The sequence below is a fragment of the Pseudoalteromonas rubra genome (assembly GCF_004212645.1).
Taxonomy (GTDB): Bacteria; Pseudomonadota; Gammaproteobacteria; order Enterobacterales; family Alteromonadaceae; genus Pseudoalteromonas; species Pseudoalteromonas rubra_G.
Window position 1 is genome coordinate 1 of sequence record NZ_PPUZ01000005.1, and the last position, 57,671, is coordinate 57,671.

General features: G+C 49.5%; 46 protein-coding genes, 1 tRNA gene and 1 pseudogene (1 of these 48 running past the window's edge). 30 read left to right on the forward strand and 18 right to left on the reverse strand.

The window, feature by feature from the left end:
- Positions 1 to 54 precede the first annotated feature (54 nt).
- Positions 55 to 930: a LysR family transcriptional regulator gene (locus C3B51_RS02270; RefSeq protein WP_130244032.1), complete on the reverse strand. Its 876-nt coding sequence runs from the start codon at positions 928 to 930 to the stop codon at positions 55 to 57.
- 152 nt (positions 931 to 1,082) lie between these two features.
- On the opposite strand from C3B51_RS02270, the gene C3B51_RS02275 reads away from it, so the two are divergent.
- From C3B51_RS02275 to C3B51_RS02285, 3 genes are all read left to right on the forward strand, one after another.
- The gene (locus C3B51_RS02275; protein ID WP_130244033.1) at positions 1,083 to 2,237 is read left to right on the forward strand and encodes an iron-containing alcohol dehydrogenase; all 1,155 of its coding nucleotides are present in this window, start codon (positions 1,083 to 1,085) and stop codon (positions 2,235 to 2,237) included.
- Between the two features lie 114 nt (positions 2,238 to 2,351).
- Positions 2,352 to 2,996: a cytochrome b/b6 domain-containing protein gene (locus C3B51_RS02280; RefSeq protein ID WP_130244034.1), complete on the forward strand. Its 645-nt coding sequence runs from the start codon at positions 2,352 to 2,354 to the stop codon at positions 2,994 to 2,996.
- 135 nt (positions 2,997 to 3,131) lie between these two features.
- A complete protein-coding gene (locus tag C3B51_RS02285) occupies positions 3,132 to 3,824 on the forward strand; it encodes a DUF3581 family protein (RefSeq protein WP_125716691.1) in 693 nt (230 codons plus the stop codon).
- A gap of 59 nt (positions 3,825 to 3,883) precedes the next feature.
- Here the strand turns inward: C3B51_RS02285 and C3B51_RS02290 are convergent, their stop codons facing one another.
- Positions 3,884 to 5,062, reverse strand: coding sequence for a DcaP family trimeric outer membrane transporter (locus C3B51_RS02290; protein WP_125716690.1), 1,179 nt, complete (start codon positions 5,060 to 5,062; stop codon positions 3,884 to 3,886).
- A gap of 311 nt (positions 5,063 to 5,373) precedes the next feature.
- Here C3B51_RS02290 and acs point away from each other — a divergent pair, with 311 nt between their 5' ends.
- Positions 5,374 to 7,311: an acetate--CoA ligase gene (acs, locus tag C3B51_RS02295; RefSeq protein WP_130244035.1), complete on the forward strand. Its 1,938-nt coding sequence runs from the start codon at positions 5,374 to 5,376 to the stop codon at positions 7,309 to 7,311.
- An 86-nt stretch (positions 7,312 to 7,397) separates the two neighbouring features.
- Positions 7,398 to 8,051: a LuxR C-terminal-related transcriptional regulator gene (locus tag C3B51_RS02300; protein ID WP_125716688.1), complete on the forward strand. Its 654-nt coding sequence runs from the start codon at positions 7,398 to 7,400 to the stop codon at positions 8,049 to 8,051.
- Between the two features lie 57 nt (positions 8,052 to 8,108).
- On the opposite strand, the gene purU is transcribed toward C3B51_RS02300, so the two are convergent.
- Positions 8,109 to 8,939 (reverse strand): formyltetrahydrofolate deformylase, encoded by an 831-nt coding sequence (gene purU / locus C3B51_RS02305; RefSeq protein ID WP_125716687.1) that lies wholly within the window; start codon positions 8,937 to 8,939, stop codon positions 8,109 to 8,111.
- 276 nt (positions 8,940 to 9,215) lie between these two features.
- Here purU and C3B51_RS02310 point away from each other — a divergent pair, with 276 nt between their 5' ends.
- From C3B51_RS02310 to C3B51_RS02325, 4 genes are all read left to right on the forward strand, one after another.
- Positions 9,216 to 12,782 (forward strand): amino acid adenylation domain-containing protein, encoded by a 3,567-nt coding sequence (locus tag C3B51_RS02310; protein ID WP_130244036.1) that lies wholly within the window; start codon positions 9,216 to 9,218, stop codon positions 12,780 to 12,782.
- Between the two features lie 65 nt (positions 12,783 to 12,847).
- Positions 12,848 to 13,339, forward strand: a complete 492-nt coding sequence (locus tag C3B51_RS02315; protein ID WP_240701835.1) for a DUF1579 domain-containing protein — start codon at positions 12,848 to 12,850, stop codon at positions 13,337 to 13,339.
- Between the two features lie 170 nt (positions 13,340 to 13,509).
- The gene (locus C3B51_RS02320) at positions 13,510 to 15,663 is read left to right on the forward strand and encodes a M3 family metallopeptidase (protein ID WP_130244037.1); all 2,154 of its coding nucleotides are present in this window, start codon (positions 13,510 to 13,512) and stop codon (positions 15,661 to 15,663) included.
- A gap of 120 nt (positions 15,664 to 15,783) precedes the next feature.
- On the forward strand, positions 15,784 to 16,458 hold the full coding sequence (locus C3B51_RS02325) for a DUF1826 domain-containing protein (protein WP_130244038.1): 675 nt from the start codon (positions 15,784 to 15,786) through the stop codon (positions 16,456 to 16,458).
- Between the two features lie 173 nt (positions 16,459 to 16,631).
- On the opposite strand, the gene C3B51_RS02330 is transcribed toward C3B51_RS02325, so the two are convergent.
- The 4 genes from C3B51_RS02330 to C3B51_RS02345 all read right to left on the reverse strand — a co-directional run bounded on the left by C3B51_RS02330 (position 16,632) and on the right by C3B51_RS02345 (position 19,776).
- Positions 16,632 to 17,021, reverse strand: a complete 390-nt coding sequence (locus tag C3B51_RS02330) for a MerC domain-containing protein (protein ID WP_130244039.1) — start codon at positions 17,019 to 17,021, stop codon at positions 16,632 to 16,634.
- A gap of 112 nt (positions 17,022 to 17,133) precedes the next feature.
- Entirely contained in the window at positions 17,134 to 17,505 is a 372-nt protein-coding gene (locus tag C3B51_RS02335; RefSeq protein WP_130244040.1) for a hypothetical protein, read from the reverse strand.
- 47 nt (positions 17,506 to 17,552) lie between these two features.
- On the reverse strand, positions 17,553 to 18,149 hold the full coding sequence (locus tag C3B51_RS02340) for a hypothetical protein (protein WP_130244041.1): 597 nt from the start codon (positions 18,147 to 18,149) through the stop codon (positions 17,553 to 17,555).
- A gap of 127 nt (positions 18,150 to 18,276) precedes the next feature.
- On the reverse strand, positions 18,277 to 19,776 hold the full coding sequence (locus C3B51_RS02345) for a calcium-binding protein (RefSeq protein ID WP_130244042.1): 1,500 nt from the start codon (positions 19,774 to 19,776) through the stop codon (positions 18,277 to 18,279).
- Between the two features lie 211 nt (positions 19,777 to 19,987).
- Here C3B51_RS02345 and C3B51_RS02350 point away from each other — a divergent pair, with 211 nt between their 5' ends.
- From C3B51_RS02350 to C3B51_RS02365, 4 genes are all read left to right on the forward strand, one after another.
- Complete coding sequence (locus tag C3B51_RS02350; RefSeq protein WP_240701836.1) at positions 19,988 to 21,262, forward strand: FG-GAP repeat protein; 1,275 nt, start codon at positions 19,988 to 19,990, stop codon at positions 21,260 to 21,262.
- Positions 21,263 to 21,514: 252 nt separating this feature from the next.
- On the forward strand, positions 21,515 to 22,402 hold the full coding sequence (locus C3B51_RS02355; protein ID WP_130244044.1) for a sce7726 family protein: 888 nt from the start codon (positions 21,515 to 21,517) through the stop codon (positions 22,400 to 22,402).
- Positions 22,360 to 23,271, forward strand: a complete 912-nt coding sequence (locus tag C3B51_RS02360; RefSeq protein ID WP_130244045.1) for a sce7725 family protein — start codon at positions 22,360 to 22,362, stop codon at positions 23,269 to 23,271. The genes C3B51_RS02355 and C3B51_RS02360 overlap by 43 nt, the downstream gene beginning before the upstream one ends.
- Complete coding sequence (locus C3B51_RS02365) at positions 23,272 to 24,345, forward strand: RES family NAD+ phosphorylase (protein WP_130244046.1); 1,074 nt, start codon at positions 23,272 to 23,274, stop codon at positions 24,343 to 24,345.
- Positions 24,346 to 24,708: 363 nt separating this feature from the next.
- Here the strand turns inward: C3B51_RS02365 and C3B51_RS24130 are convergent.
- Positions 24,709 to 24,816 (reverse strand): annotated as a pseudogene (locus tag C3B51_RS24130) (hypothetical protein); the annotation flags it as partial.
- A 109-nt stretch (positions 24,817 to 24,925) separates the two neighbouring features.
- Between C3B51_RS24130 and C3B51_RS02375 the strand changes: the two are divergent.
- From C3B51_RS02375 to C3B51_RS02395, 5 genes are all read left to right on the forward strand, one after another.
- Positions 24,926 to 25,276, forward strand: a complete 351-nt coding sequence (locus C3B51_RS02375) for a hypothetical protein (RefSeq protein WP_130244047.1) — start codon at positions 24,926 to 24,928, stop codon at positions 25,274 to 25,276.
- A 69-nt stretch (positions 25,277 to 25,345) separates the two neighbouring features.
- Positions 25,346 to 25,954: a hypothetical protein gene (locus C3B51_RS02380; protein WP_130244048.1), complete on the forward strand. Its 609-nt coding sequence runs from the start codon at positions 25,346 to 25,348 to the stop codon at positions 25,952 to 25,954.
- On the forward strand, positions 25,954 to 27,069 hold the full coding sequence (locus tag C3B51_RS02385; RefSeq protein ID WP_130244049.1) for an efflux RND transporter periplasmic adaptor subunit: 1,116 nt from the start codon (positions 25,954 to 25,956) through the stop codon (positions 27,067 to 27,069). Before C3B51_RS02380 ends, C3B51_RS02385 begins: the two co-directional genes overlap by 1 nt.
- A gap of 8 nt (positions 27,070 to 27,077) precedes the next feature.
- Positions 27,078 to 30,185: an efflux RND transporter permease subunit gene (locus tag C3B51_RS02390; protein WP_130244050.1), complete on the forward strand. Its 3,108-nt coding sequence runs from the start codon at positions 27,078 to 27,080 to the stop codon at positions 30,183 to 30,185.
- Positions 30,186 to 30,255: 70 nt separating this feature from the next.
- Entirely contained in the window at positions 30,256 to 30,630 is a 375-nt protein-coding gene (locus tag C3B51_RS02395; RefSeq protein WP_130244051.1) for a hypothetical protein, read from the forward strand.
- A 107-nt stretch (positions 30,631 to 30,737) separates the two neighbouring features.
- On the opposite strand, the gene gorA is transcribed toward C3B51_RS02395, so the two are convergent.
- Positions 30,738 to 32,096: a glutathione-disulfide reductase gene (gene gorA / locus C3B51_RS02400; protein ID WP_130244052.1), complete on the reverse strand. Its 1,359-nt coding sequence runs from the start codon at positions 32,094 to 32,096 to the stop codon at positions 30,738 to 30,740.
- A 253-nt stretch (positions 32,097 to 32,349) separates the two neighbouring features.
- Here gorA and prlC point away from each other — a divergent pair, with 253 nt between their 5' ends.
- The 6 genes from prlC (at position 32,350) to C3B51_RS02430 (ending at position 41,387) form a co-directional block, all read left to right on the forward strand.
- Positions 32,350 to 34,395, forward strand: coding sequence for an oligopeptidase A (gene prlC, locus C3B51_RS02405; RefSeq protein ID WP_125716676.1), 2,046 nt, complete (start codon positions 32,350 to 32,352; stop codon positions 34,393 to 34,395).
- A 158-nt stretch (positions 34,396 to 34,553) separates the two neighbouring features.
- The gene (locus tag C3B51_RS02410) at positions 34,554 to 35,693 is read left to right on the forward strand and encodes a response regulator transcription factor (protein ID WP_130244053.1); all 1,140 of its coding nucleotides are present in this window, start codon (positions 34,554 to 34,556) and stop codon (positions 35,691 to 35,693) included.
- Positions 35,694 to 35,779: 86 nt separating this feature from the next.
- Positions 35,780 to 36,535, forward strand: a complete 756-nt coding sequence (locus C3B51_RS02415) for a class I SAM-dependent methyltransferase (protein ID WP_125716674.1) — start codon at positions 35,780 to 35,782, stop codon at positions 36,533 to 36,535.
- A 144-nt stretch (positions 36,536 to 36,679) separates the two neighbouring features.
- Positions 36,680 to 38,605: a methyl-accepting chemotaxis protein gene (locus C3B51_RS02420; protein ID WP_130244124.1), complete on the forward strand. Its 1,926-nt coding sequence runs from the start codon at positions 36,680 to 36,682 to the stop codon at positions 38,603 to 38,605.
- A gap of 132 nt (positions 38,606 to 38,737) precedes the next feature.
- On the forward strand, positions 38,738 to 39,736 hold the full coding sequence (locus tag C3B51_RS02425) for a DUF4350 domain-containing protein (protein WP_130244054.1): 999 nt from the start codon (positions 38,738 to 38,740) through the stop codon (positions 39,734 to 39,736).
- A gap of 88 nt (positions 39,737 to 39,824) precedes the next feature.
- On the forward strand, positions 39,825 to 41,387 hold the full coding sequence (locus C3B51_RS02430) for a bifunctional GNAT family N-acetyltransferase/carbon-nitrogen hydrolase family protein (protein ID WP_125716672.1): 1,563 nt from the start codon (positions 39,825 to 39,827) through the stop codon (positions 41,385 to 41,387).
- Positions 41,388 to 41,430: 43 nt separating this feature from the next.
- Here the strand turns inward: C3B51_RS02430 and C3B51_RS02435 are convergent, their stop codons facing one another.
- The gene (locus C3B51_RS02435; protein WP_130244055.1) at positions 41,431 to 41,856 is read right to left on the reverse strand and encodes a hypothetical protein; all 426 of its coding nucleotides are present in this window, start codon (positions 41,854 to 41,856) and stop codon (positions 41,431 to 41,433) included.
- An 11-nt stretch (positions 41,857 to 41,867) separates the two neighbouring features.
- The gene (locus C3B51_RS02440) at positions 41,868 to 43,676 is read right to left on the reverse strand and encodes a S8 family peptidase (protein ID WP_130244056.1); all 1,809 of its coding nucleotides are present in this window, start codon (positions 43,674 to 43,676) and stop codon (positions 41,868 to 41,870) included.
- A 360-nt stretch (positions 43,677 to 44,036) separates the two neighbouring features.
- Here C3B51_RS02440 and C3B51_RS02445 point away from each other — a divergent pair, with 360 nt between their 5' ends.
- Positions 44,037 to 45,269: a serine hydrolase domain-containing protein gene (locus C3B51_RS02445; protein ID WP_130244057.1), complete on the forward strand. Its 1,233-nt coding sequence runs from the start codon at positions 44,037 to 44,039 to the stop codon at positions 45,267 to 45,269.
- A gap of 78 nt (positions 45,270 to 45,347) precedes the next feature.
- Here C3B51_RS02445 and C3B51_RS02450 read toward each other — a convergent pair whose 3' ends face one another.
- The 3 genes from C3B51_RS02450 to pepA form a co-directional block, all read right to left on the reverse strand.
- On the reverse strand, positions 45,348 to 48,194 hold the full coding sequence (locus C3B51_RS02450) for a valine--tRNA ligase (RefSeq protein ID WP_130244058.1): 2,847 nt from the start codon (positions 48,192 to 48,194) through the stop codon (positions 45,348 to 45,350).
- Between the two features lie 23 nt (positions 48,195 to 48,217).
- Positions 48,218 to 48,664, reverse strand: a complete 447-nt coding sequence (locus tag C3B51_RS02455; RefSeq protein ID WP_046004999.1) for a DNA polymerase III subunit chi — start codon at positions 48,662 to 48,664, stop codon at positions 48,218 to 48,220.
- A gap of 147 nt (positions 48,665 to 48,811) precedes the next feature.
- Positions 48,812 to 50,323 (reverse strand): leucyl aminopeptidase, encoded by a 1,512-nt coding sequence (gene pepA, locus C3B51_RS02460; protein WP_130244059.1) that lies wholly within the window; start codon positions 50,321 to 50,323, stop codon positions 48,812 to 48,814.
- 231 nt (positions 50,324 to 50,554) lie between these two features.
- Here pepA and lptF point away from each other — a divergent pair, with 231 nt between their 5' ends.
- Positions 50,555 to 51,667, forward strand: a complete 1,113-nt coding sequence (lptF, locus tag C3B51_RS02465) for an LPS export ABC transporter permease LptF (protein ID WP_125716666.1) — start codon at positions 50,555 to 50,557, stop codon at positions 51,665 to 51,667.
- Positions 51,664 to 52,734 carry an LPS export ABC transporter permease LptG gene (lptG, locus tag C3B51_RS02470; protein ID WP_130244060.1) on the forward strand — a complete coding sequence of 357 codons (1,071 nt, stop codon included), beginning with the start codon at positions 51,664 to 51,666 and terminating at the stop codon, positions 52,732 to 52,734. Before lptF ends, lptG begins: the two co-directional genes overlap by 4 nt.
- Positions 52,735 to 52,803: 69 nt before the next feature.
- Here the strand turns inward: lptG and C3B51_RS02475 are convergent, their stop codons facing one another.
- On the reverse strand, positions 52,804 to 53,301 hold the full coding sequence (locus C3B51_RS02475; RefSeq protein ID WP_125716664.1) for an RDD family protein: 498 nt from the start codon (positions 53,299 to 53,301) through the stop codon (positions 52,804 to 52,806).
- A 250-nt stretch (positions 53,302 to 53,551) separates the two neighbouring features.
- Here C3B51_RS02475 and C3B51_RS02480 point away from each other — a divergent pair.
- The 3 genes from C3B51_RS02480 to C3B51_RS02490 all read left to right on the forward strand — a co-directional run bounded on the left by C3B51_RS02480 (position 53,552) and on the right by C3B51_RS02490 (position 55,695).
- Positions 53,552 to 53,636: transfer RNA gene (locus C3B51_RS02480), tRNA-Leu, on the forward strand.
- A gap of 1,113 nt (positions 53,637 to 54,749) precedes the next feature.
- Entirely contained in the window at positions 54,750 to 55,067 is a 318-nt protein-coding gene (locus C3B51_RS02485; protein ID WP_240657353.1) for a catalase, read from the forward strand.
- A 238-nt stretch (positions 55,068 to 55,305) separates the two neighbouring features.
- A complete protein-coding gene (locus C3B51_RS02490; RefSeq protein WP_240657351.1) occupies positions 55,306 to 55,695 on the forward strand; it encodes a DUF6746 family protein in 390 nt (129 codons plus the stop codon).
- Positions 55,696 to 55,863: 168 nt separating this feature from the next.
- On the opposite strand, the gene C3B51_RS02495 is transcribed toward C3B51_RS02490, so the two are convergent.
- The 3 genes from C3B51_RS02495 to C3B51_RS02505 all read right to left on the reverse strand — a co-directional run.
- Positions 55,864 to 56,067, reverse strand: a complete 204-nt coding sequence (locus C3B51_RS02495) for a hypothetical protein (RefSeq protein ID WP_130244061.1) — start codon at positions 56,065 to 56,067, stop codon at positions 55,864 to 55,866.
- 207 nt (positions 56,068 to 56,274) lie between these two features.
- Entirely contained in the window at positions 56,275 to 56,487 is a 213-nt protein-coding gene (gene cspE, locus C3B51_RS02500) for a transcription antiterminator/RNA stability regulator CspE (RefSeq protein ID WP_046003072.1), read from the reverse strand.
- A gap of 263 nt (positions 56,488 to 56,750) precedes the next feature.
- Positions 56,751 to 57,671: the 3' portion of a uracil-xanthine permease family protein gene (locus C3B51_RS02505; RefSeq protein ID WP_130244062.1), read on the reverse strand. Its footprint extends 315 nt past the window's final position; 921 of the gene's 1,236 nt are visible here — the last part of the coding sequence; the start codon falls outside the window, past its right edge — the gene reads right to left on this strand; the stop codon is at positions 56,751 to 56,753.

Sequence of the window (57,671 nt, forward strand, 5' to 3'; positions counted from 1 at the left end):
CCGTCAAATTGAACAGGTATTGAGTGAAATTGGTATTCTTCAGTCAATCGCTCGCTAGTCGGTCGACGTATTAAAGCGATCTAATAGAAAATCAATGAGTAAGCGCACACGGTACGGCATCAGATCTTTACGCGGGTAAACCAGCCAGGAGGCATTATCTGTGACCTGGAACTCGTCCAGCAAAGTGATCAGCGCGCCCGAAGCAAGATGCGGTTCAACAATATCACGCGCCAGGTGTGAAATGCCAAGACCTTGCAGACAGGCCTGTAACAGCGCGTGCGGGTGATTGGTCCGCCAGTTCCCGCTGACTTTAACTTCCTCAATGTTGTCGTCGATGGTAAAGCGCCAGCGGTTATTGGCAGCCAGCAGGCAGTTGTGCTGACTCAGCTCGTGAGGGTGTGTGGGCACCGGGTGGTGATTAAGGTAATCTGGACTGGCAACCAAAGTCATGGGTCTGGGGGTTAGTTTTCTTGCTATCAGGCTGGAGTCGCGCATGCGACCAAAGCGAATGGCCAGGTCAAAGCCGTCCTCAACCAAATCGACATTACGGTTATTAAAATCAATCTCTACGGTGACTTCAGGGTATTGAAGGCAAAACTCTGCTATCACCGGGGCGACGCTGTTGGCTACAAAATCCCCGGCACCGGTAATACGTATGTGCCCTTTGGGGATCTGCTGGCCACCGAGCAGCTGATCGTTGGCCTCGCTAAGCTCCTGCTGGATCAGCTTGAGCTTAGCGGCATAGTGCTTGCCCGCATCAGTGAGATTAATACTGCGTGTCGTGCGTTGCAGTAATAGGGTGCCCAGTCGCTGCTCCAGCTGCTGGATCTGACGACTGACATGAGAGGTTGATACATCCAGCGCCAGCGCGGCTTTGCTGAAGCTGCCATGTTCTACAACGGCGAGAAAGATATCCAGACCCTGCCACATTTTTATCTCTCCAGTGCAAGTAATGGCAATATAATATTTGCATTGTTGCTGTATGGCAAAATTAATTTGCCAGCCAACTAATGATCCTCACTCGCAGGCAGGCTAGACTGAACGTCGTTTTATATCGAGTCACAAATTAACAGGAACAGAGCATGTTGAATTTCAGTTTTCACAATCCAACGCAGATCCTATTCGGAGAAGGTCAGATAGGGGCAATGTCCGACAGTATTCCTGCGGATGCCAAAGTGTTAGTCATTTATGGCGGCGGCAGTATTAAAAGTAACGGGATTTACCAGCAGGTGAGCGAGGCGCTGGCCAACCACAACTGGGGCGAGTTCAGTGGCATTGAGCCAAATCCCAGCTATCAGACCTGCATGCAGGCGGTGGAGCTGATCCGTGCACAGGGCTATACCTACTTACTGGCTGTGGGTGGCGGCTCGGTCATTGATGGCAGTAAGTTTATCGCGGCGGCAGCTGAGTTTGACGGTGAGCCGTGGGATATTCTTGCCAAAGGCGCTGAAATCAAGTCTGCACTGGACTTGGGTGTTGTATTAACCCTGCCTGCAACTGGCTCGGAGTCGAACAGCTTTAGTGTGGTCTCGAACAAAGAAACCAATGACAAACTGCCATTTGCGTCGCCTAAGGTGCAGCCTAAGTTTGCGGTCTTAGATCCTCAGGTCATGGCCTCACTGCCTGAGCGCCAGCTTATCAATGGCGTGGTTGACCCGTTTGTCCATGTTATGGAGCAATACCTGACTTACCCCATTGATGCAAAAGTACAAGACCGTTTTGCCGAAGGCCTGTTGCTGACCTTGATGGAAGAAGGGCCTAAGTTGTTCTCTGAGCAAGTGGATTATAAAGTCCGTGCCAATGTAATGTGGTCAGCAACTATGGCACTTAATGGCCTGATCGGCTCTGGCGTGCCGCAGGACTGGGGGACGCACATGATTGGCCATGAACTGACTGCGGTTTACGGCTTAGATCACGCGCAGACGCTGGCGGTTGTGTTACCCCGTATGATGCACGAGCAGCGTGATGCTAAGCGTGGCAAACTGCTGCAATACGCCGAGCGTGTTATGGGACTGGATATCAGCGATGAAGAGCAGGCCATTGATCTGGCCATTGAGAAGACCGAAGCCTTCTTCCAGTCTCTGGGTATGAAAACCCGCCTAAGTGACTATGGTGTAGGCGCAGATGCAGTCGATAAAATCGTGGCACAGCTTGAACGTCACGGTATGACTGCACTGGGTGAACATCAGCAGGTTGACCTGGCGAAATCACGCGCTATTTTGGCGGCGTGTTTGTAAGACTAATCTCACTGTTTGGGGCGGTGAGCGCAAATCATCGCCCTGTCTTCACGTATTTCACCCGCCTGTGATACCCTGCGCTGGTCTAAAGCAAAATCACTCGGGGTAAATAGTATGGCAACAAAAGTTTGGGACGGATTCATACGGGGCTTTCACTGGCTACTGGTTATCGGTATCGCGGTGTTGTACTTCAGTGGCGAAGAAGGCTGGCTGGAAGTGCACTTTGTAACTGGCTATCTGTTACTGGCGCTGATGGCGACGCGTCTTATCTGGGGCATCATCGGCAGTCAGACGGCAAAGCTCAATAGCTTATTCCACTCACCCAAAGCGATTCTCGCTTCATTCAAATCGACCGCAACCTATGTGGGTCATAACCCGGCAGGCAGCCTGATGGTGCTGGCTTTCTTTGTGCTGATCAGTGTGCAACTTGTCTCCGGTTTATTTACCACCGACGATATCTTGGTTGAAGGGCCGCTGGTGGCGCATGTGCCTTACAGCTGGGCCGAGCTTGCGGGTGATATACACCATACCAATATTGATATTCTGCTGATTGCGATTGCTGTGCATATTAGTGCCATTGTCATTTATCGTCTGAGAGGCAAAAACCTGGTTAAACCATTGCTTACGGGCAACACGGCAGAGCCTGTATCATCTGCGCCTACTATGCGTAGCGGGCTGATCGCCTATGGTATTTTTGTTGTGCTCAGCGCAATACTCCTGTTGACGTGGGGCTATGAGCCGCTAATGGCTTTGTTTTAATTCTGTTAAGTTGCTGCAATTGCTAAACTTTTAACAGGTTAACACGTCATTTTAAGGAAACTTAAACAGATATGACCTCTGTTGGTCATAATTCTGCTAACATAGCGCGATTTTAAAGCAATACAGAAGTGAATTATGCTAACTCCTTATTACCAGCAAGAAATGGATAACGTGGCGATTAGCCGCGAGCAGGCCAGCCAGTTCGCTAAACAGGTGGCGGATGACTTTAACCCTTTGCACGATGTGGATGCCAAGAAATTCTGTGTACCGGGCGATTTGCTGTTCTCATTGGTTCTGGAACGCTATGGTGTGAGTGAGAATATGCACTTTGACTTTGTGGGCATGGTCGATGAAACCAGCCGTCTGCATTTTCCACCTATGAGCGATGCCTTTGATATTACCTCAGATGACAAAGTGATGTTGTCGGTAAAACGCAGTGGTGAGCGCAAGCAGTGTGACAGCCTGACCAACAGCCTGATCCGCAACTACGTCGAATTCTCTGGCACCACGTTTCCGCATGTGATCATTCCGCTGATGGCTAAGCAAGATGTGATGATTAACCCGGCGCGTCCTATGGTGATCTATGAGTCTATGTCTATCCACCTTGACAGGTTAGACATAGAGTCGGTTACACTGCAACCGGCAGAACCTGAGTTTTCTTACGAGGGCAAACGCGGCAAAATTGTACTGCGGTTTAATCTTTTCCATGGCGATGAGCGCGTTGGCCAGGGCGAGAAGCACATGGTGGTTGCAGGCGTACGCGAATACTGTCAGGAAGCGGTCGATAAGCTGATTGAGTATTATAACGAGCGCAAAGCCACGCTATAAGTGTGTCGGACACCGTTGAGTCAAAAAAGCCCGCAGATGCGGGCTTTTTGCTTAGGAGCTTAAAAAACATATTTCACGGAGAACTGGAGCCGGTCCAGATCGCCTTCTGCACCGCTTTCTGTTTCGCGCTTCGCAATCTTATATTCCGCACCAAAGGTGAGCTTTTTCACCGGAGAGTAGAGAATATTGGCGCTATAACTGGTCGTCGACTCGGTTGGATCGACCGTGACGCCGAGTAAGTTTTTGTCGTTGTCAGCCGAGAAGAAAGAATACAGGAAGGTTGAGCGCCACTGTGAGTTCCAGTAATGCTGGTAGGCAACAAAGCCCGAGGTCGAATCAATCGCATGCAGGTCTTTGCCGTCATAGACTGCGCCATGGGCCGCATTGAGGCCGACATAGCGACCCAGTCCCTGACCCTGAGTCAGCATAAACTTCAGGTTATTATCACCAAAATTTACCCGACCAGAGGCACTTAGCCCAAATGAGGTTTCGCTCTCATCTGCCGTTGCAACTTTATAGGTTAGCTCGCGACCTAACGCGGCAACCACCAGGTGACCCCAGTCCGCTTTATAGGTATAACGGGCGGTAAAGTCAGGCATAGTGGCATCATCGGTGACAACACGGGCGCCACCTTCCGAGGTGACGGTGCTTTCCGGGTTCTCCGCAGAGAAAGACCAGTTGCCTATGGTGTACTTGGCCATGGCCTGGCGCACGAACACAGTACCATCTGCCGGACCAACAAAGTCGAGGGTTTCCGGCAGTGCGCTAACATTCTGGAAGTTAGACCAGGCCTGACCAAACAACCAGCCTTTATAGGTGACATAGGCCTGGCGGATCCTCGGTGAGTAAGAGTTGGTCACGCGCTCGTTACCACCCGTTGAGGCGATAAAATCCAGCTCAATTTTGGTTTTAATGCTGCTGCCGTCATCGAGCTTAGTATCCGTGGCAAAGTTGAAGCGGGACTGACGTGCGTGCATATCAAAAACGGCATCTTTGGGCTCACCGCCACTTACCGGGGTGGTGCCTGGCACATAGAAATCCCGGCCAATATGCTGAGAGGGCAGGCTGCCATCAGAAAAGTCGCTCCAGATAGCGTCCAGTTTAATGTATCCACCATATTTTACCTCGGTACTGCCCAGCTCCGCGGCGTTAACACTGGATATAAGCAGGCCGCTGAGTAGTGCACTTTGCACGGCCAGGGCGCTGAGCGTTAAATGGTTTTTTCTTGCTGTTGTCATAGTTGAATTCCTGTTTGCATTGCTCCGGGTTGCGCAGACAAACCCCGGGTGAGATCAGCGAAAGTGCCTCTTACCCCTCAATGTTGTTGATGGCGGCTTTTTACTCAATTAACCTTTGGTCTATACGACTAAGGTGGAATAGCACAATAAAGCACCGCAGATTGCACGTCGCAGACCCGCAGCAGTGCCCGGCTCGTCTACTATGTTTGCAATACAGGTGCAAGTACAACTAAGGTCTAATACTTAATATAAAAAGAGTGGGCGATCCTTGGTGAATCGCCGTCTGGCCAAAAATCAACATGGAGATGACTATGTCACAGAGCATTTATCCGGTTCCTGAAGCCATCAGGAGCGCAGCGCTGGTAGATAACGATCAATATACAAAATTATACCAACAATCCATTGACGATCCTCAGGCATTCTGGGCCGAGCACGGTAAGCGCCTTGACTGGTTTACCCCCTACAGCAAAGTAAAGAACACCTCTTTTGACAAAGGCCATATCAGCATTAAATGGTACGAAGACGGTGTGCTCAACGCCTCTTATAACTGTATTGACCGCCACCTTAAAGATAACGCAGATAAAGTCGCGCTGATCTGGGAAGGTGACGACCCAACGCAAAGTGAGCACATTACTTTCCAGCAACTGCACGATGAAGTGGCCAAGCTTGCCAATGGCCTGAAAAAATTGGGCGTACAAAAAGGTGACCGTGTTGCCATCTATATGCCAATGACCCCTCAGGCGATTTACGCCATGCAGGCGTGCGCCCGTATTGGTGCGATTCATTCGGTTGTATTCGGTGGTTTCTCGCCATCAGCCATTGCGGATCGGATCAAAGACTCAGGCGCCAAAGTGGTGATCACCTCTGATGAAGGCCGTCGCGGCGGTAACTGTGTGCCGCTCAAAGCCAATGTCGATGAGGCGGTCAGTCAGGATGGCGTCAGCATTGAGCATGTGATTGTGCATCAGCTCACCGGTGGTGAAGTAGAATGGCAGGCACACGATGTCTGGTGGCATGAGCTAGTGGCGGACGTCGCCAGTGAATGTGAACCAGAGCCGATGAATGCCGAAGATCCTTTGTTTATCCTTTACACATCTGGCTCAACCGGCCAACCAAAAGGGGTGGTACATACCACAGGGGGCTATCTGGTGTATTCCTCCATGACGCACGAGTATGTCTTTGATGTCAAAGCCGATGATGTTTACTGGTGTACCGCCGATGTGGGTTGGATCACCGGTCACAGCTACATGGCCTATGGCCCGCTGGTGAATGGTTGTACTCAGGTGATTTTTGAAGGTATCCCGACTTATCCAAGCTCCGGTCGCATCGGCGAAGTGGTGGATAAACACAATGTCACCATTTTATATACTGCGCCGACTGCTATCCGTGCGCTGATGGCCAAAGGCGATGAGCCAGTAGCCAGCTCGAAACGCACCAGCTTACGGATCATGGGTTCGGTGGGTGAGCCAATCAACCCGGAAGCCTGGAGCTGGTACTACGAAAAAATTGGTAACAGCCAGTGCCCCATCGTAGATACCTGGTGGCAGACAGAGACCGGCGGCATCATGATCACACCATTACCGGGAGCGACGGATATGAAACCGGGCTCGGCGACGCGTCCTTTCTTTGGCATTGCTCCGGCCTTGTTCGACGCAGAGGGCAACACGCTTGAGGGCGCAGCTGAAGGCAACCTAGTGATCCTGGATAGCTGGCCATCTCAGGCGCGTACGGTTTATGGTGACCACGAGCGTTTTGAGCAAACTTACTTCTCAGCCTATCCGGGCGTGTACTTTACCGGTGATGGGTGTCGTCGTGATGAAGATGGTTATTACTGGATCACGGGTCGTGTGGATGATGTGCTGAATGTCTCTGGGCACCGTTTAGGTACCGCAGAGATTGAAAGCGCGCTGGTAGCACACGAAGCCGTTGCAGAGGCCGCCGTCGTGGGTTATCCGCACGATATTAAGGGGCAGGGCATTTATGTGTATGTGACACCGAACGAAGGCGTTGCAGTCACAGACGAGTTGACCAAAGAAGTGCGTAACTGGGTACGTAAAGAGCTTAGCCCAATTGCTTCACCGGATATGATCCAATGGTCACCCGGTCTGCCGAAAACGCGTTCGGGTAAAATCATGCGCCGTATTTTGCGTAAAATTGCCGCCAATGAGTATCAGCAACTGGGCGATACCTCGACTTTAGCTGACCCAAGTGTGGTCGATGAATTGATCGAAAACAGACTAAACCGTTAATTGAGCGTTAATCGCTTGAATTATGACAAAATATTGACCTACTATATCGGCTGTCGAGATGACAGCCGATTTTTTAGGAGCCAGGCATGAACCAGTTTTTAATTGCGGACGATCACCCTTTGTTTCGCGAAGCATTAAAAGGGGCACTGCAAAACCAGTTTGACGGGTTGGAGATTTTTGAGTCTGAAAACTTTGAGCAAACCTTGCAACAATTATCCGAACAGGACGAGCTGGATCTGCTGTTGTTGGATTTACATATGCCGGGGAGTGGCGATTTATACGGCCTGATCCGCATTCGAGAGGATTATCCGAGTTTGCCTATTGTGGTGGTCTCGGGCAGTGAAGACCTCAATGTCATTTCTAAAGTGATGGGCTATGGGGCCATGGGCTTTATTCCTAAGGCGTCTTCATCAAAGGAAATTGTCGAGGCACTCAATCAGGTGCTAGAGGGAGATGTCTGGATACCAGCCAGCCTCAAAGATCAGATTGCCGAGCTCGACGGAGAAGACAAGCAGCTGGCACAGCAAATTGCGTCACTGACACCACAACAATACAAGGTGTTGCAATATCTGCACGAAGGGCTGCTCAACAAGCAAATTGCCTATGAGCTGAATATTTCAGAGGCCACGGTTAAGGCACACATTACGGCGATATTCCGTAAACTGGGGGTCTACAACCGTACTCAGGCGGTATTAATTGCCGCTAAGCTGCAACTGGAGCCGCTCGATAGCCAGAGTTAGCCAGCCATTACTAAAGTTAGACGCCAGCACAAACATGCTGGCGTTTTTGCTATTGCGCTAGGCAAAAACCACGGTTTTATTGCCATTAATAAACAGCTTATGTTCCGCGGCCAGTTGAATGGCTTTGCAGAACACTACTTTTTCAATATCCCGGCCCATTTTCGCCATGGCCTCTGCGCTATCGGCATGACTCACCTGAGTAACGTCCTGCATGATGATCGGACCTTCGTCTAATTCGTCGTTGACGAAGTGTGCCGTGGCGCCAATGATTTTTACCCCGCGCTCAAACGCCTGGTGGTAAGGTTTTGCACCAATAAAGGCGGGTAAAAACGAGTGGTGAATATTAATGATCTGATTGCTAAAACGGGCAACAAACTGTGGGCTGAGCACCCGCATATATTTGGCCAGGCCGATAAAGTCGGGCTGGTATTGCTCAATGACCTGAGCCATTGCATCGTCATGCTGTTCACGTGTCAGCCCCTGGTGTGATACCAGATGAAACGGCACGCCAAAGCCTTCTACCAGCGGCTTCAGGGTGTCGTAGTTGGCGATTACAGCCTGAATTTCAACGTTAAAGGCATTTTCGTATTGTTTTAGCAGCATGCCACCCAGGCAGTGGGCTTCTTTGGTGGCAAGCAGCACCACTTTGGTTTTTTCATTGCCATGTAAATGCACTTGCGCACCGTCTGGCAAAACACTGCGCAGCTGCGGTAAAAACTGCTCACCAACATCACCGGTCAGCTCTGTGCGCATAAAAAAGCGCTCGCCTGCTTTGTCCACAAATTCATTGTTGCGCACTATGTTCAGATTGTGCTCGTAACATAGTCCGGTAACCTTGGCGATTAATCCCACATCATCACGACACTGGGTTGTTAAAACAATACTCATATCCTCATTCCACGTGTACTTTTACTAAATATCCACCTTACTCCGCTGGGCGTAAAAAACAACCAGACAAAAGTCCGCTGTCGCTACAACTTTCGGGCTACTGGTATCTTTGTGTTAATTAATGCTAGTGTTAATGTTGATTTTATGTGTATAAATAAGGGCGCTTTGCGCGCCTGCTGTCATATCAAACACCCATTAGGTCGTTAAGCTGACCTGACTCATTCGGTGTCCGATTGAATATCGACCAGCCTGATAATAACAACAAAGGAAATAATTATGAGCCACGTACCGGACTCGTTCGCCTCACCTAAGCATTTGCAATCGCAAAGTAAAAGTGCAACGAATGACGTGCAGCCTGAGCACGATTCAGTTTTCGCTTCATTTGCTGCCCGGGCGCAGCGCCACCCTCAAAAAACTGCCCTGATCGATGGCGTACTGGAAGTAAGCTATCAAACATTATTGCACCGAGCAGAGGCGATTGCCGCTAAACTGGCTGGCAGCGGCATTGTGCCCGGTGCATTGGTCGGTGTGTGTATGGAGCGCAGCTGGGAGCTTGCGGCCACTTTGCTGGGTGTGCTCAGAGCGGGTTGCGCTTATGTGCCGCTGGATCCGGCCTATCCGCGTGCCCGAATTGACTATATGCTGGCACACAGTAAAGCTGCGGCGGTGATTGTGGATGGCAGCGCGTCGGCCGAGTCATGTCAAAGAGCGAGCACCCACATTTTGCTGGCTGATATAGATGATGCGCGGCTGTCTCTGCCAGTATTTGCCTGTGATGCTCAAGCACTGGCTTATGTGATTTATACCTCGGGGTCGACTGGCGAGCCAAAAGGGGTGGCGGTCACACAAAATAATGTCCTTGCAATGTGCACGGCCATGGGGGAGTTACTTTGTGAGGAAGAACTGAGCGGTGTGCTGGCCGCCACCTCAGTGTGTTTTGACCCGTCAGTGATGGAAATTATCGGTACGCTGTTGCTCGGTGGTACGGTGGTGCTGGCAAAAAACATTCTGGCATTACCTGATTTACAGCGCATTGATAAGGTCAGAACCTGTATTGCCGTGCCTTCAGCCATTCGGGCCATGCTCAGTGGCTATACCCTGCCCAATACGTTGCGTTGCGTGATTTTTGGTGGTGAGGTGCTCAGTCCCGCATTGGTTAAACAGGTTTATAGTCAGCAGCCTGGCCTGCGGGTGATCAATGTCTATGGTCCTACCGAAGACACGGTTTTTTCGACGGCTGCACAACTGCATCCGGGCATAGCAGAGATCACCATTGGTCAGCTTGTCGCAAATACCCGCGCTTACGTGCTGGATAAAGCCTTACAGCCGGTTGCTGAGGGTGAAGTGGGTGAGCTTTATCTTGCAGGAGACAAGCTGGCGGCGGGTTACCTGTTTGATAAACCGCGCACAGATGCGCGCTTCGTTACCCCTGCACCAGACAGTGGTATTAAAGAGTCGCGCTTATATAAAACGGGTGATGTGTGCCAGTGGACCAAACATGGCGAATTGCGCTTTATATCCCGCGTGGATCAGCAGGTTAAAATCCGTGGCTTTCGCATTGAGCTGGAAGAAGTAGAGGCGGTGCTATGTACTATGCCGGGTATCGCGGCGGCTGCTGTGAAGGTGTTGGAAAGAGAAAACCGACAGACCAGATTACAAGCCTGTGTTGTCTGTCAGCAGGGCGAGATACTCAGCCCGGATGTCATTTTATCCTTCGTGGCCCGTCATCTGCCAAACCATATGGTTCCACACAGTGTCTGCTTTGTTGATGCATTACCTTATTTGCCGAACGGCAAGCTGGCTCGCAGCCGTTTACCAGATATACCAGCAGTTCAAGGGCTGCGGGGAGCAGACAAAGCTGGCAATTCAGAACATGCAGTGGTTGCGGTTATCTGCAAAGAGCTAAGCACTTTGCTTGGCCATGGCGTTGATGCTGTGCTGTCGCAAACCTTTGAGCAGGCAGGGCTGGATTCATTAACGACGCTGGAGTTGAGCAATCGTCTGAGCAATGTATTGAATGTAACTTGCTCCGTGCAGGCAATTTATGAATTTAATACACCTCAGCGCCTGGCTCAGCATCTGCTGAGTTTAAGCGCGGGTGGATCATTAACGGCCCCGCAGAGCCCGTTGCGCGATACGCTCGAAGAGCTGCAATTTCAATTGCGCGCCAGTCATCCCCCTTTTGCTTTGGCCAAGGCACCGTCGTGGTCGGCCGCGGATAAAAGCAAGCTAGTTCAGGCTGCCACTCAGATGGTGAGTGAGCGTCGCGCTAATCCGTACAGTAAGGTGCTGCGTACTGGAAGTGGTACGCGCGGTACGGTCGCTGATGCCCGGCACAGCGAGGCGCGTGAGTCGATTATCTGGACCACCAACTTATATCTGGGGCTGAATCGCGATGCTGCGGTTATTGACGCTGCACATCAGGCTATCACTGAGTTTGGCACTGGCATGGGCACCTCTGCGGCGGCGTCTGGGTTAACGGATCTGCATTTGGCCTTTGAACAAGAGTTTGCCAGCCTGGTGGGCAAACCCGCCGCTTGTTTATTTCCAACGGGCTATACCGCCAACGTCGGAGCGGTAGCGGGATTATTGGGAGAAAACGATGTGGTGGTTATCGATCAGCTCTGCCATGCCTCTATCGTTGATGGCGCACGGTTATGCGGCGCCAAAGTGCGTACTTTTAAACACAATGACGTTAACGATCTGGCCTCAGTGCTTGACACTGAGACGTCTCCCTATCGCACTGTGTTAGTGATTATCGAGGGCGTGTACAGCATGGGCGAAGGTGCGGCGCCTGTGGCCGAGATCGTGCGCACAGCTAAACGTTATCAGGCACTGGTACTGGTTGATGAAGCGCACTCCTTTGGGTTTTATGGTGAGCGTGGCGCCGGGATCTGCGCTGAGCAGGGAGTAAGCGGGGATGTTGACTTTATTATGACCACGCTGAGCAAATCGCTCGGCAGCCTGGGCGGTGTGGTTGCGACCAGTGCGGAGTATGTGGAGCTGTTAAAGGCTTCGTCCAGGGCCTATATTTTTCAGGCTTCAGTGAGTCCGGCAGACATTGCCGCGGCGCTTGCGGCACTGCAGCGGATCCGTGAGGATGACTCATTGCGTGAACGGTTGTGGGACACCGCCCGTTATATGCGAGCCCAATTCAGTGCTGCCGGGTTTGATTTGGGCAGTGGGGATGGGCCCATTGTGACCCCACATTTTGGCGACAAAGACAGGCTGTATGCAATCGTGCAGCGATTGTTTGAAAAGGGCATTCAGGCCTCAGCCGTGACTTATCCGATAGTCGAGACCGGTCGCGGGCGGTTGCGCTTTATCTGCTCCGCTGCACATACCAAAGACGATGTCGATGCGACGCTGGTGGCGCTACAAGACGCCGTACAAGAAGTGGATGCCGTGTTGTTGAGCAGGTCTTCGACGCCTGAGTCAAAGTGCACGGTTGAGGCAATTAAACTGGATAACTGGTGGGCCGCATTTTTGGCCTATCTGCAACGTTGGCAAAAGGCGCAGCCCGGTAAGGTGGCAGACTTACAACTGGAGATCAGCACACCGAGCAGCAGACATACGCTGACCTTGTTGCAGGGCACCGTCAGCGCGAACAGTAAAATCATGGCGCAGTTACCCATATGCCGCATACATTTCTTGACGTCAGAGGCTGTTGCTGCGCTAACAGACGCGGATGTACAGCAGGTGTTGCAGAGTGTATGTGACGGTGAATGCGAGCTGAGTGGTCAGAGCGAAGTATTCAGCTGGCTAATGGGCCGTTTGCTGGCATTTACCGGCGAGCCAAAACCAGCCACTGTGATGTCTGAAATTGTCGAGATTTCGTCATAATTACACTGTTTACTTATACAGTGCCACTGCTAGAGTAGTGTGCAATTAAGATAATGAAATAAGGGATGATGATGCTTCAAACCAACGCACCAGGCGCACCCGGCGACTTCAATTTTATGATTGGCCAATGGTCGGTACAGCACCGCCGCCGGAAGGACATACTCAATGGCGGCGATGAGTGGATAGAGTTCAAAGGGGAGTCATCAACGCTCAACACGCTGGGCGGATTTGGCAATGTGGAAGACAATCACCTGCATTTTCCTGAGGGCTCCGTACGGGCAAAGGCGATTCGTTCATATAACGAGCGCACCGGACAGTGGTCAATCTGGTGGCTGGATGGACGTAATCCCGGCATGCTGGATACGCCGGTGGTAGGGGAGTTTAGCAATGGCGTGGGGCGCTTTTATGCCGACGAGGAGTATCTCGGAGAAGCCATTAAAGTACGCTTTATCTGGGATGTCACTAATCCGGAGCAGCCGACCTGGACACAGGCTTTTTCCAAAGATGGTGGGGGAAGCTGGGAAACCAACTGGGAGATGACGTTTACCCGCCTCTAACAATTAAAGCACATCCACGCTCCGTATTGTGTGGATGTGCAGGTCACCTTCACGTTTCACCACAGTTTGTACCCAACTCATATAAGGGTCTGTTTAGCGCAACAAAGATTGTTGATTGTTTTGTTATATTATAGCATGTTTGTTCTATTTTACAGATGAGAGAAACAACGATGAAAAAGTTGCTAGCACTGGCGGTGAGTTCCGCCTTACTTGTAACGGCCTGCACGGGCGGGGATCGTACTTCAGGCTTGCAAAAAGGCGTAGCCTCTGCGACGGTAACTGAAGGCAACCCACTACTGGTATCGAGCACATTGCAATATCAATCACCAGATTTTAATACCATCAGCGACGCACACTTCGCGCCAGCGTTTGAACAGGGCATGGCTGAGCAAATGACTGAAGTGAATGCGATTATCAGCCAAGCTGATCCTGCCAGTTTTAGTAATACCATTGTTGCGCTGGAGCGAAGTGGTGAATTACTAAAGCGGACCCAGGCGATATTCTTTAACCTGTCAGGCACCGATTCTAATCCAGAGCGCCGGGCACTGCAGTCTGAACTGGCCCCCAAACTGGCTGGCCACTACGACAATATTTATCTGAACAAAGCATTGTACGAACGTGTGGCACAGGTTTACGGACAGCGTAATGCGCTTAATCTGAGTGCAGAAGAAAAACGCCTGACAGAAGTCTATTACAAGCAATTTGTCAGAGCGGGTGCCAAGCTGACAGACGCGCAGCAAACAGAGATCCGTGAGATCAATGCGGCTTTGTCGTCGTTGACCACAAAGTTCTCGCAGCATCTGCTGGCCATGTCTAAAAACAACGTGGTACTGGTTGAAGACAAAGCAAAACTGGCAGGCCTGACAGATGCACATATCGCGCAGCTGGCACAAGCGGCTGAACAAGCCGGGCATCCGGGGCAGTATCTGATCAAAATTACCAATACTACGCGACAGCCTATTCTGGCCAAGCTCGAAGATCGTTTGTTACGTGAGCAAGTATGGCGCGCATCCGCTTATCGTGGTTTAAAAGGTGAAAACAACAATCGTGAAATTGTCGCCCAGCTGGCACAGCTCAGAGCAAAGAAGGCGGCACTGCTGGGCTATGAGAGCTGGGCACATTACGGCCTGGATGAACAAATGGCCAAAGCACCCACCGCAGTATATGACATGTTTGCCAGCATGGTGCCTGCTTTGCTGAAAAACGTTGAGGCCGAAGCGCAAGCCATCAAAGATAAAATTCGCGCCACGGGCGGCGATTTTGAACTACAGGCCTGGGACTGGTTGTACTATGCCGACAAGGTTCGTCAGGATAAATTCGATTTGGATGAATCCGAGGTTAAAGCCTACTTTGAATTTAATCGCGTACTGGAAGATGGCCTGTTCTTTACCATGGAGCGTTTGTATGGTGTCACCTTTAAGCCACGTAACGATATTCCGGTTTATCACCCGGATGTGAAAGCCTACGAAGTCTTTGATGCCGATGGTACCAGCCTGGCACTGTTTATGGCCGACTACTTTGCTCGCGACGGTAAGCGCGGTGGCGCCTGGATGAGCTCATTTGTGAAGCAGTCTGGTCTGGACAAACAACGTCCGGTGGTGGTCAATGTGATGAACATTGAAAAAGCCCCCGAAGGTCAGCCGACTCTGCTGAGCTATTCTGAAACCACTACTATGTTCCACGAACTGGGTCATGGCCTGCACGGCATGCTGTCTCAGGTTAAATATCCCACTTTGTCGGGAACCTCGGTATCCCGCGACTTTGTTGAGTTCCCGTCAACGTTTGAAGAAGACTGGGCTATCCACCCGGAAGTCATTAAGAACTACGCTAAGCATTATCAAACCGGAGCAGCCATTCCGAAGGCATTGCTAGAAAAGGTTGTTGCCAGCCGCAGTTTCAATATGGGTTTTGACACACTGGAATATGTAGCGGCTGCGCTGCTGGATATGGAGTGGCACGCACTGGCAGCGGACGCGCCTTTGCAGGATCTGGTTGAGTTCGAACAAGCTGCGCTGAGCAAGCACGGTGTGAACATCGACTATGTGCCACCCAGATATAAATCGGCTTACTTTGCGCACTCAATGGGGGGCGGCTACTCCGCAGGTTACTATGCCTACATGTGGAGTGAGATCCTGGCGGCGGATGCCTTTGCCTATGTGCAGTCGCAGGGCGGGCTCAATCGCAAGATTGGCAGCCACTATCGTAAGAACATTCTTGAAGTGGGTAACTCCCGCGACCTGATGGAATCTTACAAAGCTTTCCGTGGTGCAGAGCCAACCACCGAAGCGCTGCTTAAGCGCCGCGGACTCAACGTCGCACCATAACTCCCACAACCTAAGGACTACCATAAGGTAGTCCTTGTCCAGCTTGGAATTCTCCGATATGTTATACTGTAACCTTTTTGTGAGTAGCGACCAATCAGGCGCAGATGTAGGAGAAAGACCATGACTAAAGCTTTAGCCGCCAATGACAATCCAGCAATCCCGACCAATCGGTTTGCAGCCATATCCTCTGAGCCGAATATTCTGACGGATATCTATCGCGAAGAAATCAACCTGAGCGTCTGGCAATGTACGCTGACTCAGGCACTTAACTCAGAAGTGGCGGACTTACTGAGCTCGACCAGCGAATTGCAGCTGTCGATTGCCCTGACGCCCGAGCAAGCGATAGACGAGCTGCACGGCGCATCAGCTTTGCTTGTTGATAAGCCTGCACTGAGCGCTCACCTGGCAATGCTGGTGGATATGTTCTGCACGCTGTTTGAACTCAAACGCGCCGGGCTCAGGCTCACTCTTCTCAATAAAGCCATGTGTCCTAAGTTCCATGTTGATCACATCCCGTGTCGGCTGGTGAGCACACTCGGCGGCGTAGCCTCTCAGTGGTTACCGCATGAAAAAGTGGACCGCAGCAAGCTGGGTTTGGGCAGCAAAGGCAAAAAGGATGACGAATCCGGCATTTACACCTGTCAGTCGGACATTCAGCAACTCAATACCGGCGATGTTGCCCTGTTAAAAGGCTCCGGTTGGCTAGGCAATGAAGAGGGCGCACTGGTACATCGCTCTCCGGCACCCGCAGCGGGTGAAACGCGCCTGTTGCTTACCCTGGACTTTATTGACTGAGCAACTAAACCACCGTGTGTTAGTCTTTTTGGTGTACTGGAACATGGCCAGGTGAATGCCTGATCATGAGCGTTTTTAGGTTGGCTGGAGCGCAGAGTAAGAATGGTGTTTAACCTTATACTGGCTGGCTTTTAGCCGCACATTGATTGCGAAGTGCGGCCCTGCAGGGGGGGTTATTGGCAACGCCCCGCCTGACACAGATTAAAGTTTTTATAGTGGCTTATCACCAGCAACACGCTACCCAAAATCGTCAGCAGTTTTTCTCCTTCCTCGGCCATTAAGTCATGGGCAAAAAAGGCGGCGAAGAACAACACCCCAATGCCTGCGCTGCCGTAGCCCAAAATGCGCCACTGATTATGCTTTTTGCACCCCAGGAACAATGCGCTGCCACTGGTGGCCAGTACACCCACCAGCAACCAGCGATGAAATGCTTCATCTGACAAAAAAGTGGCGCCAAACGCCGGGAGCAGGGCAACCAGCAAAGGTACGAATAAGCAATGAATAACGCACATCGCAGACAGGCCGATGGCATATTTGTCTAACCGTTCAGACAGGTTTCTCATGGTTTCTCACCTGATTAACTTTTGCAGCCGCTTATGCAGAGGCATCAAAGAGTGGCTTAGTATAAAAAAGGAGTTGTTATATTATATCAATATTGTGCGATTGAATAGCCTGCTATATCACGGCCACTATTAGCAGTACGCTCACTACAGCAAACAATAACCATGACCAGTGCTTTCCCCTTGATAAAACCAACGCAAGAGCGCTGTGTAACACGAATGTCGCCGCAATGATTTGTAGCAGTATAGTTGGTGTGAATTTGGGAGATGCCAGTGCAATCAACAGTGCTGCAAGCCCCAGCCAGGCAATAGAAGTCAGGTGCCAGGCAAAGCGCAGCGTGCGAATGGTAAAATCGCTACTGCCAAACAGTTCTGGCAAGTTATCGCGCTTAAACAGCCGGATGAGAATAAAGCGCTCGCCCAGATAAGAGTGAGCCAGTGAGACTAAAATGAGCAGCGCAGCGGCGAGATAAAGCAGTACAGTCATAAACAACCTCCTGGTTTGTAAGTTATTACATTAACTTTCTTTTTGGGCTAAGTTCGGCATTGTTCAGGTGTCAGCGTCAGCAAGGTGCACAATGTTGCTCTGATCACGTAATCTGTTACCGGCTGAGTCTTCTGTGGCAGGAATATCTGCCCGCTCTGCACTCTTTTATATATGTTGAAAACTGAAGTCGTATATTGTGTTAGCCGCGTTAACGCTTCTTCCGTCAGGCCATCCTTTGTACAATTAAAATTTACGCTGTGTGTATAGTCACCTTGGTCAAAGCTGGCCTGGATTAGCACTTGGTATGATTCAGATGCCGGGCCTTCATGGGTAAGACTATATTGCATTGGTGTATTCATAACGGATAACTGAAAGGACTGCTGGTATTCCTTATCTGTTGTTCGGGTGGTCGTTAACTCGCTGAAAATAGAGTTGTCTTTCTGGCCTGTCATGGTTGGCCAGTTTCCTGTTGATACGTGATTTCTGCAAGTATGCCAGATCAACTGATAGCCGGGCATCACCACTTGGGTACGAATGAAAGATTCAGTCAGGCGTTCGGTGGCGGGTTGAGCAACGTGTGTTGGTGAGGTCATGCACCCGCTGAGTAAAGCGGGGAGCAGGTAATAACCGGGATGGGTGTTCATAAGATCTCAGTCCTTGGCTCGACAGGCTTTCTTTGTACCTTATTTACACAGATATGGCTATGCCTGACGTGAATGCTTGAGCAATAGTTCCTGACTGGCGTCCTTGCCTGTGAAAACAAAAAATTGACTAACTACAACTAATTGAATCACCATTGCTGTTATAGCAGGTCTCAGTTTGCTGAATAATGTGGCGGCACATATAGGCCACATTGTTTTCCATACAGTTAAAGTAAGTGCCGTAAATACCTGAGCTTCCAACATTATAATCAACCCGCCACTCATAGTAAGAGTATGGCAGCGTTGACTGATCGCTCAGCCAGCGACCAAAGACGGCACTGGATACAATGTCATATAACGGCGTTGGACGTACACCCAGACTACGCCAGCCATTGTTGTAGCCCGAGTATTCACCAGACATTTCAACTACGGCATTGGCAGCGTCATAATAGGGGTTATTGAAGTTGCTTCTCTTATCTACCTTAGACAGCAAGCCCTGATAGTCTTTCACCCAGGTGGTGCCTTCACAGCTGTTCAGAAACACCATGCCTTTGTCATCGCCTTTGCCACAGGTGCCCTGAGGTGCAGCGTCGGCACTCCAGATGTAGTCGGCACTTTTTCCGCCGTGAATTTTGGCTTCAAAGCCACTGGAAGAAGTGATGATCACATCATTGTCTTTACCGCCTTCCTGATTAGAGTTTTCGCTATTGGTAAAGAGGATGTCATCGCCATTGTTACCCCAGGCTTTGTGCCAGCGCAGGCCATTGGGGTTGCTTTCTCCATTTTCGAACAAGGCATCGTTACCATTGCCCCCGTGCAGGCGATCTTCACGGCCACCATTGCCGGTCAGATAGTCGTTACCATCCTCGCCATACAAAGTGTCGTTACCCTTGTCGCCGCTGAGCACATCGTGTCCCGCACCACCGTAGAGTTTATCGCTGCCATCTTTGTTACTGTTGCAGCTGCTTTGCTCATAAATATAACCATTGTTGGCATTGGCAAGACGACAGCCGCCACCGAGGTAGTCATTGTCGTTGCCACCGTAAAGCACATCCGAGCCCTGACCACCCATCAGCAAGTCGCCACCATCATCGCCCCACAGGGTGTCATCGTTGTAATCCCCAAACAGTTTGTCATGGTGATTGCCGCCCTTGAGCTGGTCGTTACCCCAGCCTCCATAGAGCGTGTCGCTGCCGTCTTCACCAAACAACTGGTCGTTACCACTGTTGCCCTTAAGCGTATCGTTGCCCCGGCCACCATAAAGGCGATCGTTTTTATTGCCGGAGATCAGGGTGTCGTTGCCATATTGTCCGTACAAGGTTTGCGGCACCGAAATACTGCTGGCATCGAACGAGTCGGCGCCATTGCCCAGGCGCGCTTCAAGCGCACTGATCTGGCTCATAAAAAAGGTTTCACAGCTACTGCTGCTGCCCACTTTACGGGTCACAGTCAGGGTATCGCCCGATTTACTGAGTGTGAACTGCTCGCTGTGGCGTGAACCTGCAACTTTCAGCGTATCGCCGTCCAGATAAGCCGAGGCACCACCGGCAAGCCCGCTACAGGCCGCCATCGCCTGGCCCGAAGCCGCCAGGGTAACCGCCAGACAGAGCGCATTTAACTTGGTATTCATTGTGAAATCCTTAGATTTTATAGTTTTGGGTTGTTCCTGCCTTAGGGTAGCGGACAAATTTGCACGCAATATGGAGCTGGCGGCTCAGTATAAGAGGATGGATCTGCATATCGCGCTTGGAAAAGTCTCAAGTAGCCATGTACAGACTATTGAAAAATAATCAAAAATCAGACAAGTTATGCAGGACTCAATAAAAATAAAAGGAAGGAACGTGACAGTAAGAACAACGGTAAAGCTGAGCCTTTGTGCCATACTGACGGCACTGGCTGGTCACAGCGTTGCGCAAGACAGGTTGCTGGCCAATGATGGCAGGGCGCAAGATTCTTTTGGCTACGGCGCGGCAATTGACGGCAATACGGTGCTGGTGGGCGCACATCAGGCCGATGTAAATGGCATTAAAGATGGTGGTGTCGGGTATGTGTATGTGCTCGGTGATAAAGGCTGGCAGCAACAGGCTAAGCTGATCGCCTCCCCTCTGTTTGCTGATGATACGCTGGGTGGCAAGGTGGTTCTGAACAACCACATCGCCATGCTTGGTGGCATGAGGCGCGATGATAAAGGCGAAGATGCCGGCGCTGTGGTGGCCTTTGAGCGCTATGCCGATAAATGGACACAGACGCAGATTTTTACCGCGCCCGATGCCAAACCCGGAGATGCCTTTGGCCAGAGCCTGGCATTAACAGACACGACACTGGTCATCGGCGCACCACGCAACGATACAAAAGCGAATGACGCGGGTGCGGCCTATATTTTTCATCGCACAGGGGATAGCTGGCGCTATCACAGCAAAATCACCGCCAGCGATGGCGCTGCGGGCGACTTATTTGGTATTGACGTCGCGATAGACGGTAACACTATTGTAGTTGGTGCTGACTTACATGATAAAACCGCAGAAAACGCCGGTGCCGTGTACGTGTATGTGCTCGAAGATAACCAATGGCAGCAGCAAGCCAAGCTGATGGCCACCGATGGTGGAGACACCGATATCTTTGGTGTCAGAGTCGCCATTTCCGGCGATACAGCCCTCATCTCCGCGCGCCGAGATGATGTAGAGCACCTGGGTGTAGATGCCGGCTCTGCTTATATTTTTGAGCGAAAAGGCACAAGCTGGACGCAGGCTCAAAAGCTTACGTCACCGGATGGCGCAGCCGATGACCGCTTTGGCCGTGGCGTGGCACTGAGCGGCGATACCGCCATCATCAGCGCCATGAACCATGATGCACAAGGCAAAGACACTGGCGCATTATATGTCTATAAAAAGCACCCCGATGGCTGGCGTTATTCATCAAAAGTGGTCGCGAAAAATGCGCAACCCGGCGACCAGTTCGGCTGGAATGTCGGCCTCTCCAGCGGTAAGGCCGTGATAGCCACTCCACATCATGATGCAAATGGCAAAGAGTCCGGCGCGGTTTACGTGCAGGATCTGAATCAGTTCAGCGCATTTCATATTGAAAATCGGGTTTCGGTTACGGAGAAGGGGAAGTAAAGACTTCGCATTAGAGTCTGGGAGCGATGAGTAATGTCTGGCTACCACTTTGATTGGATGTGCCAGGCATTATCGAAGGCGTAAGGGCGACCTGCTAGCAAGGGTTAATCAGATACCCGAGTGGATATGGCAAACTGTTTAGATGTTGTACAAGGTTGGACGGGTTACATAAAGAGTGTCATATGAGCTATTGTTTATCATTATACGTACAAGGTATAGTTGCGCATCTTTTATGAGCCCTAATTGAAAGTTATGACAATCACAGCTAGAGAGGCATCAAAATTATTTAATAGCAACAAGCTTTCAGCGTTGGCTGACGGTGACTATTCGCATGTCGAAAAAGTTGCTAAAGGCTTCTTGAATCAAGAGATTACTAATTTTAATGTGTGTGATGTCTACGAGCATACTTATAAGCGGTTAAGTCAAGAATATCGTTCGGAATATTATTTCAAGAATACGATAGCTCGTAGAAGGCTACTGGGGCGTCATTCTTTGAAGACTGCAACGATGCTGTCTGAGTTTCGAGTTGGTAGAAGCAAGGCTGATTGTGTCATCTTAAATGGAAAGTCTACTTGTTATGAAATTAAATCGGAATACGACACGTTAAACCGCTTAGAAGAGCAATTGAATGATTATCTCAAGTTGTTTGATGAAGTTTATGTAGTATGTTCTGCGAAGAATCTCGATAGTGTATTGAAAACGGCTGATGAAAGAGTTGGTGTTTTGGAGCTTACTCAGAAAAACTACTTTAGTGAAAAGCGTGCAGCAACACCTCGTATTGAACCCATAGACATTGATTTGTTGATCAAGTCTTTGCGCAAAGAAGAGTATTTAGAGCTAACTCGTCGAAATACGGGTGAAGTGCCCACTATCCCAAATAGCAAATTAGTTAGCTTTTGTAAGTCAGCTCTCAAAACAGTAGAGCCAGAAAAAATTGCAACAGGTTTCATTGAAGTTCTAAAGGAAAAGCGTTTTAATGATGGTGATTTATTGAACGTGTTACCTAGTTCTCTAATAAATGCAGCGATTAGCTATCAGTTTTCTAGTCCCCAAATTGAGGCGTTAAAAAGTATATTTGGGGCTTGTAAGGAGAGTAGATGTATTTCCCATATCTCAGAGGAAAGCAGTTTGAGCTTATAGCTCTTAGAGAGTTATCAGAGTTCATTTCAACGGATTACCTTAGGCCGATAATCGAGCCAGTCAAACTCAACTTATCCCCCCTAATAAGAACAGTTAAACACCTCAATGAAAAAGGCTTTTCCCCGCTTATTATTATGAACCCCACGGTCGGTGAATTATCCAGTGATAGTCAGCTTTTACTAGAAGAGTTGGAGGATGAAGAACTTGAATACTTACCTTGCGTGGTATTACGAGGTGGAGAGTCAGTTTCTGCACGTGAAAGTTTAGGCCGGTTACAACAGCCTTTCGCAATACGGATTACGGAAGGGATTGACCAGGAGGGAATTGCTCTCGCACAAGGTGCGGAGTTGGTCGTGGTTGACTATGATCTCCCTCCGAACGCGATAAATAAGCTCAAAAATGTCGTGCTTCTAGGCGATTTCTTTCGCAAACAGAAAAGAAATGCGGACTACCTAAAAGAATCTTCATTTTCACATCTGCATTCAACATATTCATCTCAGAAAAACGTTGTTGGTTTTGGTGACTATACAATGATAGGAAGTGAATATAGCGAGTCTGGTGGTCCGGCGTATGTGGTAACTATCCATGCATCGTATATTAATGAAGGTATGTTTGATGAAATGTTTATCCGCCATTACTCATCTACAGATGACGGAACACCAACTGACCCTGCCGGTAAGTTTGCTGAAGCATTAGCTAAATTTATCATTGAAGCAGATGAAGAACCAAGTATTTATTATCAATCAGCTGCAATAGATGAGTTCAGAAAGTTATATAGGAGCGGACATTTTCCTGGTTTAGGGCTGGTTAAAAAACTCTCGATGGAGCACCACATCGAAACTGTATGTAACTATTTACAGGGAAGATAAATGGCTCAATGTTGCTTAAATTGTTTTACAGATAGAGCCATAATCGAACTAATTCAGAGGGAAGGTGATATTTCTCGTTGCTCTTTTTGCGATTCAGATGAGTTTCTGTGTATTGCTCCTGAAAAGTTGACTGGTCTGTTTGAGTTAGTGCTTGGCTGCATAGTTGAAGATATAGACGGAGAAGAGATTCAAAATGTCTATGTTGATGAATTGAAGATTGTATCAGAAACTGTTCGGCGTCCTAATGACTTAATTTCGCAGATAATGGGAGAAGAATTCAACGAAAAAAAGTTCTCTTTTAATGCTGGGATAGTTGAGTATCAAGATGCGTGGAATGCTTTTAAAAATCACTTGATTAAAGAAAATCGCTTTTTCCCGAACAACTCTCTTTTCGGAAAGATCTTTATCAATGAGAGTAATAATGAAGACACAATAACAACAGAAGCTGCTGTTTTTCTCCGAACGATTGACGCTTTGAGTCGTCCACGAGACAGCGGTTTTATATTTCACCGAGCAAGAGTTTCTGACAAAGCCTTGAGAGCTCATGAAATGGGAAGTCCTCCAGCCGCAATAGCTTCGGCAGGAAGAGCTAACCCCGTTGGGATACCATACCTTTATGTTGCGGAAGATTTTGATACTTGTTGCCAAGAAGTAAGACCAAGCAACGGTGCAACAATTTACGTATCGGAAGTTATAGCTGCGAGGGATTTGACGCTAGTAGATTTGACTGCACCAAAGCAAAAAGTCGCCCTCTTGAAATTTGAAGAAGAAGAAATTGAACTGACATTGAAGTGTTTAAACCTCTTACAGCAGTTTTCCGAAGAGCTATCAAAACCAGTACTTCCGGAAAAATCACAATTGGACTACATTCCAACGCAGTTTATCTGCGAGTACCTTAGAACCATTGGCTCATACCAAGGAACTCAGTCATATGATGGAATTGTCTTCAATAGTTCTTATGGTTCAGGACAAAACGTTGTTTTATTTTCTGATGACTCGGTAGAAATTGAAGCGCCCACTGCACATACCGTTACTTCGGTTTCTGTTGAGGTAGAGCAGCTTAATTTGAGCTAGACAGACAAATTATTTACTAGCTAAGAGGCTTTCAATGTCATAAACATGGGCATACATGTACCAGAGTGGTCGGTAATTCAGGGTGGTATTGTGTAGGTATTAGTTTTCAATGGCAGTAATTTATGTATAAATTCAATCTTAATTTAAAGTTTTCTGATGTTTTCATCCCTATTTTGCTCTGGCAGTTGGTGATTGTGATGACTTTTGGTATTGCACTTCCTTTTTTCTGCTTTATTTGACGAAGGTTGTCTTGAATAATCTGACAGTTAAGAAATATTCAATATCAGACAGGTTAAATTAGTAAACACAATAAAAGCGCGATTTTTACAAATTCGCGCTTTTTACTTCTGCTCACGATGAGCATTACCTCATTGTCACAAATTCCTCAGACCCCGTCGGGTGGATAGCCACAACCGAGTCAAAGTCGGCTTTGGTGGCGCCCCTCTTCATAGCCACGCCAAAGCCCTCAATACAAAAGACAGCCTTGGACAGTTGGCGGTTGAATTTTAGAAAATTAAAAATTGAGCTCGATTTATTTCGGTGGTAGGATTTCGTCAAACTGTTAATCTTTAGTCGCCTAATGCATAAATTGACGCTCATTCTGATCATGCTTTGCATTCTGAGTACCCAGGTATTCGGAAGCGTAGCTTATGAAGGAGAGCATAAGTCTCAGGGCGATGTGCATGCTTTGTTGCACGAAATTGGTCAGCCACACAGCCACGACCATGATGATGAGGGTGAGTTCAACCTCTCGTTTTCAAAAGAAGCTGTGCAGCACATCAACCAAGATCTTGATTGTTGTACCACGGGTATCGTTGAAGTTTCACCCTACTCAAAATCTGAAGTAAAACCGACAGGCCCGATTGCATCAATTAGTGCAGATTGGTCGCCTCCTTTTATAAAACATACCACACCTCCCCCCAGAGCTTAGTCCAACTTAACTTTTCGTTGTCAGTGACTTGTGTCAGCTGGCAAGTGTTTTGTTTTTTTTGGATTAACTATGTCTTTTACATTGAATATGCTGCGTATGGTGCAGCTGAATGCGAACGTTATTTACGCTGCGCTGATCGCATCGTTATTTGTGGTTTCCAACGCGATGGCATCACCCGGGGCGCATGGTCCGAATGGTGAACACCTGGATACGCGAGCGAAAGTTGCGAGTTCCACAAATCCCAAGTTTGAAAGCTTTACCGAAACGTTTGAGTTAGCCGGTGAGCTGTTTGAAAATGAACTCGTTATTTACCTTCATGACTTTAAAACCAACACCCCAGTTGCGCATGCATCAGTGGATCTGGAGCTTGGCAATTTAAGTGCAAGTGCCGAATTTTCTGAGCAATTACAAGCTTATGTAGTTACACAGCCTGCAATGCTTTCTCAGTTAAAACAACCTGGGTTACATGAAATTGTTTTGACCATTTTGACTGAACACAGTGGTGACTTATTAGTTGCGAATTTAGAAAACCATCAGGCAGTTGAAGGTGCCGACGCTCACGCAGATTCTGAGCACGATGAGCATCATCATGACTTCCCATGGCTGATGATTGCATTGTGTATTGGTGTGTTCGTAGCCGGATTGTGTCTGGGCCGTATCTCAAAGGAGCGTAAATAATGACGTTTAAGCATGCAATATTGTTTTCATTAAGCTTATGTTCGCTCAGCGTGTTGGCTTCTCCCGGGGCCCATGGGCCAAATGGCGAGCACCTTGAACTGAAACCAACGAAGGTGGAAGGTGCATTAGGTAAACAGGCTGACGGCTCCGTCATTATGCCGATGAAGCATCAGGCATTACTGAAAGTGCGCACTCAGTTTGTGCGTGAGTCTGAAGTGAAAAAACAGGTTCGCCTGGATGCCATTGTTAAACCTCACCCTGACGGGTACGCAAAAATTCAATCCAGCAGTGACGGCCGATTGGACGCGCCGCAAACGGGTATCCACCCAACTGGTGCTAAGGTGCAAGCTGGGGATGTGCTGGGGCTTATCCGTTACCAGGACACCGCATACGAACTCGCCAGCCAAACCAGCGAGTTAATCGCCATTCGTAACCGCATTGAACAAACCAATCGCGATGTTGCACGTTTAAGAAAGCTGGGCGACTTAGCCTCAAGGCAAGCATTAGAGCAGTTGGAGACAGAGCTTTTAAGCTTAAAACAACAATCTGAAGCACTGCAAAAAGGGCTAGAGAAACCGGAGGTGTTGATTGCACCTATCTCAGGTGTACTCATTAACCACACAGTCTCCAGAGGTCAGTGGGTTGAAGCAGGTGAAGCGTTATTTGAGATCATTGCCCCTGAGCAGTTTTTAGTTGAAGCCAGCACCCGTGATTTTGCGTTAACTCAGCAGCTAACATCTGCGAAAGTTGTCGAGCAGCCTGATATTTCACTCAATTACCTTGGTTTTTCACCTGAGCTGGTCAACGGCTTAGTGCACCTCAACTTTGAGCTGTCACAGGGCCAGGATAATACTAACTTGTTTATTAATCAGAGTATTAGCATACAGGCGCCGATTGATGAAAAGCTCAAAGGCATTGTGATCCCAGCTGATGCGGTTGTACTGAGTCAAAATAATTTGCCACAAGTCTGGATTAAGCTCTCGGCAGAGCGCTTTTTGCCACAGCTTATTCGTTATCAACACCTTGAGCCTGGACTTGTGTTAGTCACCGAAGGCTTAGGCGCAGATAACCGCGTTGTGGTTGACGGTGCATCACTACTCAACCAGGTGAGATAGGCGGTAAGATGTTTAATTTATTAGTCAAAAGCAGCCTTAAAAACCGTTTGGTTGTGCTCTTGCTGGCCTTTGTCATGATGGCTTACGGCGTTTTACAAGGGCAAAAACTGCCGGTTGATGTCTTTCCAAACCTGAACAAGCCCGTGGTCACCGTACTGACTGAAGCAGGCGGTATGGCACCTGAAGAAGTCGAGCAACTGGTGACGTTTCCACTTGAGAATTTGCTCAATGGTGTGACTGGTGTCACGCGGATCCGCTCAACATCAGGCATTGGCTTATCCATTGTTTACATTGAATTTGAGTGGGATACGGATATTTACCGCAATCGCCAGCTGGTCTCGGAGCGGCTGGATTTGGCCTCAGAGCAATTGCCTGCGGGCATAACCTCGGTGATGGGACCTGTATCATCCATTATGGGTGAAGTCATGTTAATAGCCTTGCCTGTTGATGAGCAGGGCGATACCGATGCAATGGCTGCCAGAGAATATGCCGATTTTGTTTTACGACCACGTTTACTGGCTATCCCTGGTGTTTCGCAGGTGATCCCGATTGGTGGTGAAGTCCGTCAGCTGCGCGTGTCGCCCGATACGGTGCGTATGCGTCAACATAAAGTGAATTTAGAATCGCTTCAGGCCTCTGTCAGTGATTTTGCCGCTAATTTTGGTGGTGGCTTTGTGGATTTGAACAATCAAGAGTACCTAATTCGCCATCAGGGGCGTACCTTAGATGTTAACCATCTTAAAAGCCTTGCGGTTGGCTGGCACGAGGGGCGTCCGGTGTTGCTTTCCGAAGTCGCATCGGTGAGTTATGCCGCAGCTGAAAAGCGCGGTGATGGTGGCTTTAATGGTAAGCCCGCGGTGGTGATCAATGTGCAAAAACAACCCAATGCCGATACGGTTCAGTTAACAACGCAAATTGAAGCGGCGCTGGCTGAGTTAAAAACGGGTTTACCAAAAGGTATCGCGCAGCCGCAGGTGCTGTTTCGTCAGGCCGATTTTATCAAATCGTCAATTGATAATGTTACAGAAGCCCTGCGGGATGGCGCAATCATGGTCACAATTGTGCTGTTTTTGTTCCTGCTCTCAATTAAAACAACCATTATTTCACTGTTTGCCATTCCGCTTTCCTTGGCTGTCACTGTATTGATTTTCCAGTGGCTAGGGCAAAGTATTAACGTGATGACGCTGGGGGGCCTTGCGATTGCGATTGGGGAACTCGTGGATGACTCCGTGGTGGATGTAGAGAACATTTTGCGCCGTTTAAAACAAAATGCACAATTGCACTCGCCAAAGTCAGTGTTTGAGGTGGTCTGGCAAGCCAGTGTTGAGGTGCGTTCGGGCATTGTCTACGCAACCGCCATTGTGATTCTAGTGTTTTTACCTTTATTTGCGTTACCCGGTATTGAGGGACGGTTGTTTTCACCGCTTGGCCTGGCCTATATCGTGGCGATCCTCGGCTCGTTATTAGTGTCGATGACCGTCACACCGGTGCTGTGTTACTACTTGCTGCCCAATGCCAAAGTGATCCATCAGGGTGACAGCTGGCTGGTTATTAAACTGAAGCATTTACAAAGTCTTTGGATTGACTGGGCATTGCCTAAATCAAAGCAACTGATAGCAGTGACGGGCCTTATCGCGGTGATTTCAGCGGCCAGTATCACGCAATTTCCCCGCGCGTTTTTACCTGCCTTTAACGAAGGCTCTCTGGTGCTCGGCATTATTTTTGAGCCAGGCACCTCGCTGAGCGAGTCGAACAAAATGGGGCATTTAGCGGAGTCTCTGCTGTTATCTGTGCCGGAAGTCACGCAGGTCGGCAGGCGAACGGGTCGCGCTGAGTTAGATGAACATGCCGAAGGGGTTCACTCGTCTGAAGTGGATGTTGATTTAGTGCCCTCAGCGCGCAGCCGCGAAGAAGTCCTAGCTGAAATTCGTGACAAGCTATCTGTATTGCCAGGACAGGTTGCCATTGGCCAGCCGATCTCACATCGACTTGATCACTTGCTGTCAGGTGTTCGGGCTCAACTTGCCATAAAACTCTTTGGTGATGATTTAGAAGGTTTGCGGATCAGCGCTGAGCGACTGCGTAAGAAACTCGAAAGTGTGCCTGGCCTGGTTGATGTAAATATTGAAAAACAAGTACTTATTCCGCAGTTGAATGTACGTTTAAAATATGACGATCTGGCCAAATATGGCCTCACACCGGGCTCTGCACTGCGTCAGTTAAATATGCTTACTGAAGGCACCAGTGTTACGGATGTCATTGATGGGGTGAAGCGCTTCGAGCTGGTGCTCAGGTTGGAGGATACAGAGCGTACTCCCAGTGCCATCGCCAATACTTTGATTGATTCTCCGGCGGGGGCCATTCCGGTCTCGTATATAGCAGATATTCAATTACAGGACGGGCCTAATCAGGTGCTCAGGGAAAATGGTCGCCGTCGCTTAGTGCTTTACGCCAATAGTGAAAATGTTGATGTAAAACAGCTGCTAAGTTCTATTCGAGAGATAGTGGCGGAACATCAATTACCCGATGATAGTTTTGTCAGCCTGGAGGGGCAATTCTTAGCACAGGAACAAGCCATGCGTTTACTGATTGTGCTTAGCGTTTTGTCATTCGCATTAATCTTTCTGGTGCTCTACTTACGTTATCAGTCAATGGTATTTGCAGTCATCATCATGTGTAGTTTGCCGATGGCCTTGATTGGTGCGGTGGTTGCAATGTGGTTAACCAAAACCTCACTATCGGTGGCGTCTGTAGTTGGTTTTATCACGCTTACTGGAATTGCAGCACGCAATGGCATTCTAAAAATAAGCCATTACTTAAATCTAATCCGTTTTGAGGGGGAGTCATTTGATAAAGCCCTGATAATACGAGGCGCAAAAGAACGGTTGTCTCCGGTCTTGATGACGTCAATGGTAACGGCGTTTGCACTTATTCCGTTACTGTGGGCAGCAGATCAGCCGGGTAAGGAAATACTGCATCCAGTAGCCATTGTTATTTTTTCCGGCCTGATGAGCTCGACTCTGCTGGATACCTTATTGACGCCATTGCTTTACTGGAAATTTGGCAAAAGACCAACGGAGCAATGGCTCAATAGTAACTCAAAAGATCTAATTTAATAAACCAATGCCCCTTTGCGAAGGAGCATCGGGGTACATTTTTAATATCAACACATAGAGAGAAAAAAATATGAAAAACACATTGATAACACTCGCATTAATTGCATTGAGCGCACTGTTTTTTGCACCATTTTCACATGCACACGGTGACACCAAACCGGTTCACGGTGGTGTGGTAAAGGTTGAACATGAAATGGTATTTGAGCTGGTACGCGAAGAAACCGGTGCAAGCCTGTATCTTCGTGACCATGGTAAACCTTATCCAACGGCTAAAGTAACAGGCGATATCACTGTACTTGCCAATGGTAAAAAAGCAGGTGCGGCGTTAACGGCTGCGGGTGATAACAAAATGACTGCTGACGTTGTGATTCCCGATGGTGCCAAAGTGCTGGTTAAAGTGAAGGAAAGTGGCCATCACTCAGTGACGGTTCGTTTTACATTTTAAGAAAAGCACTGAATACCCTAAGCTATGTTTAGGGTATTCAAGGGCGACTCGGGAGCCGAACGGTGCTTAGGTTAACGACCATGTAAGCCGTTTGATTACGAGGAGCATTACCTCATCGTCACAAATTCCTCAGAACCCGTCGGGTGTATAGCCACAACGGAATCGAAGTCGGCTTTGGTGGCGCCCATCTTCATGGCCACGCCAAAGCCCTGGATCATTTCATCAACCGCAAAGCCGATGCCGTGCAGGCCAACGATTTTTTCGTCCTCACCGGCGCAAACCAGCTTCATCTTACAGGGCTGGCGGTGCTGGGTTACTGCGGTGTACATGGCCGCAAAGGAGGACGTGTAGACTTTGATGTTGTCTTCGCCGTACTGCTTGATGGCTTCTGGTTCGGTCAGGCCGATGGTGCCGATCGGCGGGTGGCTGAAGACCACGGTTGGGACCAGGTTGTAGTCCATTTTGGCGTTGGGCATATCCGGGTTAAACAGGCGCTCTGCCAGCATTCGACCGGCTTTAACTGCCACTGGTGTCAGCTCAATGCCGCCGTCCATAATGTCGCCCAAAGCGTAAATGCCAGATACCGAGGTGTTCTGATATTCGTCTACTTTGACGTAGCCGCCGTCTGTAATGGCCACATCGGTGGCAGCCAGGTTGATTTTATCAGTCACTGGCTCACGACCAATCGCCCAGATCACTTGCTCAACCGTGTGTGATTCGCCGTTTTCGAGGTGCAAAGTGACGCTGCCGTCGTCATTTTTGCTCAGTGATTTAGGTACGCTGTGAGTGTGTAGTGTTGGCCCTTCTTTGTCCATGACTTCGGTCAGGGTGTCGACCAGGATAGGGTCAAAGTTACGCAGCGGCGCATGTTTACGCACAAACAGGTGCGTTTCTGTGCCCAGGCTATGTAGTACGCCCGCCAGCTCAACGGCTATGTAGCCCGCACCAATCACAGCCACGCTTTTTGGCTGCGCCTTGAGCTCAAAGAAGTCATTCGAGTCAATACCCAGCTCAGCGCCCGGAATATTCGGAATAGACGGACGACCACCCACGGCAATACAGATATGGTCGGCGGTGTAGTGCTCGCCGTTGACTTCTACCGTGTTGTTATCAACAAATTTGGCAAAGCCGTTGATCACGGTCACGCCATTGCTGGCCAGGTACTTGTTGTAGCCCTGGTGAATACGGCCAATGTAGGCTTCGCGGCTTTCAACCAGTTTGCCCCAGTCGAAGTCTTTCACCTCTACATCAAAGCCATAATCCGGTGCGTAAAGCTTAATGGCTTCGGCAACTTGTGCGCCGTGCCACATTACCTTTTTAGGCACGCAGCCCACGTTTACGCAGGTGCCGCCCATGTGTTTGGCCTCAATAAGCGCGACTTTAGCGCCACGCATTGCCGCCCGGTTAGCCGAGGCAATACCGCCGCTGCCGCCACCAATGGCGATATAATCAAAATGTTGTGCCATGCTTTAATCTCTATAAATGCTGATAAATGGCCCTAGCTTAACACTATATCTGCCGGGGCAAAGTCTGGCGGGATGAATTTTTCCGATGATGGTCATCGCTTTTTTCGATTAACGAGTGAGGCTGCGAGTGAACAGCGCGTGTGTTGCCATACAGCGACCCTATTTAATTTATCAGGATTGGCTGGGAGGCCTTGTTTTTTGTTGGAAAACACCCCAGATACACGAGATAAGCAAAGATCAAGAGAGAGGCGTTATGACTAACCCGTTAATTGGCATGGAAGGCTTGCCACCGTTTTCAAAAATCAAACCAGAACACGTTGTAGAGGCACTGAAGCAGGCCATCGAGCAATGCCGTAACACCATAGATGAAGTATTAAAAAACGATTCATACAGCTGGGAAAACCTGGTCCTGCCGCTTGAAGAAGCCGATGACAAGCTGTCTCGCATGTGGTCGCCCGTGTCGCATATGCATTCGGTCGTCAATAGCGACGCACTGCGCCAGGCCTATGATGCCTGCCTGCCTTTGATCTCTGAATATAGTACTTATGTTGGTCAGCATCAGGGTCTGTACGAGGCCTATAAGTCGCTGAAAGAGTCTGACTCCTTCGCGACGCTTAGCACGGCGCAGCAAAAAACCATTAATAATGCACTGCGAGACTTCCAGTTGTCGGGCATTGCACTGGCACCAGAGCAGCAGAAGCGTTATGGCGAGATCAGCGCGCGTTTGTCGGAGCTGGCCGCCAAATTTGGCAATAATGTGATGGATGCGACCCAGGCCTGGACAAAGCATGTCACCGACGAAGCTCAGTTATCCGGGTTACCAGAGTCTGCACTGGCGCTGGCAGCGCATACGGCGCAAAGTAAGGAATTAGAAGGCTGGGTGTTTACTTTAGACATTCCGTCTTATCTGCCGGTGATGACCTATGCGGATAACCGAGAATTGCGCGAAGAAATGTATCGCGCCTTTGTAACGCGCGCATCAGATCAGGGGCCCAATGCCAACGAATTTGATAACTCAGCACTGATGAGCGAGGAGCTGGCACTGCGTCACGAACTGGCACAGTTGCTGGGCTTTGACAGCTACGCAGATAAATCGCTGGCGACCAAAATGGCGCAGTCGCCGGAGCAGGTCTTTACTTTCTTAAACGACCTGGCCTTACATGCTAAGCCACAGGCCGAAAAAGAGTTGGCTGAACTCAAAGCATTTGCAGAAAAAGAGTTTGGCGCGACTGAGCTGGCCGCGTGGGATTACGGCTACTATGGCGAAAAGCTTAAGCAGGCGAAGTACGCCATCTCCGATGAGCAACTGCGTCCTTATTTCCCGGCCGATACCGTGCTGAAAGGGTTATTTGAAACCGTACATCGCCTGTTTGGCATCAAAGTCACCGAAATTAAAGACTTCGATAGTTATCATCCGGATGTGCGTTTCTTTGCTATTCATGATGCGCAGGGTACCTTGCGTGGTCACTTCTATCTCGACCTGTATGCCCGCGAGCACAAACGTGGCGGCGCCTGGATGGATGACTGCATGGGCCGCAAAGTGCGTGCCAGTGGCGAGCTACAAACGCCGGTAGCATACCTGGTGTGTAACTTTAATAAAGCGGTAGGCGATAAACCTGCGCTGTTTACCCATAACGAAGTCACTACCTTATTCCATGAGTTTGGTCATGGTATTCACCATATGCTGACTCAGGTTGATGCCGCACCGGTTGCGGGTATCAATGGGGTTGCCTGGGATGCCGTGGAGCTGCCCAGTCAGTTCCTGGAGAACTGGTGCTACGAAGAAGAAGCACTGGCCTTTATTTCTGGTCATTACGAAACGGGTGAGCCATTACCAAAAGAGTTGCTCGACAAACTGCTGGCGGCGAAAAACTTCCAGTCGGCTATGCAAATGCTGCGTCAGCTGGAGTTTTCCTTGTTTGATTTCCATATTCATGCCGATTACGATCCGGCCAAACCGTGCCAGATCCAGCAAACGCTGAATGCCGTACGAGAAAAAACCGCCGTGATCAAAGCGCCTGAGTTCAATCGCTTCCAGCACAGCTTTAGCCATATTTTTGCCGGTGGCTACAGCGCGGGTTACTACTCGTATAAGTGGGCCGAAGTATTGTCTGCGGATGCCTTCTCGCGGTTTGAAGAAGAGGGAATTTTCAACCGCCAGACGGGGGCTGACTTTATGCAGCATATCCTGGAGAAGGGCGGTTCAGAAGAGCCGATGGCTCTGTTTACCCGCTTCCGTGGTCGCGAGCCAAGCGTAGACGCATTGCTGCGCCACAGTGGCATTGAAAAAGCAGCGTAAGTGCTGCACTTTGGTGGCGTTTTGAACATCTGTTCCCCGCATGCCACCAGAGCCGACTTAAAAACACCACATAAGCACTTTGTGTGGTGTTTTCCATTCGCAAATTAGACAGTTCACGCTATGCTGTTTTAAAGAACCAACCTTGTAGGGACCGCTGCATGAGCAATTTAGTACTGGCCATTGATGACGATAAACTGGTACACCACATTGTTGAACAATCCTTATTGCACAGCTGCAAAGTCATTCACGCTTACAGTGGCGAAGAAGGACTAAAAATGGCGGCGCAGCAGCGCCCGGATATCATCCTGCTCGATATTGAAATGCCCGGCCCTTCGGGGTTCGAGGTGTGTGAGCGGCTGAAAGCCAATCCGCAGTTGTGTGATATTCCGGTGATGTTTCTGTCGTCTAAAAGCGCCATCTCAGAGCGCATGCGTGGTTACAATGCCGGTGGGGCAGACTATATTGTTAAACCGTTCGACAGCGATGAAATGCTGGCACGGATCAAAGTGCTGGATGAGTATCGTCGGCAGTCGCTCAAACTGAAGCAGGATGTACAAAAAGCGCAGATCACGGCTGAAATTGCCATGTCGGATTCGGGCGATATGGGTCGCATTATGCGTTATGTGGGCCAGTCGTATCATGCCCACGATTTGAATACGCTGTCGGAGTACTTTTTTGAGTTTTTTGTGCCGTTGCAGCTTCAGGTGGCGGTGGCGTTTTGGTATCACGACAGCGAAGTGTTTTACTCGCAGGAAGGCGCAATTCAGCCGCTGGAGCAGGAGCTGCTGGAAAAACACCGCAATGGCGACCGCTTTGTCGATTTTGGCCGCCGCACTATCATTAACTACCCCAAAGTGTCTTTGCTGATTAAAAACATGCCAACGGATGATGCGGGGTTATACGGCCGTTATAAAGATCTGCTGCCGCACATTCTGGAAGCCACCAACGCCAAAATCAAAGATATGGAAGTCAGTGAAGTGGCACTAACAAAAGTGGAGCAAATTGGCCTGGCCTTTGAGGAGCTGAGCGACCAGCTGGGAGAGGTAGCAAGCGCATACAACGACAAACTGGCGCAGTTTTCAGCGTATGTCAGCAGCGATCAGGTCAATGGCAAGCAGGCAGAGGCAAAGCAGCTATTTGAGCACTTTTCGCTGATCAACGATGATTTTTCGATAATCCGCTACAAGCTGGGTGAGATCACCGAAGTACGTCATGAACTGATCCAAAGCTTAAATCAGATGGCCAAGCCCTGGGGCGAAGAAGACGTACCGGCACAGACCGATATAGAGCTGTTTTAAACGGGCATAACGCGCCGCACCACAAAGTTTTCATAACTGTGATGATCCAGATATAATCTCCGTGTTTAAACTTGCGGAGCCTGCTGTTGATCATCCATACCCCTTTTGCTGAAAACCGACCTTATCTTGAGCGTATCGAGCAACAGTTTGCGCTGCACAGCTGGCAGCAGGCCAATCCTAACTTTCGGTTGACCTATGATGAGGCCGGTTTGCAGTTATTAAAACTGGATGAACCTAAACTAGGCGGTATCCGGGTCGATTTTGTGACCGGCGCCAGTGCTCATCGTCGTAAGTTTGGTGGCGGTAAAGGGCAGGCCATTGCCAAGGCGGTGGGGTTGAATAAAGGCGCTACTCCCGTGGTGTTGGATGCCACGGCAGGACTTGGGCGCGATGCCTTTGTGCTGGCTGCGTTGGGCTGCGAAGTGATATTACACGAGCGTCACCCGGTGGTGGCGGCACTGCTGTTTGATGGCCTGGAGCGTGCGTATCAGGACAGTGAAATAGGCAGCTGGATGCAGCAAAATATGCGCATGATCTTCGGCTCCAGTCATGAACTGCTCGCTCAGAGTGAATTAAATCCGGACGTGGTTTACCTGGATCCTATGTTTCCGCATCGTGAAAAGTCTGCCCAGGTTAAAAAAGAAATGCGGGTATTCCAGTCGTTGGTTGGCGGGGATGCCGATGCCGATGCCTTGCTACCGTTTGCCTATGAGCTGGCCACCAAACGTGTCGTGGTGAAACGTCCCGATTATGCGCCGTTCCTGAACGAGCAAAAGCCCAGTATGCAGATCGAAACTAAAAAGAACCGTTTTGATGTGTATGTGAAAGCCGCGATGAAGTAAAGTTCCTGTAAAAGGTAGAGAGTTCACCTACGCCAAAAGTATGTTTTTAAAAACGCCTGTTCGTTTTGTGAGCATTTTACATTAAATTGTCATAAAACATTAATAGTCTACGCCCGAATTTGAATCAATATGGCTGTAGTATCTATGCGTGTTTCTACCTTTACCCGGCTGCTTGCCGTGTTACTGGCGCTTGCCAGTATCGTGCTGGCTGCCACATTGTTCTGGGCCAGTCAGGTCTTTAGTGAATTAGACAAACAAAACAACGCCTATGTTACGCTGAAAAACACCATACTGATCGATTTAGCCGGTACGATCGAAGATTACCTGAGCACGGGTGACAGCCAGGAGCTTAGCAAAGCCAGCGAACAAATAAGCACCCTTAAACAGCAACAATTGACAGCGTTGCCTTCGTCACTTGCCGGCGACATGACCAGCAGACTCGATGCGCTGGATGGCGATATTAACGGTAAATATCGTGCACTGGGTAAGCTGTCTGGCAACGAAATGGCGTTGCTCGACAACGCCATCAGGCAGATGTCGGGCTCGGCATCGTCTTTAATGAGTTACACCGCAAAAGCGTCCGAGCACCCACTGGCACCGCACTACTATGCGCTGGCTTCGGATTACTACGGCGAAGTAACCAACCTCAGTATTTACACCTATCAGCTGGTGATCCATTTTGAACAGCAAACCCGGCAAAACCTGATGAGCAGTGTGCGTCGTCTGCAGGAACTGGCGCAGCAAATAGAGCGGCTGGAAAACCTGGGGGTGATGAGCGAAATTGACGAAGACGAGCTATTCCTTGGTGCTGAGGCAGAAGATTTGGCGCTGGAGATCAAGGCTGAGCTGGTTAGCTGGCCCAAACGCTTCAGTCGCGATTTGGAAAATACCCTGGCGCAGGCCGAGCAACGTCAGCAGGGGATGGCGCAATTACGGGGCGATATTAAGGCCATTTCGGCGCTGGTATTGAGCGCTGAAGAGGCGTTGCAGGCAGAGCAAAACACACTTAAACAAAACGTCTTTACCATCTTTGGTGTGGCCATTGGCTTGCTGGTGTTGCTGGCCATTGCCGTGTATATCGTGCAGTTTAGCCAGGTACTGACGCCACTGCGTCAGCTTCGTAATGGCTTTGCCTTCCTGATTGAAAGTAATGAACTTAAAAACATCGACAGTCAGAATGCCAACACCGAGATTGGTGAGATTGCCAGTTATTTCAATCAGCTGATTGAGCGTCAGCGTGGTGAAGCCGAAGAGCGCGAGCAAATGCTGGCAGTGATCAACGACTTTATGCAGGACATGAACACCAACCTCGCCAGCATCAGTGCGCTGGCCGAGACCACCTCAACTCAGGTAGAGCAAAACCAGCAACAACTCGATGAGATCAAAGCGCTGGGTGTTGAAGCCAGCGACATTAACCAGCAGGTGGCGGATAACGCCGGTGAAACCTTCTCTGCCATGAAGCAAAGTGTTGGCTATGCCGAATCAATGTTGAGCGCCAGTTCCAGCACCCAGCAGCGTGTGGAGCAGGGCCTGTCGAGCCTCAATGAATTACTCAATGGCGTTGCGGACGTCGGTAAGGTCATTGAAATGATCCGCACCATTGCAGAGCAAACCAACTTACTGGCGCTAAACGCCGCCATTGAATCGGCACGGGCCGGAGAGCATGGCCGCGGGTTTGCAGTGGTCGCCGATGAAGTCCGTAAGCTGGCGCAGCAAACTCAGGATTCACTGTCCGACATTAATCAGCAGCTGACGATCCTCAGCGATAACTCAAGTAAAGTGTCTTCGCAGATCAGCGCGCTGGCCGACGAAGCGCAGCAGCAGACCGAGCATGCCCAGGAGCTGAAGAGCAACTCAGAAGGCGTTGCCGAGCGGGCACAGAGTGCCAATCAGGTGGCAGAGCATGCCATGGAGCTGGCGCAGCAGCAAAGTTCATTGGTTGATAACTTTAGCAGTGCCATGGCCACGATGAAGCAACAGGTGAATGGCTCAAATCAGCAGGTACGCGATATTCAACACAGCCTGCAAGAGCAAATGGCCAAAATTCGCGAGAGCATTGGCATTCGCTAACGGGTTTTAACCAGGCACGCTTGCTCTGGGGCACAGACAAAGCGTGCGTGTAAATGATTGTCCTTTGCTGGCAAGTCGCGTGGATCTTTGCTAATACTTGGCCATGCGCGACTGATAAATAAGGACAGTACAATGAACTGGTTAGCCAAAACGCTGACAACGGGCTTGTTTGCACTGGGGCTGAGCGCCTGCAGCGATAGCAATCAGCTGGCCGACCCGGATTTTACCCCGCAAAACACCGAACGTCGTTTCTCACCGGATAACAGCCCGCTCGTCTTATTTGATGAGGCACACCATAACTTTCTCACTATGGATGGCCGTTATCGGGCTTTTACTGACGTTTTGCAAAGCGATGGCTATACCGTAAAAGCCAGTACGAAGGCGTTTACCGAGGCACACCTTAATCAGGCCGATATTCTGGTAATTGCCAACGCACTGGACCGACAGCGCAGCGACTTTAACCCACCATTTGGTAGCGCGTTTACTGCACAAGAGGTTGCTGCGGTGTTGCGCTGGATAGAGCAGGGTGGCGCGTTGTTTCTGGTTGCCGATCATACTCCATTTCCCAGAGTGATAGACAATCTCACCACTGCGCTGGGTATTGAGTTTAGCGATGGTCATGTTGGCGACGCGCACTTTAGCATCACAGATCAAACTCTGGCGTCCCATGCAATCACGCTGGCCGTGGTGCCGGCACTGAGAAAGCTGCCGGGGGCAACGTCTATGACCGGGTTTGGGATAACTGGTGCCGTGGGTGGCGCAGCCTCCGCTGCGGTGGCAGAGCCGCCATCCGGTCAAATTGAACGAGTACGCTCATTTGGTGGTTCGGCTTTTAAAGTGCCGGATGACGCGACTTCATTACTGACTTTGGGCCCGGGCGCGACGTCTGTGACCCCCAAGATCCCCTTTCAGGTAACCGCCGATACGCCGCGCATTGCTGTGGATGGCTGGAGCCAGGGGGCAGTGCTGGAGCTTGGCAAAGGCCGGGTTGCGGTTTTTGCTGAAGGCATGATGTTTTCGTCTCAGCGCGATACCAGCAGCGGCAAAATATACGGCATGAACAGCGCCGGGGCCGAGCACAACGAGGGATTTTTACTCAATGTTATGGCCTGGCTGGCACGTACTGAATAGGGGGCGCTTATTGACTGCAGGCATTTGAATACGCAAATGCAGCGCCAATATCCTATTATAAATACAAGTAAAGTGAGCAGGAGACACAATGAGCGACAGTAACTTAACTGAAAACTTTGAACATAAACTCAATCTGCGCAGCCTGGAGGCGGATGATTATGACGATCTCAAAGAGGTGATGGAAATAGTCTATCCTAACCTTGGCGGCGCGCCTTCCGAGAGACAGTTCAGGGCTCAGCTCTCCAGCTTTCCACAAGGCCAGATCTGCATTGAAGACCACGGTAAAGTGGTCGCTGCGGCGTTTTCATTGATTGTGGATTACGACAAGTTTGGCGATCACCACACCTATGATGAGATAACCGGTGATGCTTACCTGACAACACACGATCCGCTCGGCGACGTACTCTATGGGGCTGAGGTGTTTGTTCACCCCGATTATCAGGGCATGCGCCTGGGGCGGCGTTTATATGAAGCCAGAAAGGAGCTGTGCCAGAACCTCAATCTTAAGTCGATTGTCGCAGGCGGGCGTATTCCCAATTATCAGCACTACGCCAGCGAAATGTCGCCACAAAAGTACATTGAACTGGTTAAAAAGAAAGAAATTTACGACCCCATTTTGAGCTTTCAGCTGTCTAACGACTTTGAGGTAAAGCGCGTCCTTAATAAATATATGCCCGAAGATAAAGAGTCCAAAGGCTATGCCACCTTGCTGGAGTGGACCAATCTTTATTATGAGCGGAATGAGTCGCCTCTGTTTGGCGCGGTTAAAAAGTCTGCCCGGGTGGGCTGCGTGCAGTGGCAAATGCGGCCACTTAACTCTGTGGAAGAGCTGACCCAGCATGTGGAGTTCTTCATCGATGCGTTGGCGGATTATCAATGCGATCTGGCGCTGCTGCCTGAGCTCTTTAACGCCCCGTTAATGGGCATTGAGGCCCATGACAATTCGCTCGATTCCATTAAGGCTCTGGCTGAGTTTTCTAATGAAGTGGTGGAGGCCATTTCGCATCTGGCAGTCAGTTACAATATCAACATTATTGCAGGCTCAATCCCGGTGATTGAAGACAAAGAGCTCTACAATGTGTCGTACTTCTGTCGTCGCGACGGCACCATAGAGTCGCAAACCAAAATTCACCCAACCCCTTACGAAAAAAGCGCCTGGATCATGCAAGGCGGTGACAGCCTGAACGTATTTGACACCGACTTTGGTAAAATCGGGATCCTGATCTGCTACGATGTGGAGTTTCCGGAGCTGGCGCGATTGCTCTCAGAGCAGGGCATGCAAATTCTCTTTGTGCCATTTTGGACAGACACCAAGAATGCCTATTTGCGGGTGCGCTGTTGTGCACAGGCGCGGGCCATCGAAAATGAGTGTTATGTGGTGACAGCAGGCAGTGTGGGTAACCTGCCTAAAGTGGATGGAGCCGATATTCAGTATGCCCAGTCAGCGGTATTTTCCCCCTCAGACTTTGCCTTTCCTCATGATGCGACCATGGCAGAAACCACCCCTAATACGGAAATGACCTTGATAGTCGACCTGGATTTGGAAAAACTGCATGAGCTGCGTCACGAAGGATCGGTCAGAAACTATCTCGACAGACGACGCGACTTGTATCGGATAAACTGGCTGGGTGAGCAAAAAATCAAAAAATAACAGTAAAACCCAGCACTATGCAGTGCTGGGTTTTCGCCTGAGGTTATTCAGCCTCTAAGCCTTCGATATCAATCCCGAACTGAGTACTGAGCACGCCACTTAAAGCCGCAATTCGGGCTTTAAATTCACGTAAATCTGCACCTGTATCAGCGATGAAAATAGCGCGACTGCCTCGCACATACACCAGGTTCAGGTCATGGGCTTTGGCAAACTCACTGGCGTTGATCACCGGCTCCAGTTCGGCGACCACTTCTCCGGTCAGGGTGTAGGCGGCACCAGATTTTGCATCAATCAGAGATGTGCCGGCCTGCAAGTTGGTGCTGGCCGTTTGATACGTTTTACCATTCAGGCTGAGCGTTTGCATGGTGCTGGCGCTGAGCGGTTTTGCCTCATACACTTCGTTGGTGGACGCACTGGCAACTGAAATGCCGCAGGCAAATAATGCGGTGGTGATTAGGCGTTTTTTCATGTCGGTGCTCCTTATTTACGACCAATAAAGCGAATGTCCCATGACTTCAGCAAGCCATTTTCGAGGTTGTTTTTGTGCACCATATTGACGTTGGGCACACCCGCAGCACTGGGGTCAAACTGGTAGTATTCATCTTCGGCTGCGGTATCAATCACCCGTAGCGTCCACTCACCCTGGGCCGGCTCACCATAAAAATGGTGGGTCAACATTTGGGTGTTTTCCATGCCATTTTTACCCAGGATGGTTCCGGTGCGCGGAGTCATGATCACGCTGCGAGTACCAGATGGGGAAATTAGTTCGATTGCCAAATCTCGGGTGCTGGTGTGGTCGATATTCACGCGCACCTGAACGGCATCAACCGTCATTTCTTCTGCTGAAAGATAGGTGCTTTGCACACCGTCCACATCGCCATCCGGGATCTCGGCGTTTGCACTCACCGCAAAGCGCTCAGTCTGAGTAAATTGCCCCAGATTTTGGTTGTAGAATCGTGCCATATTGACCGCTGCGTCAACGTCTACGGCACCAAAGCCATAGTAATTGTGGAACGCGTAACCGGCGGCATTGGTTTGCCATGCATCAATGGCCTGGTAACTGACGGTTTCGCCCTGGGCATTATTAAATGACAGCGAAACACCCGGATGCTCTGCATCAATCTTGCGTGCAGTGGAAGCCAGGATATGGCGAACGTCTTGCCATGTCAGTGCCGGGTTTGCCGACATGATCAGTGCGATGGCACCGGCAGCACTGGGGGCGGCAGACGAAGTACCGTTAAAGCGCGCACCATAATCACAGGTTGGATCCAGTGGATGACCGCCGTGCAGTGCGTTACGGCCATAAGCCGGATTGTAACCCGCCTCACAGCCACTCAGGTCGGTGGTGATCATCGCGGGTGAATAGACCCCGTACTGGCCACCTGTGGCCGATACAAATACCGCCGAGCCCACGGTTGAGTAAGACGAAAGCTGGCCATCGGCGTTATAGGCCGAAACTACCAGGTTCCAGAACGAGGTGTCCATGCGCTCCAGGTTGACGTTCTGTAGTGGCAAGCCGTGGTTTTTGTTATCAAAGCGCAAATAACCAGAGCCAAAACGTGGATCGGTATATCTCTGGCTGGTGTAGCCATTACCGGCAGACTTTACGAACAACGCACCGCGGCCACCATGTGTGGTGCGGGTGATCTCTTCCTGCGCATCTTCATAGGTTTTAAGCCAGGGATCTTCGTCGTAGTCGAAGCCGACAGGTGCCGACAGCGTGCGGCCATAGCTTTGGTTAAATATCCGTGGGAAATCAAACGAATGTTTATTGTAACCATCGGAATACATGCCGTGAGACTGAAGCCAGTTAGCGGTATTGTAGTTGCCTGATGAGATCAGGTTAAAGCCCACAATACCGGCCCGTGGTGCGATGCCACGTCCGCCAATGCCATTGAAAGCGCTGGCGGCGATAATGCCGGCAACTGAGGTGCCGTGACGATCAGTGGGGCCCCCGGGCACCAGATCGGGCGTGTCGGTGGTAAAGTTCCATGAACCCGGACGCACATTATCACGCAAGTCTGGATGAGTCAGCTCGACCGCACCGTCAATCACAGCTGCAGTAACGCCGGAGCCCATAATACCCAGTGCGTGAGTCAGCGACAGGTTCATATCTTCGCCAGCCTGACCGCCGCGCTCTGAAAACGCAGCCTGACCGGTATTTTGTAGATGCCACTGGTGAGATACCAGCGGATCGCCCGGCATCAGTGGATAATCGGCAGCCGAAACGGCCACACTGTGTGAGGCCGCGATAAGCGTGGCCAGCATGGTGAGTTTGGTTTTTATCATGAGTTTGGATTCTTCTTGTTGATGATTTGTCCCTGTTTCTGTCTGTACCCTATATTGTCACATTTGAAAATGCAAGGTTGTTATTTTTAAACTTTGAGTTAATAGATTTTCGCCTTGCGAGAAAAAAGTCTAAAGAATGCGACTACTTACGCGGTGATGGATGATTTTTGCCTGAATATATCGTTCTAAGCACTGATTAATACTTAGTAGTACCGAATTGTACAGTTGCTTAACATTAGGGCGAGTGCCACAGTGCACTGCCTGTTTTTAATAAAGTAATACACAATGCAGAGAAGTTGCGCTAAAAGGGGAAGTTTCGCAACAATAGGATGATATTGAACAAATAACAGGAAGATTCTGATGGCGAAGTTAACAACGGTTTTGCTCATGGCTGCGCTAGGTAATATCACTTGTATTGCTGCTGGAAAAACCAATGGTAGTCACCAAGGGGCGCCTGTTGCATCAGTTAAAGAAGCAAACATTAAACATTGGTGGCAACCAGAAACTGGGGAGAGGTTCTGGGACATTGCCATTCTTGCCCATGCGTTTATTGATGCAGAGCCATCGGACAGACAAGATGGGATACCCACAGGCAAACTCAGTTTAAATCGCAGTGGTATTAAGCAGGTTGTTGACTTTGCCAAGGAGATAGCAAACGGTGAGCATGGTGAATACGACAGCTTGTTGATTGCTCATAAAGGAAAATTGGTGTTTGAGTCTTATTTTAGACGCGGTCGCATCGATTTACCGCACCCTCAGTCTTCGGTCACTAAAGTTTATACTGCTCTGGCATTGGCTCGCGTCATAGAACTTGGCTATCTGACAATGGCTGACCTGGGCAAGCCCTTGATCAGCTTTCTTAAAGAAATTGTACCTACAAGGTTAGCAAAGGGCGCTGATAAAATCACCCTGCACCAGGCTTTAACTATGACAACAGGGATCAGTCAAACCCATTCGCAGTGGGAAGCAATGCAGGCATATCCAAAGCTCATAACGGGCCAGAAAGAAGTTCAGGTGCTACTTGAGCAGAGCGAGTCTGTCAGCGCACAAACTCAAGTATTTAACTATGGTATTGGACCGCAGTTTGTAATGCAGGTGGTTGAGGCCGTGACCCCAATGCCTGTTCATGAATTTATAGAAAAAGAGTTATTCGCCAAATTAGGAATAGTTCAATATGACTGGAAAACGGCTGCAAATGGACTACCTGAATCGGTCTGGAAGAGCAGCCTAACCGCTCGGGATATGATTAAAATTGGCATGCTAGTGATGAATGAAGGAAAATGGAATAACCAGCAGCTAGTTTCGCAGGCATTTATCAACAAGGCGACTAGCCGTTTGCTTGATACCGCTGAAGAAGAGATTTTTGGTGGTGGTAAAGATGTGTCTCAACAGGGATATGGCTACTACTGGTGGCACTCGGTATTACAACATGGTGATAAACGTTATACCAGTGTCTCTGCGCAAGGAGGTGGGGGTATATATATTATGCTGATAAAAGAGCTGGATCTGATCATGGTCGTCACAGCTCATGCGTCTGAGAATGCAACTCAGCAGCTTGTTGCTGAACGGGTCCTGCCTGCTTTTATAAACTAAATATAGTGTACTGAAGGCCTAAAAAAAGGAAGCCGTTTAGCGACTTCCTTTTTTAAAATAAACAACAATCAATGATTGTTACAGGCTTTCGATTTTCGCTTTTTGCTCAAGCAACTTAGCTTTGGCATCGCTGTACTCGGCCAGTTTGGCTTTTTCTTTGTCGAGTACCGCCGCTGGGGCGTTGTTGACGAACTTCTCGTTTGCCAGCTTTTTCTCAACCTGTGCCAGACCTTTTTCTGCTTTTTCAAGCTGCTTAGCGATACGGGCCATTTCGGCTTCGACGTCAATCAGACCCGCCATTGGGATCATGATCTCCAGGTCGCCAATAAAGGCAGTTGCCGATGCCGGCGCATCGTCTTTGCTTGCCAGTACCTTGATGTCTTCCAGTTTAGCCAGTGAACTCAGGAATGCCTGGTTGTCGTCGAGACGACGCTGATCCTGTTCAGACACATTAGCCAGCAGTACGCCAAGCGGTTTGCTTGGGCTGATGTCCATCTCACCACGGATGTTACGAATAGCCAGGATGAACTGCTTAACCCACTCCAGGTCTTCCATCGCTTGTGTATCTACCTGCGACGCATCAAACTGCGGGAAGCTCTGTAGCATGATGGTGTTGGCTTCGATCCCAGCCAGTGGCGCAACACGCTGCCAGATGGTTTCTGTGATGTAAGGCATTAGCGGGTGCATTACGCGCAGCAGGCCTTCGAGTACAGTGATCAGGGTATGACGTGTACCGCGTTGTTGCGCTTCGTTGCCCTTGAACAGAATTGGCTTGGTCAGCTCCAGATACCAGTCACAGAACTGGTTCCAGGTGAACTCATAAATGGTGTTCGCGGCCAGGTCAAAGCGGTAGTTGTCCAGGTGCTCACTGAAGGTTTTCACTGTGTTTTGGAACTGGCCCAAAATCCAGCGATCGGCCAGAGAGACCTGCATCTCGCCACCGTTGAAGCCACAATCCTGCTCTTCGGTGTTCATCAGCACGTAACGGCTGGCGTTCCACAGCTTGTTACAGAAGTTACGATACCCTTCCAGGCGGTTCATATCCCAGTTGATATCACGGCCGGTTGAGGCCATGGCAGCCAGGGTAAAGCGCAGCGCATCGGTACCGTGCGCTTCAATACCATCGGCAAAGGTCTTGCGGGTGTTCTTTTCAATCTTAGCGGCCAGTTGTGGCTGCATCATGTTACCGGTACGTTTTTGAACCAGGCTTTCCAGATCGATACCATCGATCATGTCCAGTGGATCCAGTACGTTACCCTTCGACTTTGACATCTTGTCGCCATTTTCGTCGCGGATCAGACCTGTCACGTAAACGGTTTTGAATGGTACCTGAGGCTTGCCTTGATCGTCTTTCACAAAGTGCAGTGTCATCATGATCATACGGGCAACCCAGAAGAAAATGATGTCGAAACCGGTTACCAGCGTGTCTGACGGGTGGAACATTTTCAAATCGTCGGTGTTCTCTGGCCAGCCTTGGGTTGAGAAGGTCCACAGGGCAGAAGAGAACCAGGTGTCCAGTACGTCATCGTCCTGGCTTAGAACCACGTCGTCTGCCAGGTTGTTGTCGCGGCGCACTTCGGCTTCGTCGCGGCCAACGTACACATTGCCTTCGTTGTCGTACCAGGCCGGAATACGGTGTCCCCACCATAGCTGACGAGAAATACACCAGTCCTGAATATCACGCATCCAGGAGAAGTACATGTTTTCGTACTGTTTAGGCACAAACTGAATGTCGCCGTCTTCAACGGCTTTGATTGCTGGCTCAGCCAGTGGCGCAACGCGTACATACCATTGGTCAGTCAGCAGCGGCTCAATAACGACACCAGAGCGGTCACCGTAAGGCACGGTCAGGCTGTGATCGTCGATTTTTTCCAGCAGGCCGGCTTGCTCAAACTCTTCAACGATCAGTTTACGGGCATCGAAACGGTCCAGGCCATGGAAGCGCTCAGGTAATGGCGCATCCAGCTCAAGTGGTTTGCCATCAAAAGTGAAGGTTTCGCCTTCGCTTAAAATCGCCGCATCTTTGTTGAATACGTTGATCATCGGCAGCTGGTGACGCTTACCGACTTCATTATCGTTAAAGTCGTGAGCTGGCGTGATTTTTACACAACCTGTGCCTTTTTCCATATCGGCGTGCTCATCGGCAACGATTGGAATACGGCGGTTGACGATTGGCAGTAAGATCTCTTTGCCGATCAGGTCCTGATAACGCTCATCATCTGGGTTTACGGCTACACCGGTGTCGCCCAGCATGGTTTCCGGGCGCGTTGTTGCCACGACTATGTAGTCTTTGCCATCTTTGGTTTTAACGCCATCGGCCAACGGGTAGCGCAGGTTCCACATGTGGCCCTGTTTGTCTTTGTTTTCTACTTCCAGATCTGAAATCGCAGTGTGCAGTTTCGGATCCCAGTTCACCAGGCGCTTGCCACGGTAGATAAGGTCGTCTTTATACAGACGAACAAATACTTCTTTAACCGCTTCAGACAGGCCGTCGTCCATGGTAAAGCGCTCACGATCCCAGTCTACTGAGGCGCCAAGGCGACGTAGCTGTTTTGTGATGGTGCCACCCGATTCGTTTTTCCACTGCCAGATGCGGTCGATGAATTCGTCGCGGCCCAGGTCATGCCGGGTTTTGCCTTCTTCGGCTGCCAGCTTACGCTCAACCACCATTTGAGTGGCGATACCTGCGTGGTCCGTACCCACCTGCCATAAAGTATTTTTGCCCTGCATACGCTGGTAGCGGATCAGGGTGTCCATGATGGTGTCCTGGAAAGCGTGGCCCATGTGCAGGCTACCCGTGACATTCGGTGGCGGGATCATGATCGAATAGGCATCGCCCTGACCTGATGGCTTAAAGTAGCCATTCTCTTCCCAGCCTTGGTACAAAGACTGTTCGATATCTTGCGGATTATAGGTTTTATCCATTACACAGAACCTTAAAAAATACTTTAGTTGTCAATTTCTTTGGTTGAAATTTCAGCGCCGAGCTGACGCAGTTGCATGAACCGCTGGCGTGCCGCGTGTTTGGCATTGCTTTCAACCGGCACAAAATCATAGATCTTGTCGAATCGGCGCACAAAATCTGGCAGCTGTTGTGCCAGATTAATTAAAATGGTGCGTCTGCCAACGGGTGGCATTTGGCCGATCTCGACCGGTGCGCCCCCTTTGGGGCCTTCGCCTTGCAGGTTATGAGGCACAAAACTGTCGGCCTCAAAACACCACAAGTGCTCGTCAACCGCATGGGCATCTTCAACGCTGTCTACGTAAATAAAGACACGTTGTCCGGCGCGATACAGCTTAGCGGCGCTGCGTGCGGCGAGATCAAAATGAGCCGGCACTGGTTTGCCCGGCTCATTATCTTGCTTTAATACAAAAAAGCGTGCGTTGATGGTCATGACATGTGGTTTTCTAGCTAGCGAAACGCCCTGCCATAGCGGGTAAATCAGCATCTGACACAGCGTTCAAAATAAAGCCGCATTCTGACACAGAATGCGGCTTTCATCAATCAACGTGGTGCGCGACATCCTGTGCCGCGTCGGGAATTAATCCTGCGGCTGTTCGGTCACATCAGCACGGTTAAGCAGGTATTGCATTAACATAGGCACCGGACGACCGGTTGCACCTTTATTGGCACCACTGCGCCAGGCTGTACCTGCGATATCCAGGTGCGCCCAGTTGTACTTCTTAGTGAACTTAGACAGGAAGCAAGCGGCAGTAATAGTACCTGCTGCACGTCCACCCAGGTTGGTGAAATCGGCAAACGGGCTTTTCAGCTGCTCCTGATAATCATCCCACAAAGGCAGCTGCCATGCGCGGTCACCACTTTGCTCAGACGCTTTTAACAGGTCATGGGCCAGCGGGTTGTGGTTCGACAACAAACCTGTTGCGTGATGACCCAGCGCGATAATGCAGGCACCGGTCAGGGTTGCGACATCCACCACCACTTCTGGCTCAAACGCTTCTACGTAGGTGAGCGCATCACACAATACCAGGCGACCTTCCGCATCGGTATTGAGTACTTCGACGGTTTGCCCTGACATCGTAGTCAGGATGTCACCAGGACGGTAAGCATTGCTGCCCGGCATGTTTTCACAGCCAGCCAGTACGCCAATCACGTTGAGCGGCAGCTGCATTTGCACCACGGCACGCATCAGGCCCAGTACGCCCGCGGCACCACCCATGTCGTATTTCATTTCGTCCATGCCTTCGCCTGGCTTGATAGAAATACCGCCGGAATCAAATGTCAGGCCTTTACCCACAAAGACGATAGGCGCTTGCTTTTGCGGCGCGCCGTTATAGTGGATCACCGACATCACGGATTCGTTGGCACTGCCTCGGCCAACCGCCAGGTAAGAGTGCATACCCAGCTCTTCCATTTCTTTTTCGCCAACCAGGTTAACCGTGACGTTGTCGAACTCATCGGCCAGTGCCTGCGCCTGCTCACCTAAGTAGCGTGGGTTGCAGATATTGGGCGGCATGTTGGCAACATCTTTACATAAGGTTGAGCCTGCTGCGATGGCCAGGCCATGCTCGATGGCACTTTCGCCAATGGGCAGCTCGCGACGCGTTGGGACGTTAAATACGATTTTACGCAGCGGACGACGCGCTTCGCTCTTTTTGCTCTTCAGCTGGTTGAAGGTGTAGAGGCTGTCCTGGGTGGTTTCGACTGCCTGGCGTACTTTCCAGTAAGTATCACGCCCTTTAACATGTTGCTCAGTCAAAAAACACACGGCTTCCATTGAGCCGGTATCATTTAAAGTGCTGATGGTTTTGTCGATGATCTGTTTGTATTGTTTGTCGTCGAGCTCGCGCTCTTTACCACAGCCAACAAGTAGCACACGTTCACTCAACACGTTTGGTACATGATGCAGTAAAAGCACCTGGCCGGGTTTACCTTCTAGGTCACCGCGGCGCAGCAGGTTAGAAATATACCCTTCGCTGATTTTATCCAGCTGTTCCCCGACGGGTGAAAGGCGGCGTGGTTCGTATACGCCAACAACAATACACGCACTGCGTTGTTTTTCTGGGCTACCACTTTTTACGCTGAATTCCATTGCGACTCCTGAGTCAATGTGCTGTCTTTTTTGAACTTTTTATGCCTCAGCCACTCCATTTATGGGGGCTGAACTAAAAAACGGCCAACTGACGCGCGCATTTGGCGCTTTAGCCGGTTGCTTTAGTAGGATATTTGGATCCGATGGCATATAATAAAGTGATTAAAATAACCAGTTTACTCAAAATTTCCCACTATTCCAGTGAAATGAGACGTTTTATAGGGGCGGACATTGCTTATTTTTCGATACCTGACTGCTGAGATTTTAAAATCTCAGGTCGCCGTTTTTATGACCCTTATGACCATATTCATCTCGCAGAAGTTTGTCCGGATCCTGGCGGAAGCCTCAGGTGGCAGTATTCCCGGTAAACTTGTTATGTCTTTCCTTGCCCTGAACTTGCCTAAACTGGCGGTTTATATCCTGCCATTGAGTTTATTTTTGGGGATCATTCTTGCCTACAGCAGGGTCTATGCCGACAGCGAAATGACGGTGCTCAAAGCCTGCGGCGTCAGTGAGTGGTATGTCGTTCGGGTCACCTTAGTGTCTAGCTTTGTAATTTCACTGATGGCGGCGGCGTTGAGCTTGTATGTGGCGCCCTGGGCTGGTGAAAAAGAAAACCAGTTGCGTGAGCAAGCCAATGCTGAGTCCGGGCTTAGTCAAATTCGCGCCGGGCGGTTTCAGCAAACCGGCAACGAAAAAGCCGTGGTGTTTGTTCACAACACCAGTGATCAGGGTAAAGAGCTTAATCGCGTGTTTGTTGCCCAGTTGCCGGATCGTGAGTCAAACCAGGCCGCGCGGATCGTCTTTGCTCAGAAGGGCCGGGTGGTTGAAGAAGGCACCGGCGAGCAACAATTGGTGCTCAGCGATGGTAAGCGGTTTGAAACCGATGGCTTTAGTCAGGCCCTGAACAAGACCGAGTTTAGCAGCTATCAGGTGCAGATCCGTGAGCAGGAAATCGAACAACGGCGTCGTAAACTCGAAGATTTACCTTCGTCCAGCTTGCTTCAAATGGGTACGCCAGAAGCCATTGCCCAATTTCAGCTGCGCTTATCTGTGCCCATTTCGATTATATTACTGACCTTACTGGCGGTGCCGCTCAGTGTGGTGAACCCCAGGCAAGGTAAGTTTGCTAAGCTGGTGCCCGCCATTTGTATTTATCTGGGTTACTTTATCATGCTCAATGCGGGTAAATATCTGGTCGCCGAAGGTAAGGTGCCGACCTCGGTCGGGTTGTGGTGGATCCACTTGTGTGTGTTGTTTATTGGGGCCTATCTGATTGCTAAGGGCCGACCCTTCGGGGTTTGGGTGCGCTCCATGTTGTTAAAACGGGAGCCACAACAATGATGAAGACGCTGGACTGGTATCTCGGGCGCAGCATCTTGCAAACGACTGGCTTTGCGCTACTGGTGTTCGTGGGGATTAATACCTTAATTAAGTTTATTGAGCAGCTGCGTTCAGTGGGCCGTGGTACTTATGAAGTGATGGACGCCTTGCTGTTCACCTTGTACAGCATGCCCAGCGATATTGTGGTGTTCTTTCCGATGGCTGCGTTGATTGGCGGCTTAACAGGCCTGGGCGCATTGGCTTCCAGTAGTGAACTGGTAGTGATGCAGGCGGCGGGCATGTCGCGGTTGCAGATCATCGGCTCGGTAATGAAGTCGGCCATTGTATTAGCCCTGTGTATGATGGCACTGGGCGAGTGGGGGGCTCCACAGGCAGAGCAAACCGCTAAACAGCTGCGTAATCAGGCAATTAATGGTGGTGAGGTATTTGAAGCGCAGCAGGGCGTATGGGCCAAAGATGGCAGTAATTTCATTAATATTGCCAATATCGAGAAGTCCGGCAATCTGCAAAGTGTCAATATTTATCACTTTGGTGATGATCTGAATCTGGTGAAGATCACCCGGGCTAAATCGGGTATTGTCACCGATGAGGGCTGGCAGCTGCAAGCCATTGAGGAAGTGATCATTGAAGAAGAGCAGATCCGCACGGAGTACGCGCAAACCCTTAACTATGTTTCTCAGCTGACGCTGGACCGGCTGGATGTTGCTTCCGTTGAGCCAGATGCGCTGTCCTTCTCTGGTCTGTGGTCGTATTTACAGTATCTGGAGCAAAATGAGCAGGATACCAGTAACTATGAACTGGCGCTGTGGCGCAAAGTCATGCAGCCGCTGACCATTGCCGTAATGCTGCTGGTTGCTCTGTCGTTTATCTTCGGGCCGCTGCGTTCGGTGAGCATGGGCGCACGGATTATTATGGGTGTGATCACCGGGCTTATTTTCCACCTGAGCAATGAGATTTTTGGTCCGATTGTTATGGTGTATGAGATCCCACCTGTAGTGGGCGCGGTGATGCCCAGCGTGTTATTTACTGCGACGGCGTTTTACCTGCTTAATCGCCAGCGAGGTTAGCAAAGAGAATAAACACAAAAAAGCCTGACTCAGTCAGGCTTTTTTGTTGCTGTTGTTGTGCCGGGCAAGCTAGTCCAGACTATCGTAGATCCGTTTGTTTTCTTCTTTGCTTAGTACCACGACTTCGGTGCCACAGATCATATCTTGCAGCGCACGTTTGTGTTTAAAATCAATCAGCACGAGAATATTACCCAGTCCCAGCAGCGCACATAATGCCCGTGCACTGGCTCTGGGCCAGCTGAGTAACTCGCCATCTGGCGTTTGCACTTTCAGTCGCCAGGCGCGCATGCCTATGGTCTGGCCGCTCTTAGTCCAGAAGTAAGCAAAAAACAGCACTGAGACGGCAATCAGCACAAAGCCACGGAAAAAGGACAATAAAGGAGAGGCCTGGATCAGCGCCGAGACGTCTTCATGGCTGCCCTGAGACAGCCAGCCTGCCGAGATAAAGCCCTCAATCACCAATAAAAATACCACCATAGACAGCATTGCAAATGCAATCACGACCAGACCATCATAGATCAGAGATGCAAGACGACGGGTTAAGCCCGCACGGGGAAACGAAGCCATTTGGTTCACTCATTAAAGCCGAAATATGACCTATTCTACCTGATTTTTAATCTAACACTAAAAAACCCGGCGAGTTTTCAGCAGCTGTTCATTTACCAAGCACTTGAACGACGTTTTGTAAAAAACGCTTGCTACCCTCCCGCCAATTTGTATAATGCTGGGCATAGAGACGAAGGCATATAAAACAAAGCCTAAGCTCAAAGTGGTTTTTCTTTATTTTCTCTAAGTTAGAAGATAAAAGAAAAATTATGCCAGTGTGATGGAATTGGTAGACATGACGGATTCAAAATCCGTTGCCTTCGGGCGTGGCGGTTCAAGTCCGCCCACTGGTACCACTTTTTATAACCCAGCTATTAAGCTGGGTTTTTTTATATCTGAAATGCAAGCAATCATCTTGAAGCAAAGTGGAGTCGGACTTGAGCCCCACGCCTGGCGTGGCACTGATGCAAGGTACGAGTCCGTCCACTGGACCCACTTTTTATAACCCAGCTTTTAAGCTGGGTTTTTTTATGCTTTAAATTTATGAGTCAAGTGGCATAGGACTTGAGCCCCACGCCGGACGTGGCACTGATGCAAGGTACGAGTCCGCCCACTGGACCCACTTTTTATAACCCAGCTTTTAAGCTGGGTTTTTTTATATCTGAAATATATGAGTCAAGTGGCATAAGACTTGAGCCCCACGGCGGGCGTGGCACTGATGCAAGGTAAGAGTCCGCCCACTGGTACCACTTTTTATAACCCAGCTTTTTAGCTGGGTTTTTTTATATCTGAAATTCAAGCAATCATCTTGAAGCAAAGTGGAGTCGGACTTGAGCCCCAGGCCGGGCGTGGCACTGATGCAAGGTAAGAGTCCGTCCTCTGGACCCACTTTTTATAACCCTGACCAAATAGGTTGGGGTTTTTTTATGTCTGAATTTTGATGTTTAGCCGAGTGTGGAGTCGGACTTGAGCCCCACGCCAGGCGTGGCACTGATGCAAGTTAAGAGTCCGCCACTGGACCCACTTTTTATAACCCTGACCAAATAGGTTGGGGTTTTTTTATGTCTGAATTTTGATGTTTAGCCGAGTGTGGAGTCGGACTTGAGCCCCACGCCGGGCGTGGCACTGATGTAAGGTACGAGTCCGCCCACTGGACCCACTTTTTATAATCCAGCTTTTAAGCTGGGTTTTTTTATGTCTGAAATCTACTTTTTGATGTGGAGTCGGACTTGAGCCCCACGCCGGGCGTGGCACTGATGTAAGGTACGAGTCCGCCACTGGACCCACTTTTTATAATCCAGCTTTTAAGCTGGTTTTTTTTATGCCTGGATTTTGATTGCCACAAAATGAACTGCTCACGATTTAAGGACGTATTTTTGAAACCGGAAGCTGGTCTGACCGGTCCCCTTTTCTGAGCGCAATGATCACGATTGTGCCGGATGTTGAGTGTTATTCTTTACGGAGGTATTGTGCGTCTTTTCCATATGATCTATCTGAGCATGTTACTACCTGCCAGTTATGTTTTTTCAGCAGAGCAAGTCACGGCACAACAGTTTGTTAATTTACAGCAAGGTAATTCAAGCTTTGCTGGGTTTCGCAGAGCGCACGCCAAAGGGGCTTGCGTTGCGGGGTATTTTGAGCCCAGTGGGCAACTGTCTGCTTTAACCCAGTTGCCGATTTTTGCGCAAGGCACAACGCCTTTTATAGGGCGCTTTTCTATCGCCGGTAATAACCCCACTGCGCCTGATCTAACAAATGATAAATTTTTAGCTTTGCTCAGCGTCTAATACTGATAGAGTAATGCGGTTTTAGTGTGAGCTTGTCAAAGTGACCAGTAAGCAAGGCCAATTGTAATGTGTGGGTTGCCGTTGTCGGTGGTTGCACATCTGGCTCTGAGGCTTTACTTCGCACTTCTTAAGCCTATGATGGGCGGTAAATTAACGCCGATCAGTTGACCGGTTTTGTCTGTACGCCATACTCATAAACCACTTTTTGAACCCTATATTTCAACGCTAGAGAGATTAAATGAAAACGTTAATTGTATTGCTTATGAGCGCTGTACTTGCTTTTTCCGCCCAGGCAGATGAAAAATCTATTCAGCACCTCAAAATCGCAGATGTGACTTCGGTTGAGGATGCACGAAAGATCTTTATTGAAAAGACATCGGAAATTAGAAGTAAGCGGGATTTGGATGCGGCCGAGCTTCAGGAGATCCATGTGATCACGTATACCCTTGAGAAGAGCGTTGAGTATTTCGCGCTTAACCTGATTGGTGACAAGAAAAAGCTGGCAGAAGACATTGCGGTGGTGGTCGAAAATATTCACATTAATTCAGAAAGAAATCGTAAAGAAGAAACGCGCAAGTATCTCAATCAATACTTTGTGATGGCAGATACATTTATTAAGGGTTTCTAATTCGACACTCTGAGTGACGCTCCGTAAAATGACGAGCCAGCCTGTACTGGCTCATATTTACGTCATGATCATTGAAGTTTGAGTCAGGGAGCTGTTTATCAGGCGTGTCGCGCTTTGATTTGGCTGGTGTAAATGAGTGCTAAGCCCAATGGAATAAGGGCGTGCAGATCAGCGGTTTCGGTTCAAAAAACGCTCTACATTGGCAAAAAGCTTGTTGCATTTTGCAAGCTGATTTTGATATTCGGGGGCGTCTTCATTTAATAGTTCAAGAGACTCTTTTTCCTGGCGATATTCACTCACCAATTTTTCAAGCTTTTCTTCAAAACTAATTTTTCGCCCTTTATTGGCAGTTTTCTTTGTTTGCTTTCGCATGCTAAGTCTCAATTTGATAGATAAGGTTTATGAGAAATATGGGCCGGTCAAATTGATAATGCGGTAATAACAATTAACTTTGTATGCCAGTTTTCTATATGGAGGGGCCAGAAATAGAGAGTTAATTTCTGCTTAGCTTTTCAGCCGTTTTTCTGCGGTTACATAAAGGGATATGCGCTTTAAACAACACATCCCTTTATTGTGATACTAAGCTGCGGTGACGTTGGCAGCTTGTGGGCCTTTGGCGCCTTGTTCTGAATTGAAAGCCACTTTTTGCCCTTCGACCAGAGTTTTAAAACCATCACCTTCAATTGCTCTGAAGTGTACAAACACATCTGCGCCGCCATTGTCAGGTGTGATAAAGCCAAAGCCTTTAGATTCGTTAAACCATTTTACTGAACCAGTTGTTTTATTAGACATACATACCTCGATATAATCGATAAAATTTAAATTGAAGCTACTAAACCTGTAATGTAGGAAAAGATATCGCAGGGTAAGTATGACGAAGTGAATCGAAAAGAAACTGGGAAAGCTTGTACTAAATATTCATTAATAGCTCAGCTGTTTGAGCTGTGACCCACTATACAGCATATAGGGTGAATAGATAGCACTTTATTTTATTTCTGGATTTTAAAATGCTCAGCATAGTCGGTTATTACATTATACTGAGCATTATTAGCAACTTAATCTTCTTGCTTAGGATTAGGTAGCAGTAAATTAAGCACAATGCCCAAAATGGCGCACAGGCTCACCCCTTGCAGGCTAAACTCGGTGCTGCCAAGTTGCATACCACCAATACCGAATACCAGGATCAGCGCTATGATACTCAGGTTACGTGGTGCACTGAGGTCAGTGTCTGACTTAACCAGTGTGTTTAGACCAACCACTGCAATAGAGCCAAATAGCAGAGTCATAATCCCGCCCATAACCGGGGTTGGAATGGTCTGTAAGCCTGCGCCCATCTTGCCAACAAAGGCCAGTACGATGGCTATCACTGCCGTCCAGGTCATGACCTGAGGGTTGAAGTTACGGGTAAGCATCACCGCCCCGGTGACTTCTGAGTAGGTGGTATTGGGTGGACCACCAAACAAAGAGGCCGTAGAGGTGGCCAGGCCGTCGCCCAGTAAGGTGCGGTGCAGGCCGGGTTTTTCCAGGTAATCTTTACCGGTAACATTACTGATAGCCATCATATCGCCTATGTGTTCAATGGCCGGAGCAATTGCTACTGGCACCATAAACAGGATGGCAGGCCAGTAAAACTCGGGCCAGACAAACGCCGGAATGGCCAGCCAGCTGGCATTGGTCACGGCATCAAACTGCACTATGCCGAAAAACAGCGATAAGGCATACCCGGTGATAATCCCTGCCAGAATCGGGATGAGACGAAAAATCCCTTTGGCGGTGACGGCCACTACTAAGGTCACAACGAGTGACAACAAGGAAATGATCAAAGCCTGTTCGTAAGCAACCAGCTGCACACTACCATCGCCACTTTTGCCCATAGCCATATTAACCGCGACTGGGGCTAGCGCCAGACCGATCACCATGATCACCGGACCGACAACGACCGGAGGTAAGATTTTATGCAGAATATCAGCGCCCTT

Bases quoted from the DNA above. Each gene is read 5' to 3' on its own strand.
- C3B51_RS02270 (WP_130244032.1), bottom strand. From the start codon at position 930: ATGTGGCAGGGTCTGGATATCTTTCTCGCCGTTGTAGAACATGGCAGC.
- C3B51_RS02275 (WP_130244033.1), top strand. From the start codon at position 1,083: ATGTTGAATTTCAGTTTTCACAATCCAACGCAGATCCTATTCGGAGAA.
- C3B51_RS02280 (WP_130244034.1), top strand. From the start codon at position 2,352: ATGGCAACAAAAGTTTGGGACGGATTCATACGGGGCTTTCACTGGCTA.
- C3B51_RS02285 (WP_125716691.1), top strand. From the start codon at position 3,132: ATGCTAACTCCTTATTACCAGCAAGAAATGGATAACGTGGCGATTAGC.
- C3B51_RS02290 (WP_125716690.1), bottom strand. From the start codon at position 5,062: ATGACAACAGCAAGAAAAAACCATTTAACGCTCAGCGCCCTGGCCGTG.
- acs (WP_130244035.1), top strand. From the start codon at position 5,374: ATGTCACAGAGCATTTATCCGGTTCCTGAAGCCATCAGGAGCGCAGCG.
- C3B51_RS02300 (WP_125716688.1), top strand. From the start codon at position 7,398: ATGAACCAGTTTTTAATTGCGGACGATCACCCTTTGTTTCGCGAAGCA.
- purU (WP_125716687.1), bottom strand. From the start codon at position 8,939: ATGAGTATTGTTTTAACAACCCAGTGTCGTGATGATGTGGGATTAATC.
- C3B51_RS02310 (WP_130244036.1), top strand. From the start codon at position 9,216: ATGAGCCACGTACCGGACTCGTTCGCCTCACCTAAGCATTTGCAATCG.
- C3B51_RS02315 (WP_240701835.1), top strand. From the start codon at position 12,848: ATGATGATGCTTCAAACCAACGCACCAGGCGCACCCGGCGACTTCAAT.
- C3B51_RS02320 (WP_130244037.1), top strand. From the start codon at position 13,510: ATGAAAAAGTTGCTAGCACTGGCGGTGAGTTCCGCCTTACTTGTAACG.
- C3B51_RS02325 (WP_130244038.1), top strand. From the start codon at position 15,784: ATGACTAAAGCTTTAGCCGCCAATGACAATCCAGCAATCCCGACCAAT.
- C3B51_RS02330 (WP_130244039.1), bottom strand. From the start codon at position 17,021: ATGAGAAACCTGTCTGAACGGTTAGACAAATATGCCATCGGCCTGTCT.
- C3B51_RS02335 (WP_130244040.1), bottom strand. From the start codon at position 17,505: ATGACTGTACTGCTTTATCTCGCCGCTGCGCTGCTCATTTTAGTCTCA.
- C3B51_RS02340 (WP_130244041.1), bottom strand. From the start codon at position 18,149: ATGAACACCCATCCCGGTTATTACCTGCTCCCCGCTTTACTCAGCGGG.
- C3B51_RS02345 (WP_130244042.1), bottom strand. From the start codon at position 19,776: ATGAATACCAAGTTAAATGCGCTCTGTCTGGCGGTTACCCTGGCGGCT.
- C3B51_RS02355 (WP_130244044.1), top strand. From the start codon at position 21,515: ATGACAATCACAGCTAGAGAGGCATCAAAATTATTTAATAGCAACAAG.
- C3B51_RS02360 (WP_130244045.1), top strand. From the start codon at position 22,360: ATGTATTTCCCATATCTCAGAGGAAAGCAGTTTGAGCTTATAGCTCTT.
- C3B51_RS02365 (WP_130244046.1), top strand. From the start codon at position 23,272: ATGGCTCAATGTTGCTTAAATTGTTTTACAGATAGAGCCATAATCGAA.
- C3B51_RS02375 (WP_130244047.1), top strand. From the start codon at position 24,926: ATGCATAAATTGACGCTCATTCTGATCATGCTTTGCATTCTGAGTACC.
- C3B51_RS02380 (WP_130244048.1), top strand. From the start codon at position 25,346: ATGTCTTTTACATTGAATATGCTGCGTATGGTGCAGCTGAATGCGAAC.
- C3B51_RS02385 (WP_130244049.1), top strand. From the start codon at position 25,954: ATGACGTTTAAGCATGCAATATTGTTTTCATTAAGCTTATGTTCGCTC.
- C3B51_RS02390 (WP_130244050.1), top strand. From the start codon at position 27,078: ATGTTTAATTTATTAGTCAAAAGCAGCCTTAAAAACCGTTTGGTTGTG.
- C3B51_RS02395 (WP_130244051.1), top strand. From the start codon at position 30,256: ATGAAAAACACATTGATAACACTCGCATTAATTGCATTGAGCGCACTG.
- gorA (WP_130244052.1), bottom strand. From the start codon at position 32,096: ATGGCACAACATTTTGATTATATCGCCATTGGTGGCGGCAGCGGCGGT.
- prlC (WP_125716676.1), top strand. From the start codon at position 32,350: ATGACTAACCCGTTAATTGGCATGGAAGGCTTGCCACCGTTTTCAAAA.
- C3B51_RS02410 (WP_130244053.1), top strand. From the start codon at position 34,554: ATGAGCAATTTAGTACTGGCCATTGATGACGATAAACTGGTACACCAC.
- C3B51_RS02420 (WP_130244124.1), top strand. From the start codon at position 36,680: ATGCGTGTTTCTACCTTTACCCGGCTGCTTGCCGTGTTACTGGCGCTT.
- C3B51_RS02425 (WP_130244054.1), top strand. From the start codon at position 38,738: ATGAACTGGTTAGCCAAAACGCTGACAACGGGCTTGTTTGCACTGGGG.
- C3B51_RS02430 (WP_125716672.1), top strand. From the start codon at position 39,825: ATGAGCGACAGTAACTTAACTGAAAACTTTGAACATAAACTCAATCTG.
- C3B51_RS02435 (WP_130244055.1), bottom strand. From the start codon at position 41,856: ATGAAAAAACGCCTAATCACCACCGCATTATTTGCCTGCGGCATTTCA.
- C3B51_RS02440 (WP_130244056.1), bottom strand. From the start codon at position 43,676: ATGATAAAAACCAAACTCACCATGCTGGCCACGCTTATCGCGGCCTCA.
- C3B51_RS02445 (WP_130244057.1), top strand. From the start codon at position 44,037: ATGGCGAAGTTAACAACGGTTTTGCTCATGGCTGCGCTAGGTAATATC.
- C3B51_RS02450 (WP_130244058.1), bottom strand. From the start codon at position 48,194: ATGGATAAAACCTATAATCCGCAAGATATCGAACAGTCTTTGTACCAA.
- C3B51_RS02455 (WP_046004999.1), bottom strand. From the start codon at position 48,664: ATGACCATCAACGCACGCTTTTTTGTATTAAAGCAAGATAATGAGCCG.
- pepA (WP_130244059.1), bottom strand. From the start codon at position 50,323: ATGGAATTCAGCGTAAAAAGTGGTAGCCCAGAAAAACAACGCAGTGCG.
- lptG (WP_130244060.1), top strand. From the start codon at position 51,664: ATGATGAAGACGCTGGACTGGTATCTCGGGCGCAGCATCTTGCAAACG.
- C3B51_RS02475 (WP_125716664.1), bottom strand. From the start codon at position 53,301: ATGGCTTCGTTTCCCCGTGCGGGCTTAACCCGTCGTCTTGCATCTCTG.
- C3B51_RS02490 (WP_240657351.1), top strand. From the start codon at position 55,306: ATGAAAACGTTAATTGTATTGCTTATGAGCGCTGTACTTGCTTTTTCC.
- C3B51_RS02495 (WP_130244061.1), bottom strand. From the start codon at position 56,067: ATGCGAAAGCAAACAAAGAAAACTGCCAATAAAGGGCGAAAAATTAGT.
- cspE (WP_046003072.1), bottom strand. From the start codon at position 56,487: ATGTCTAATAAAACAACTGGTTCAGTAAAATGGTTTAACGAATCTAAA.